The 57671-nt window shown below is 34.9% G+C and carries 45 protein-coding genes and 3 pseudogenes (2 of these 48 running past the window's edge); 9 read left to right on the top strand and 39 right to left on the bottom strand.

Going from position 1 to position 57671, the window contains the following annotated elements; genetic code table 11:
- The 7 genes from ACOMCU_RS08005 to ACOMCU_RS07975 form a co-directional block, all read right to left on the bottom strand.
- Positions 1-428, bottom strand: partial view of a DegV family protein gene (locus ACOMCU_RS08005; RefSeq protein ID WP_421049849.1) — the start only. The gene continues 469 nt to the left of window position 1, outside the view; 428 of the gene's 897 nt are visible here — the first part of the coding sequence; the start codon lies at positions 426-428; the stop codon falls past the left edge of the window.
- A gap of 205 nt (positions 429-633) precedes the next feature.
- Entirely contained in the window at positions 634-1737 is a 1104-nt protein-coding gene (locus ACOMCU_RS08000) for a hypothetical protein (RefSeq protein WP_010859442.1), read from the bottom strand.
- A gap of 14 nt (positions 1738-1751) precedes the next feature.
- The gene (locus ACOMCU_RS07995; RefSeq protein WP_421049848.1) at positions 1752-3083 is read right to left on the bottom strand and encodes an SPFH domain-containing protein; all 1332 of its coding nucleotides are present in this window, start codon (positions 3081-3083) and stop codon (positions 1752-1754) included.
- Positions 3084-3272: 189 nt separating this feature from the next.
- Complete coding sequence (locus ACOMCU_RS07990; RefSeq protein WP_010859444.1) at positions 3273-3647, bottom strand: DUF423 domain-containing protein; 375 nt, start codon at positions 3645-3647, stop codon at positions 3273-3275.
- A gap of 11 nt (positions 3648-3658) precedes the next feature.
- Positions 3659-4084 (bottom strand): acyl-CoA thioesterase, encoded by a 426-nt coding sequence (locus ACOMCU_RS07985; protein WP_010859445.1) that lies wholly within the window; start codon positions 4082-4084, stop codon positions 3659-3661.
- Positions 4085-4514: 430 nt separating this feature from the next.
- Positions 4515-5492 (bottom strand): hypothetical protein, encoded by a 978-nt coding sequence (locus ACOMCU_RS07980; protein ID WP_421049847.1) that lies wholly within the window; start codon positions 5490-5492, stop codon positions 4515-4517.
- Positions 5493-5704: 212 nt separating this feature from the next.
- The gene (locus tag ACOMCU_RS07975) at positions 5705-5869 is read right to left on the bottom strand and encodes a hypothetical protein (RefSeq protein ID WP_155242431.1); all 165 of its coding nucleotides are present in this window, start codon (positions 5867-5869) and stop codon (positions 5705-5707) included.
- Between the two features lie 223 nt (positions 5870-6092).
- On the opposite strand from ACOMCU_RS07975, the pseudogene ACOMCU_RS07970 reads away from it, so the two are divergent.
- The 3 genes and pseudogenes from ACOMCU_RS07970 to ACOMCU_RS07960 all read left to right on the top strand — a co-directional run.
- Positions 6093-7010: pseudogene (locus tag ACOMCU_RS07970) on the top strand (beta-propeller fold lactonase family protein); the annotation flags it as partial.
- A gap of 575 nt (positions 7011-7585) precedes the next feature.
- A pseudogene (locus ACOMCU_RS07965) lies at positions 7586-7666 on the top strand (YjcZ family sporulation protein); the annotation flags it as partial.
- Between the two features lie 366 nt (positions 7667-8032).
- Positions 8033-8536 (top strand): DinB family protein, encoded by a 504-nt coding sequence (locus ACOMCU_RS07960; RefSeq protein WP_421049846.1) that lies wholly within the window; start codon positions 8033-8035, stop codon positions 8534-8536.
- A gap of 193 nt (positions 8537-8729) precedes the next feature.
- Here ACOMCU_RS07960 and ACOMCU_RS07955 read toward each other — a convergent pair whose 3' ends face one another.
- From ACOMCU_RS07955 to ACOMCU_RS07945, 3 genes are all read right to left on the bottom strand, one after another.
- Positions 8730-8951 carry a hypothetical protein gene (locus ACOMCU_RS07955; protein ID WP_421049845.1) on the bottom strand — a complete coding sequence of 74 codons (222 nt, stop codon included), beginning with the start codon at positions 8949-8951 and terminating at the stop codon, positions 8730-8732.
- Positions 8952-9191: 240 nt separating this feature from the next.
- Positions 9192-9428, bottom strand: a complete 237-nt coding sequence (locus ACOMCU_RS07950; RefSeq protein WP_010859472.1) for a hypothetical protein — start codon at positions 9426-9428, stop codon at positions 9192-9194.
- A gap of 516 nt (positions 9429-9944) precedes the next feature.
- On the bottom strand, positions 9945-10085 hold the full coding sequence (locus ACOMCU_RS07945; RefSeq protein WP_329600449.1) for a DUF3953 domain-containing protein: 141 nt from the start codon (positions 10083-10085) through the stop codon (positions 9945-9947).
- A gap of 418 nt (positions 10086-10503) precedes the next feature.
- On the opposite strand from ACOMCU_RS07945, the gene ACOMCU_RS07940 reads away from it, so the two are divergent.
- Entirely contained in the window at positions 10504-10698 is a 195-nt protein-coding gene (locus ACOMCU_RS07940) for a hypothetical protein (RefSeq protein WP_421049844.1), read from the top strand.
- A gap of 672 nt (positions 10699-11370) precedes the next feature.
- On the opposite strand, the gene ACOMCU_RS07935 is transcribed toward ACOMCU_RS07940, so the two are convergent.
- Together ACOMCU_RS07935 and ACOMCU_RS07930 are read right to left on the bottom strand one after the other, a co-directional pair.
- Positions 11371-13035 (bottom strand): helix-turn-helix domain-containing protein, encoded by a 1665-nt coding sequence (locus ACOMCU_RS07935; protein ID WP_010859475.1) that lies wholly within the window; start codon positions 13033-13035, stop codon positions 11371-11373.
- A 152-nt stretch (positions 13036-13187) separates the two neighbouring features.
- Positions 13188-14153: an ABC transporter substrate-binding protein gene (locus ACOMCU_RS07930; protein ID WP_010859476.1), complete on the bottom strand. Its 966-nt coding sequence runs from the start codon at positions 14151-14153 to the stop codon at positions 13188-13190.
- 668 nt (positions 14154-14821) lie between these two features.
- On the opposite strand from ACOMCU_RS07930, the gene ACOMCU_RS07925 reads away from it, so the two are divergent.
- The gene (locus ACOMCU_RS07925; RefSeq protein ID WP_010859477.1) at positions 14822-15022 is read left to right on the top strand and encodes a hypothetical protein; all 201 of its coding nucleotides are present in this window, start codon (positions 14822-14824) and stop codon (positions 15020-15022) included.
- A gap of 191 nt (positions 15023-15213) precedes the next feature.
- On the opposite strand, the gene ACOMCU_RS07920 is transcribed toward ACOMCU_RS07925, so the two are convergent.
- Positions 15214-15372 (bottom strand): hypothetical protein, encoded by a 159-nt coding sequence (locus ACOMCU_RS07920; protein ID WP_010859478.1) that lies wholly within the window; start codon positions 15370-15372, stop codon positions 15214-15216.
- A 264-nt stretch (positions 15373-15636) separates the two neighbouring features.
- Entirely contained in the window at positions 15637-17142 is a 1506-nt protein-coding gene (locus tag ACOMCU_RS07915) for a serine hydrolase domain-containing protein (RefSeq protein ID WP_010859479.1), read from the bottom strand.
- A 460-nt stretch (positions 17143-17602) separates the two neighbouring features.
- On the opposite strand from ACOMCU_RS07915, the gene ACOMCU_RS07910 reads away from it, so the two are divergent.
- Entirely contained in the window at positions 17603-18760 is a 1158-nt protein-coding gene (locus ACOMCU_RS07910) for a Ger(x)C family spore germination protein (RefSeq protein WP_421049843.1), read from the top strand.
- A 192-nt stretch (positions 18761-18952) separates the two neighbouring features.
- Here the strand turns inward: ACOMCU_RS07910 and ACOMCU_RS07905 are convergent, their stop codons facing one another.
- The 17 genes and pseudogenes from ACOMCU_RS07905 to ACOMCU_RS07825 all read right to left on the bottom strand — a co-directional run bounded on the left by ACOMCU_RS07905 (position 18953) and on the right by ACOMCU_RS07825 (position 49321).
- Positions 18953-19108 (bottom strand): hypothetical protein, encoded by a 156-nt coding sequence (locus tag ACOMCU_RS07905; protein ID WP_421049842.1) that lies wholly within the window; start codon positions 19106-19108, stop codon positions 18953-18955.
- Between the two features lie 283 nt (positions 19109-19391).
- Positions 19392-19895, bottom strand: a complete 504-nt coding sequence (locus tag ACOMCU_RS07900; RefSeq protein ID WP_421049841.1) for a MepB family protein — start codon at positions 19893-19895, stop codon at positions 19392-19394.
- A gap of 340 nt (positions 19896-20235) precedes the next feature.
- A pseudogene (locus ACOMCU_RS07895) lies at positions 20236-20371 on the bottom strand (UV damage repair protein UvrX); the annotation flags it as partial.
- Between the two features lie 231 nt (positions 20372-20602).
- Positions 20603-21358 (bottom strand): class I SAM-dependent methyltransferase, encoded by a 756-nt coding sequence (locus tag ACOMCU_RS07890; protein WP_010859483.1) that lies wholly within the window; start codon positions 21356-21358, stop codon positions 20603-20605.
- Positions 21359-21372: 14 nt separating this feature from the next.
- The gene (gene ablA / locus ACOMCU_RS07885; protein WP_010859484.1) at positions 21373-22761 is read right to left on the bottom strand and encodes a lysine 2,3-aminomutase; all 1389 of its coding nucleotides are present in this window, start codon (positions 22759-22761) and stop codon (positions 21373-21375) included.
- On the bottom strand, positions 22751-23539 hold the full coding sequence (locus tag ACOMCU_RS07880; RefSeq protein ID WP_421049869.1) for a thioesterase II family protein: 789 nt from the start codon (positions 23537-23539) through the stop codon (positions 22751-22753). The genes ablA and ACOMCU_RS07880 overlap by 11 nt, the downstream gene beginning before the upstream one ends.
- Positions 23540-23541: 2 nt before the next feature.
- On the bottom strand, positions 23542-26736 hold the full coding sequence (locus ACOMCU_RS07875) for a condensation domain-containing protein (RefSeq protein ID WP_421049840.1): 3195 nt from the start codon (positions 26734-26736) through the stop codon (positions 23542-23544).
- A 23-nt stretch (positions 26737-26759) separates the two neighbouring features.
- Positions 26760-31625, bottom strand: coding sequence for an amino acid adenylation domain-containing protein (locus ACOMCU_RS07870; protein ID WP_421049838.1), 4866 nt, complete (start codon positions 31623-31625; stop codon positions 26760-26762).
- A gap of 35 nt (positions 31626-31660) precedes the next feature.
- Positions 31661-32902 (bottom strand): ACP S-malonyltransferase, encoded by a 1242-nt coding sequence (gene fabD, locus ACOMCU_RS07865; RefSeq protein ID WP_010859488.1) that lies wholly within the window; start codon positions 32900-32902, stop codon positions 31661-31663.
- Between the two features lie 42 nt (positions 32903-32944).
- Positions 32945-36790: a beta-ketoacyl synthase N-terminal-like domain-containing protein gene (locus ACOMCU_RS07860; RefSeq protein ID WP_421049837.1), complete on the bottom strand. Its 3846-nt coding sequence runs from the start codon at positions 36788-36790 to the stop codon at positions 32945-32947.
- Positions 36768-38081: an MFS transporter gene (locus tag ACOMCU_RS07855; RefSeq protein WP_421049836.1), complete on the bottom strand. Its 1314-nt coding sequence runs from the start codon at positions 38079-38081 to the stop codon at positions 36768-36770. The genes ACOMCU_RS07860 and ACOMCU_RS07855 overlap by 23 nt, the downstream gene beginning before the upstream one ends.
- On the bottom strand, positions 38078-45481 hold the full coding sequence (locus ACOMCU_RS07850) for a condensation domain-containing protein (protein WP_421049835.1): 7404 nt from the start codon (positions 45479-45481) through the stop codon (positions 38078-38080). The genes ACOMCU_RS07855 and ACOMCU_RS07850 overlap by 4 nt, the downstream gene beginning before the upstream one ends.
- A 26-nt stretch (positions 45482-45507) precedes the next feature.
- Positions 45508-46197: a 4'-phosphopantetheinyl transferase family protein gene (locus tag ACOMCU_RS07845; protein ID WP_421049834.1), complete on the bottom strand. Its 690-nt coding sequence runs from the start codon at positions 46195-46197 to the stop codon at positions 45508-45510.
- A 963-nt stretch (positions 46198-47160) separates the two neighbouring features.
- On the bottom strand, positions 47161-47508 hold the full coding sequence (locus tag ACOMCU_RS07840; protein ID WP_010859495.1) for a hypothetical protein: 348 nt from the start codon (positions 47506-47508) through the stop codon (positions 47161-47163).
- A complete protein-coding gene (locus ACOMCU_RS07835) occupies positions 47501-47833 on the bottom strand; it encodes a YolD-like family protein (protein WP_010859496.1) in 333 nt (110 codons plus the stop codon). The genes ACOMCU_RS07840 and ACOMCU_RS07835 overlap by 8 nt, the downstream gene beginning before the upstream one ends.
- A gap of 10 nt (positions 47834-47843) precedes the next feature.
- Positions 47844-49103, bottom strand: coding sequence for a DNA polymerase thumb domain-containing protein (locus ACOMCU_RS07830; protein WP_421049833.1), 1260 nt, complete (start codon positions 49101-49103; stop codon positions 47844-47846).
- Positions 49100-49321: a transcriptional regulator gene (locus ACOMCU_RS07825; protein ID WP_421049832.1), complete on the bottom strand. Its 222-nt coding sequence runs from the start codon at positions 49319-49321 to the stop codon at positions 49100-49102. The genes ACOMCU_RS07830 and ACOMCU_RS07825 overlap by 4 nt, the downstream gene beginning before the upstream one ends.
- 237 nt (positions 49322-49558) lie before the next feature.
- Here ACOMCU_RS07825 and ACOMCU_RS07820 point away from each other — a divergent pair, with 237 nt between their 5' ends.
- Positions 49559-49885: an antibiotic biosynthesis monooxygenase family protein gene (locus tag ACOMCU_RS07820; protein WP_010859499.1), complete on the top strand. Its 327-nt coding sequence runs from the start codon at positions 49559-49561 to the stop codon at positions 49883-49885.
- 458 nt (positions 49886-50343) lie between these two features.
- Here the strand turns inward: ACOMCU_RS07820 and ACOMCU_RS07815 are convergent, their stop codons facing one another.
- Together ACOMCU_RS07815 and ACOMCU_RS07810 are read right to left on the bottom strand one after the other, a co-directional pair.
- Entirely contained in the window at positions 50344-51573 is a 1230-nt protein-coding gene (locus ACOMCU_RS07815) for a CynX/NimT family MFS transporter (protein ID WP_421049830.1), read from the bottom strand.
- 335 nt (positions 51574-51908) lie between these two features.
- Entirely contained in the window at positions 51909-52484 is a 576-nt protein-coding gene (locus ACOMCU_RS07810) for a helix-turn-helix domain-containing protein (RefSeq protein ID WP_036130237.1), read from the bottom strand.
- 289 nt (positions 52485-52773) lie between these two features.
- Between ACOMCU_RS07810 and ACOMCU_RS07805 the strand changes: the two genes are divergently transcribed.
- Both ACOMCU_RS07805 and ACOMCU_RS07800 read left to right on the top strand, forming a co-directional pair.
- Entirely contained in the window at positions 52774-53175 is a 402-nt protein-coding gene (locus tag ACOMCU_RS07805) for a VOC family protein (RefSeq protein ID WP_421049829.1), read from the top strand.
- 98 nt (positions 53176-53273) lie between these two features.
- A complete protein-coding gene (locus ACOMCU_RS07800; RefSeq protein WP_421049828.1) occupies positions 53274-53759 on the top strand; it encodes a tetratricopeptide repeat protein in 486 nt (161 codons plus the stop codon).
- A gap of 77 nt (positions 53760-53836) precedes the next feature.
- Here ACOMCU_RS07800 and ACOMCU_RS07795 read toward each other — a convergent pair whose 3' ends face one another.
- The 6 genes from ACOMCU_RS07795 to ACOMCU_RS07770 all read right to left on the bottom strand — a co-directional run.
- Entirely contained in the window at positions 53837-54052 is a 216-nt protein-coding gene (locus tag ACOMCU_RS07795; protein WP_010859504.1) for a DUF3955 domain-containing protein, read from the bottom strand.
- A gap of 15 nt (positions 54053-54067) precedes the next feature.
- Positions 54068-54286, bottom strand: a complete 219-nt coding sequence (locus tag ACOMCU_RS07790) for a helix-turn-helix domain-containing protein (protein WP_421049827.1) — start codon at positions 54284-54286, stop codon at positions 54068-54070.
- Between the two features lie 13 nt (positions 54287-54299).
- Positions 54300-54779: a DUF2975 domain-containing protein gene (locus ACOMCU_RS07785; protein WP_010859506.1), complete on the bottom strand. Its 480-nt coding sequence runs from the start codon at positions 54777-54779 to the stop codon at positions 54300-54302.
- Between the two features lie 443 nt (positions 54780-55222).
- A complete protein-coding gene (locus ACOMCU_RS07780; RefSeq protein WP_421049826.1) occupies positions 55223-56269 on the bottom strand; it encodes a phosphotransferase family protein in 1047 nt (348 codons plus the stop codon).
- A gap of 11 nt (positions 56270-56280) precedes the next feature.
- Complete coding sequence (locus ACOMCU_RS07775) at positions 56281-57057, bottom strand: SDR family oxidoreductase (protein WP_010859508.1); 777 nt, start codon at positions 57055-57057, stop codon at positions 56281-56283.
- Positions 57054-57671, bottom strand: partial view of an acyl-CoA dehydrogenase family protein gene (locus ACOMCU_RS07770; RefSeq protein WP_010859509.1) — the 3' end only. 618 nt of this gene lie beyond the right edge of the window; only the last 618 of its 1236 coding nucleotides appear in the window; the start codon falls outside the window, past its right edge; it ends in the stop codon at positions 57054-57056. The genes ACOMCU_RS07775 and ACOMCU_RS07770 overlap by 4 nt, the downstream gene beginning before the upstream one ends.

Below are 57671 nucleotides of genomic sequence, written 5' to 3'. Positions count from 1 at the left end.
GCTGGTTCGAAGCCCTCTCTTGCCAACTGCTGCCCAAGCTCAATCATCTTCATCATTGGAAAAGAGCCAATTTTTGAATCGACTGGATGCACTTCAAATTGTGCTTGCTCGGCTGCTGTGAAAGCGCTTAAATAAGTGCCCGATAAATGCTGCGATGTATGAATAGCAATTGCACAGGCATAACCTTGTTGCTTTAATGATTGATATAATTCCACCACTTCACCAATGGCAGGTTGCGACGTCTTTGGATGTGTTTTAGCACTGCGTAATTTATCGTAAAACTCGTCATGTGTCATATCAACCGTTTCACGTAATGCCCCTTCTTCAAATACAATATTCAGTGGCAATACGTGAATATGATTGTCCTGTATGTATTTTTCATCTAACAATGCTGCTGTATCTGTAACCCATGCAATTTTCTTTTTCATTAAATGCTGTGCTCCTCGTCTATCGTGAAATATTATTATCTATATAGCTTATGCAACTATACATAGATAGTGCCGTGATGAATAGTGACATTTATCATGCTCACTAAATTTATTTACACGATTCGACATCATTTCGACAATTTTCTCTATAAAAAAAACAGTATTCCCTCAGTAGGTTAACCATACTTTTGGAATACTGTCGTGACTATTCAGACATAAAAAAATACCAGATACAGGAAATAACAATTAATGATAAGAGAACTGCAAATGTTACCCGTAACGGTGAAATCGGTGCATCGCCACCTACACGACCTGTTTGACCATTCACCATAAAGCGGTAAATTTTATCCTTGTAGCGGAAGGATGATAGCCAAATTGGTAACATTAAATATTTATATGTAATGTCATCATGGGTTGTAGAGAAACGCAAATTCGACACAACATCTGCATGTTTTTCTAGACGGATTTTCGTCGTTATTTGCGCATGTAAGTGATCTTGAATTTCTCTCTTCGCCTGATGCCATCCATCCTGCAAACCGATGCTATATCGTTCTGACAAAAAACCAGTGACGTATTCAGGCTTATAGGATTTATTATTCAGCAAATTAAAAGGTTCGATTTTTCGCATCATATCTCGATCATATCGTGTCGTAGCACTTATCAAATGATCGTCAATAAACTCTTGATAAAATCCACTTGTCGCATACCAATCGGTTTCAGTACGCGTATTGCCGTCTTTATCTGTTACTGTTCGATGTTTACCATAGCTAGCTGAGTATCGTGCGCTTGTTTTCGTATCAAACGTCCAATAGGGTAGGTAGACACCCTTAAAGGAATCAGGCTTTGCACCCATTTTCGCAGCTTTTGGGGTAAACCATCTTCCTTTAATCCATTTTTGAAAATGATCTCCCGCTTGCTTGTCTGTGACCTCGAATGCACAAACACCATTTGGTGCAAGTGTGTTTTCTGCACTTGCCTCCATTACTTGGTTAGAACCACAATAAGGGCAACTGTCGGCGACTTGTAATGCATCGTAAATCGTTTCTGCCGCGCAAGCTTTACAAATAACAGTTTTTTTCTCCACACCCCAATTAAAATTCCCACGTTCCTCAGCTAGTGCAAAATCCATTTCCTGTGCAACTTTTTCTTCTTCTTTTTCTGGGGTTGCAATGGCTGTCTCAAAGCCACAATAAGGGCAAGATAATTTTCCTGTTGCTGGGTTAAATTCAATTGATGCACTACATGATGGACATTCAGCGTCAAATTCAAGCTTGGCCTCTTTGACGTTTTGTGCTTCTTGTGTCGTCATCATTAGTCATCTCCTTACTTACTATCATTTTCATCGAAAACATCGCCACACTCTGGACAGAATTTTGGTGGATTTGTCACATTTTCTGGTTCCCATCCACATTTATCGCAAGCATATTGCATTGCGCCAACTGGTTTTTTAGAACCACATTCGCTACAGAACTTTCCTTTATTGACCGTACCGCATGTACATGACCAGCCTTCTGTCATTGGTTTTGATGCCCCACAATTCGAACAGAACTTCCCTGTATTTTCATGTCCACAAGCACATTTCCATGCATCCGGAGTAGCCACTGTTTGTGCTTGCATTGATGCCTGTGCCATTTGCGCTTGTTTATGTTGCTCGTTCATTTGGAATAGCTGCCCTGCATTGACACCGCCTGCTTGTGTCGCCATGTTCAAGCCCATGAAGCCAGCCATTGCCCCACCTTCATTTTTAGCAGCTGCAATCATTGCCTCAGCCTGTGCCCCTGTTAAATGAGCAGCTGCCATGCCAGGGTCACGCATCACCGCATTACGTTGCAATTGTTTCAGCATGGCTTCATCTTCTTCAGACGCTTTTAAAGAACTTATCCCTAATGACACGACTGCCAGGCCACGTGTTGCTAGCCATTTTTCCGATAACACCTTGTTTAATGCGTCTGCTAGGGCGATTGTATGTGCGGGTATTTCACTGTAACGCACACCACTTGCAGAAATTTGTGCAAATGCCGGTTGTAAAGCTGTCATGAGTTCTGTTTTTAATTGGCTATCGATCGCATCACGTGTGAATTCACGTTCCACATTCCCACATACATTAGTGTAAAATAATAATGGATCCACTATTTTATACGAATACTCCCCATGACAACGAATGGCAATATCAATATCTAAACCAATGTTTCTATCAATGACACGGAAAGGAATAGGAGCTGGTGTACCATACTTATTGCCGATTATTTCTTTTTTATTGAAGTAATACACGCGTTGATCCTTCGCTATTTCACCGCCAAATGTAAATCGCTTTCCTATTTGCTTGAATGTTTCTATAATGTTCGAAGAAAGATCATTGCCATACATAATTGATGGCTCTGTTGATGTATCATATACATATTCGCCAGACTCCGAAGAAAACTCTACCACTTTCCCTTGCTCGACAATCATCATACATTGACCTTCATTAATTGCAATGATGGAGCCATTACTAATAATATTATCATGCCCTTTATTCGAGCCACGTTTTGAAGTACGCTTTACACTCTTCGTTACGAGTACGTCTGCTGTCAGAGACTCACAATAGAAATACTCACGCCATTGATCTTCTAATACGCCTGCTAATGCACCAACGCCTGCTTTTAATAAACCCATATTATTCCCACCTTCAACATATACTTAAGCCCATTTTATCATTAAATATAATTTGCTCACTACTGTATTACGTAAGAAAAGACAATTTGTTTCATCATTTGCAATCAACCGAAACAACTTGTACTTTCCTTTCACCAGCCTCTCGATGAAATCAAAAAAGATGCTGCACAAAGTGTACAGCACCTCCTCTTAAGCAAAAGCATTCATTGCTACAAGAATCCAAGCAATAATAAATAACATACCGCCAATTGGGGTAATGGCCCCTAGCTTTTTAACCCCTGTAACCGCAAGTACATATAAACTGCCTGAAAAGAAAATAATGCCTGCGAACATTAAATAACCTGCCCAAGAAAGTATACTGGATGTTCCTAAAAGTGCATCACTTGATAAAATCCCAAGCACGAGTAGACCGAGTGAATGATACATATGATATTGCACAGCCGTTTCCCAAATCGCCGCATATCGAGGGGTTGAAAATTTATCCTTTAATGCATGTGCTCCGAATGCACCAAGTGCCACCCCAAGAGCAGCCATAATAGCGCCTAAACCTAGTAAAATTCCCATATGCTACTCACCTATCTTTGCTCAACAGCAATTTCTTTATATTTCGCATCCCAAACTGCATCGATTTTACTTAGCGAAACAGGTCTTAGCGTGTCTTTATGAGCTAAAATATGTACTGACTGAGCAGTAGCAGCAACTGTTCCATCCTCATGTAAAATCTCATAGCCATATGTTGTGCGTAAACGGTCGTGTTTTTCCACCCAAGTGCGCACCGTTGCTACCTGGCCGTAATGCATAGCTGCCTTATATGAAATAGATAAATCCATCACTGGTGATACATAGCCTTCTTTTTCCAATGCGGCATATTCAAACCCCGCATCACTCACTAGTTGTGAACGTCCAATCTCCATCCATATGATATAGTTTGCGTGGTACACAACGCCCATCTGATCCGTTTCGGCATATCGAATCTCAATCTGTTTTTCACTTACAAACATTTTCTTCACCTCGAGTATCATTATAGCGTAAAAATATTGAATTGGCGGGGATTTTGCTCTAGGAGTGATGAACGTTGAAAAATGAAGAGGTGCTCTTTTTAGTATTTTATTTAAAAATTGATTTTTGATATGAATAACTTAACATATTAACTCTTTTAATTGGGGTACTTTCTGGGGTACCGTGGGGTACTAATCATGTACGTTCTTAGGTGCATCGAATTCTGTTTAGAACAACTATTGGGGTCCACCAAATACAAAAAAATAAAAAGATTAAGCACCGGGCAGGTACGTACATATATATAAAGAAAAGTCACTCATTATTTTTCGAATGAGTGACTTTTTAATTATTCTAAAATATTCCCTCATTTTAATAGTCATATTTGTACTTATGGTTCTTTAACTATTCTAAGTGAGGTTTATACTAAGAACATTATAAATTAATCTTCTTTGTATAATTGATAAATTGATTAAACTTTTCTGTAGGGAAATCTACTCCTAGTTCTTCCATTTGCACTTTTGCTTTTTCAATTAACTTTGTAACTTTTATTTTCGTTTCATCATCTAAATTTGCGAATTTATCACCTTTTCCGAAAGAAGTATGATTAAGAGATACACCAAGTTCTTTGAGTTGCGTATTGGCTTCCTCTTGAGTTAAAGAACCGTCTTTAACTTGTTGCATTATTTCTTGTACCTGTGTGTTCGTTTCATCATCTAAATTTGCGAATTTATCAGCTTTTCCGATGAAAGCATGAGTAAAAGATACACCAAGTTCTTTGAGTTGCGTATTGGCTTCCTCTTGAGTTAAGGAACCGTCTTTAACTTGTTGCATTATTTCTTGTACCTGTGTGTTCGTCTCATCATCTAAATTGGCGAATTTATCAGCTTTTCCGATGATAGCATGAGTAAGAGATACACCAAGTTCTTTGAGTTGCGTATTAGCTTCCTCTTGAGTTAAAGAACCGTCTTTAACTTGTTTCATAATTTCTTGTACCTGTATGTTCGTTTCATCATCTAAATTTGCGAATTTATCAGCTTTTCCGATAGAAGTATGAGATACACCAAGTTCTTTGAGTTGCGTATTGGCTTCCTCTTGAGTTAAAGAACCGTCTTTAACTTGTTGCATTATTTCTTGTACCTGTGTGTTCGTTTCATCATCTAAATTGGCGAATTTATCAGCTTTTCCATTGTATTTTGAATATACCCCTAGGTTAGCTAGTTCGTCGCTTAAGTTATTTAAAATTTCATCAACTTTTTGTTGTGTTTCAGCATCCAAATTTGTGTATTTTTCTACATTCACTGTTTCTTTTTGAACCGTAGCAGCATAGGTTGGAATAGTTGTACCTCCAATTATCCCTAATGATAAAGCTCCTGTCATAGCATAAGTTGCAATCTTACTTTTTCTTTTCATTCTTATTCACTCCTTGAATTAGTGTAAACGAGGTTTTTTCCTCTAGCTTAGATTTTTACTAAGCTGTATCTACAATTTATCAGCGAAATGTGTCAGCTAGATGTCAAAAGGACAGCAATTTTAAAAAATTGTATAAGAACTTTTTCAATTGAGTCAATTCCACCAAAGCCCTTCTACGTAAAAAACGAATAATCTCCGTAATCTTGTTTGTTTTAAATAGTTCGTTTAACAACCGAAATCAGTAATCCTAACGCTTCACCATCTGTCATGCAATCCACTTTATCACCATGATCCACCTTTAAAATTCTGCGTTTATGTGTCTCTTTTAACAATCCCTTTAAATCTTGTTTAGCTGTTGATGTTAGTGTATTTGGCACTTGTGGTTCCTCCCAGTGGAGGAGTATTTGGTTTAGGTAAACGTACAAGAAGCCTAATTCTTTACACATAAAGTATCAATATATGACAGAAAGGAAGTCCATTGTGGAGAAAGAACATAAATCTTTTAAAAAGTTCAAGTTTAAATCAAATCCAAGTTGCCATTGTCATTGTTGTTGTTTTTGTTGTCCTTGTCGTTGTCCTATGCCACCATTTTTACCTTTACCACCAAGTTGTAACTATCTCGTATATGTTACAGACGCTGGTCAGCTAGCAACTCCTGATAATAGAGTATCAGTGATTGATACAGCGACAAATACTATAGTCGCTACCATTCCAGTAGGATCTGCTCCTCTAGAAGTAGCGATTACACCAAATGGAGCATTTGGTTACGTTCCTGCTTTCTTCTCGAATAATGTAACGGTTTTTAGTACTGAAACAAACACGCCAATCGCTACCATTCCGGTAGGAGTTAATCCCCTTGGTGTAGCCATTTCACCAAATGGAACACTTGCTTATGTATCCAATCATGGATCTAACACTGTATCTGTCATAAATACAGCTACTAATACCGTAACAGCTACTATTCCAGTAGGGCTCCAACCTCAAGGCATAGCTTTTACTCCGAATGGTGCGTTTGCTTACGTGGCAAACGAAAATTCAGGTACAGTATCAGTCATAAATACAGCTACTAATACCGTGGTTGCTACAATCCTTGTGGGAATTCGCCCAAGATCAATCGTTTTCATACCGAGCGGACAATTTGCTTACGTTACAAACGAAAATAGTAACACCGTATCTGTCATTAATGCAGCAACTAATACAGTAGTAGTTACAATCCCTGTAGGAACAGGACCTGTAGGAAACTCCATTACACCTGACGGAACACTTATTTACATTGTAAATAAAGGTAGTAATACTGTATCTGTTATCAATACAGCAACTAATACGGTGATTGCTACCATCCCAGTAGGATTATCTCCTGACCAAGTAACTATCTTGCCTGATGGAACATTTGCATATGTCACAAATCAAGCTGACAATACTGTGTCTGTCATAAAAATAGCAACCAATATGGTCGTTGCTACAATCCCAGGATTTAACGGTCCTACTGGTATAAAAACCGGGACAATCTGCCAATAAAAGATTAACTTTTTATATAAACGAGTTGATTTCATAATCCTGTGTCCTTGGAGCTTGGAGGTTTCAAACAAAAAAACACTGGCCCCTCCCCAGATTCGGTATGCAAGATCTACAAAGTTAGCAAGTGATATTTTGAAATGTATAAAAAATTAAATTTGTTTATGGAACCTTTTATAAACATATTGTTCAAAACTCAAAGGGTTCGAACCCATTCTAGGCTGTATCGTGTGAAGACGCTGCGGCTTTTTTTATTAGATTGATCTATAGGCAAATCACTATGCATTATCTTCGTCTAAGGCATATTTATATTGTGTAAAGGCATTTAATTTTCGCCTATCTCCGCAGAGGACCAGCAGTGACCCTTTTTTATTGTCCCACAAAATACGTAACAGGATTTTCAATTCTTCAAAAGAAAATATTGATTAGATAAAAACCTCCTCTCCTTTCTACAACTAACATATTATAGATTGTAGAAAGGAGGGATTTTTATGGGATACTCAGGAAATGTAGGTAATGTAGGTAATTACAACAACAATTGTTATTACGGAGGCTATGACAGCGGCAGTAGCTATGGCGGTTCATCATTCGTTCTAATCGTTGTCCTATTCATTCTTCTAATTATTGTCGGCGCATCTTTCATGCATAAGCCATATTAACATTTCCAATTTTCTAAGTGTAACGAGTTGAATAGAAGGTTAGCGCCTTCATTATTGGCAACTATCAATAATCTCCATAACCCCTTCTGCAAACTATCATAATAGTAGTGTAATGCTAATCTAGCAGCTTTATACACTCCTGTTATGACCAAAGGGTCGCCCCCAGCCTGGTGACCCTTTTTTTATTGTTTTTTATTCATATTATTCAGTAAAATAGCAGTTACTGAAGTAATGTTCATGGATAGTAAAGTGAACCCTTTAGAAAAATTTAACTGTTTTTCAAAATTATAACCTTATTCCGCTTAACGGAGCGTATACTTAAAATATAGATGCATAGAAAGAAAACTAATTTTTAGGAGGATTTTTATGTTCCAGACCTTAGATCATTTTTTGAAATCTTGGGAGTTTGAAGCTGATGCTACACAGAATCTACTCAATAATTTAACTGATGAATCACTTAAACAGGAAATAACATCACAAAATTGGACTTTAGGACGCATTGCTTGGCATACCGTTTCTGCTATACGAATTATTACTTCAAATACAAACTTGAAGTTTGAAGCACCAACTAAAGATTATCCCGTTCCTTGTTCGGCTCAATTTATTGCAGACAGCTATCACCAAGCTAGTAATGCATTTGTACAGGCATTAAAAACCCAATGGACTGACCATACAATGAGTGAGTGTATTGAATTTATCGGTCAACAAATGCCTAAAGGTTCACTATTAATGTTTTTGATTCAACATCAAAGCCACCACAGAGGACAAATGACCGTTCTTATGCGACAGGCAGGATTAGTTGTTCCAGGCATTTATGGTCCTTCAAAAGAAGAATGGGCAAAGTTTGGTATGGAAGCACCACAAATGTAGTTCAACAAAACAAACAAAAGATTAAACTTTTTAAGACTTCATGTGTATCCAATAGTTATTGAATCTATTTTGATTGAACTTATTTCAAAGTAGATTCTTTTTGTTTCTTCTTCTAAAATTGATTTGCTGAGTGATAATTATCCCATGCATATTACCATTCTTCCTTGTGAATATTTGGTTCACAATTTTTTTACTAAACAATATCTTGCAAAAATTCACTTGTTCCACCTGAGCAAATTACTAATCTGCTCCAGTTCTTTCCCAATACTTCTTTGCCACTTATACGTCTTGCACCCTCTGCATTTTTAGTAGGATCATAAGTTCTTCGTTTCGGACAACCTTTGCAACTGAGATGGTCCTGCTGATTCACTAAACTTGTCCAACGCTTTCTAATTTCCTTACGTACTATATTCAAGCATTATTTTTTCAGCAGCAGTATAACGAGCGCCACCATTCATTTTTGCTGTAGCACATTTCAACATGAAGTTATTAAAGATTGCGAGTACCTTCCCCACCACCACAATGAAAATCGTTGCATTTAAAAGGAGTGGCTTGAATCACTTATACTAATCTAGTAAAGATGGTTATTTATATCTCGTTACAGCCCCTACGCTTACCTTTTTTCTTCACATAATAATTTGCAGTAAATATGCTTTTAACCAATCGCTATAAAGTGTTCGTCAGGTGCGTTTTCTATATCAATAGTTCTCCATAAATGCGGGTAGAACCATTCTACTCCTCTTTCAGTATCTCCACTTGCTAATTCGATACAACGAAACGTTTTGGTTTCTCTATCAAATGCAATTTCACCATCCAACTCATCACTTTCACGGCTATATCTGTAAACAATTTGCTTGTCATCATCAATAATTTTTTTTAGTTTCCACCACATAATCGTCACCCCATACCGTAAATAAGTAATAAATTCCAATAAAATACATATCACCCAATTTTGTGCTATTTCAAATTCTTTTCCATTATTTACTTCATTACAACTTCGGGTACATACTCATACTTGTTATCATATATGTATTTAATATCTGAAATAAATTTATCTCCCAGTTTGCCTGATGTCGATACTTTTCAATGAAATCACAGTATCAAATCAAGTAATATTTGATATGTATCTTCTAAATGAAAAACATGGTCTGTCGCTGAATTAGATGGATGAACTTTCCTAGTGAAAGTATTGCTTTTTAACAAAAATTCTACAAAATCATCAACAATGACCACTTCACCTAATTTGATTGACGATGAGTTCGACTCTTCAGAAGTTTCTTCTGTTACTTTTACTTGTTCTACTGCTTTATCGACTTCTATTGATTCATCCCGAGTTGTTTCTTCACTTGTATGTTCAGAATCATCTTTTGAGAAATGTAAAAATTCAACATGATAACCACTCCTTTATTTAGAGCAATACGAAACTTTGAATTGATACAAATACTGAAAATAAAAATACAACGATTAGTAGCCATCCATAAACATTTCTCTCTCTCTGAAATTCTCTAATTCCTAAAATCAACATAAATAATCCTAAAAAGAATATCATTAAAAAATTCAGCTGATAATCCCGTGTGATAAGTCCGTAAGCTGAGAGTGATATTACTATGATGGAAAAAACAATTTGTAAAATTTTCAGCAAAACTTTCCTCTCCTCTTTTAAATTATTCTTATTTTATTATACAACAAAACAGAAAGTATGGATATAAATCCCAATTTATAGCTCTGAAATTATTTAGATACCTAATATGGGACGCTTTTCGGTCATCGGTCGGTCTTTTCCTAATAGTTAGGATTTTGTAAATTCCAAGCGAGAAATCTTTATCTGTCCGACCTCCAATTCAGTTTACATCTCGTACTTCCCTATCACCTAATATTGAAAGTATGGCAACTATAGTAATGTATAGATTATTAATGATAATATGAGATTAGTTAAGTATTTCATAGTTTAGAAGGCAATTATTATAATGACATTAGAAGAAAAAATAGTGCAATTAACTAAAGAAACACTCGTTGATCTAGTAAACCTTCGTTACGAAAAACTTAAAGAAGAGAATAAAATTAACGATGAAACTGAGAAGTTTTTAAAAGACGTTATACTAATGCAAGGAACACTTACTTTGCCACCTAGTGATGAAGAAATGGACATAGATGTATACTAATACAATGATAACAGTGGCTTTTGTGCAGAAGTAAGGTATCTATGGTTTGATGATGAAGAAATCCCGATAATACTTTTTTGCGAAGCTAAAACAAATGCTGAAAAAAATGAGGTAACTGAATTTTATATTGAAACAATTGATGCATAAGTAAAAGGGGGCAATCAGGCTCTCTACCTGTTACCCTATCATGTTCTCTACGATACTGTCCTTGATGTTTTAATGTGTGTATGACTTAAAACCCATATTTTGTACCTTATTCATCGCTTAGATCGCCCGTCAAGCATCTAGTGATCGCCTACACTTCCTACAACCTTTGATAATATAGCCTCGATACCGTATTGAGTTGTCTTTGCCCAACTGCTCGTATTTCTTTAAGCGTTAATCACCCAGTGTTAGTCCGTAATCATTGCGTCTAGTTGTTTTGTGTAAATGTTAATACTAGCCCTTGTTTGCCCATTAGGTTTGATCTCCTAAGTTGCGGTATAATTGTTAACAGATAATAAAGTTGTTTAATTTTGACCATTCAAATGCAATAACCACCTATCGCCTAAATTTGATAGGTGGTTTTAAAATCGTTTTAAAATCTATTTAATATTCTATAGCTCGAATTTATACAGATAATAAAGTCATTTAATTTATAAATAAGTACCTTTTTTGATGCTACACCCCTAATCACATAGTTTTCTTCTTAAAAATATACGGTAGCACCTCTAACAACCGTTCACGTGTGATGGGATCTTCATAATTCCATGTAGCATCCATAAAATGAATCTTACCGGGAGTTAACTCGACTATAGCCGCGATTTGTGGACAGTGAGCAACTGTTTGCAATTCTTTGCGAGAAGCCAAGATGAAATTGCGTTCTCCAGCATAGTGTTTCATTTGATGCTGCTGAATTTCTATCCATGCTTGCCCTTGCTCGATTAGGTGCATCACTTGGGCAGATGGACGAAAGCCAAGTGATTCATACAAGGAGGCAGCCAATCCGTTTTGGCCCATAATATAAAATTTTGTACCTAGCTTAAGATAAACAGTAGCCGTCTCCCCAGCAATATAAGCATCTGCTAATTGTCTACGTACCAGTCTTACTTTGTCCTCATATGTAGTAATCCACTTCTCCGCCGCTTTACTACGTTCAAATAGTTTAGCGATATACCGTAATCGTTCAAATAGTCTAAACTTATTGTCCAACACAACAGTAGGAGCAATCGCATCTAGTACTTGTAAATCTTGTGCATGATGATGATAGCTAAGCAACACTAACTCAGGCTGCAGCTGTGCTATTTTATCGGGATCTGCCCAATGTCCAATATTTTGAATATTTTGTAACTTATTGTAATAAATTACATTATCTTTCATAGAGATGGCCGCTCCTATAGGAGATATGCCTAGAACTAGTAATTCTCCAAGTGTATATTTGCCATCAGTCACAATACGCGTTGCATTTCTAGGAACAAGAACTTTTCTACCAAGTGAATCGATAACTGTTCTTTGCTGAGTATGTAGATGGATATTGGCATATTCACGCGGAGTGTTTCCAGTTAATTTACGAAAGCATCGGCTGAAATAGTATTCATCCTTGAACCCAATTTGTCGAGATATTTTGCTCAATGGCTCAGTGGAATTGCAAAGTAGTTTCTTTGCGTGCTTGATACGTAAATGGACCAAATAATCAGTTGGCTTTTGACCAGTCAATGTTTTAAACTGTTGACTATATTGCCATCTGACCATTCCAGCCATGTTAGCTAGTTGTTCTACTGTCAAGTCTTCATCATAATGCTTTTCCATATAATGTACAGTATGTTGTATCATTTTTATCTTTTCTTCGTTCTGCAAATGGGCAGCTTGCTCATCTAACTGGACCATCATACTTAGAATAAACTGAAGTCTACTTTGCATCATTGCCATTTCTGATGCGGACAGAGAGGAACGGAACGGATTCCTCATCTCTGCTTCATTTCCTAATATTTGCTTGACTCGAGAAAATAACAGACTATAGGGATAACCACAAAGCAAGGGTGGATGAGCAACCGGATTCATATTCATTCCTTCTACTTCAAAGGTTTCAAAGGTAAAGCGCACAAGCTCTCCCTCGCCGTTGCTTGATTCCACCGTGTAGCGTTGTACTGGTAAAACTAGAATGCAGCTCCCTTGTCGCAGATCGATTGCAATTTTATCTATGTACAGCCGTATGCCAGGACTAAGTGCTATCAATAATGTGCATAAATTTGTTTCATTGTTATTTATTCCCTCATTATGGCTAATCGCTGAGATCGTCTGGTCAACTTGAAACCTATCACAGTGTTGTAGCCTAATATACAAGGATGCTAGATTCATAAGCAACTCCCCAACTATTGAAAGTGATTATCATTATCATTAATATAACATATAATGACCCGCTTTCAACTATAGCTCAGCTTTATTAGTTCGAGTATGTGCTATTTTAGAAAACTAACGGTTTAAAGAACTGAGTGGGCAGATACAATTTCTTACGGCCGTTGCATCCATTGTGGCAGCTCTTTAAACAATTGCTCCAAAGCTAACAAGCCATCTGTATTCCATTCAGCAGAAGCAACGTAAACATTTCCCTTTTGGACTGCAGGCAGAGTTCCCCATAGCGGGCTTCTTTGTAGCAGTTGGTCAGATTCTGTTTTACTTTCATCATTATCTTGTACAAGTACAAACAAATGATCACCAGCAAACTCTGGAATCACCTCCTCTGAAACCTCAACGAAAGATACCCCTTTTTGATCAATAATATTTTTCTGTACTGCTGGCGGGATGGCAAAGCCGTTCTCTCCATAAATAATGGCACCAAGTGAACGATTACCCATAACATAAAGCGTTTTACCTAACTGGTAGAAAACTGTTGCTGACTCCCCTTCTGCTAATTGAAGCTTATCAAACATTTCTTGCGACTGTGTTTCAAACTTAGCAATCAATTGAGCTGCCTCTTTCTGTTGGCCAAAGATATTTCCCATTTCCTTTATACGTTCTGCATAAGGAAGAGCTGGGTTGAAGGGGATAGTAGGAGCAATTTTCGACAATGCCTCATTTTGCTCTGCATCAGCATTGTAATAACTATTAATAATCAGATCCGGTTTTAAAGTTAGAATCATCTCTAAGTCACCTGGATGTCCAACATCAACTATTCCTTCCGTTTTGCCTTCATAGTAACTATGATTAGCATGGATAAGATTACTACCAACGATTGGAATATCCATCACCAAGAAATCGCCAAGCGTCGGACCAATATAAACGACCCGTTTGGGATGTGCAGGTATTTTAACTTGTTCACCTTTAATCGTTGTATACTGTATTGTTTTCTCGCTTTCCTCTTTCTGTTCATCAGACACGTTGCTATTAACATTAGAAGTACTGCATGCTGATAATATCACCAACAGGAGAAAGCTCCCTGCCCATAGTATAATTTGCTTTCCACGATGTTTCTTCACACTTGTTGCCCCTTTCCTTCTTGCCTTTAATTGAAAATGATTATCATTTACGGCATTATTATAGCTTGTGCGAAAAGAGGAAACAATGGAAAAAACGCAACGATTTATTTGGATAAATGTCAATGGCATCAATAGAAAAAGTTTCAGTTTGTCCAGTATTAAAATATTTAACAGCTATCGATGTCATTCTAGGTGTCTTCCATCTTTAATGTCATAGAAACTCTCACATGAAAAGTGAATAATTCACAAATTAGATGCGTTATCTATTAAATTTTGAATTTAATTTAATTCTTTTCTTCTTTTAGTAAGTCTCTGTTTAGCATTCGCCATCATTTCCTCCCAAACAAAAAACATCCGTTCGCTTATTTCATTTATAAGCAAACAGATGCAAATTACACATATATTTAAACAACTATTTTATTTTTAAACAACTTTATTATCTCTTAACAATAACACTGTTACTGACTAACCGTAAAAGGTCATGAGCCAATTCTAGGCTGTAGCGTTTGATCACGCTGCAGCTTCTTTTTGATGTATAAATTAACAAATTGTGTACAGAATAATTATTGCCATGAGATTTTCTCCACTGATTTGAGGCCGCAGCCACTTCCCTCGTTGCGGCTTTTTTTATGTTACAATTCACATAAAATACATATTGAGGTGATTTTATGGAGAATGATAAATTAATTTGTAAGGCTTGTGGTAACGATTCCTTTGCAACTGGTCAAATTGGCAGTATAACTAGTGAAGGTAACGTTAGACCTATAGGTTCTATAATTGCTGCTGGGTCCCCACTTATTTTAACATTTTGCAAAAAATGTGGTGAAGCAGCTTCAACCAAAGTAGCCAAACCCGAAAAATTCAAATAATCCCGTAGTTTTGTTTAGAGTCACTTTTAACCGAGTGACCCTTTAGATTGACGCCAAAAGGTATTCGGAACGTGATTATGCCGAATACCTTTTGAAATGTTATCAGAAATAGTAGTGACAAATAACCGCTATTAACGACAGTAGTTAGCTACGAGCAACTATTTTCTGCCGTTTTTAAACTTTACCATGAATTAGCTAGCTTCTTTAAATTCATGGCAGTCATGGACAATTAAGGTTGTCCAACGCATACCATGCTTTTCTTTCGCATCCGCACATATACGTTCAATCGTTTCTTTTAGAAGTGCATAGATCTGTTTCATGTCACATTGATGACGTAAAAGATTCCACATGATGCGACCAAATAGGACGTCCAATGATTTTCCGATAGCAGCATTTCTAATTGATGTCGTTCATTATTACTATTTTTCATCATCCTTATCCATCACCTCAATCATTTATAGACGTACACGAGTTGGTTGGAGCACAGGCGGCGACTTCTGCGGGAATAGCATGAGCTGAAGCCCCGCAAGAGCTTAGCGACGAGGAGACTGAAGCCGTGCCCGCGAAAAGCGTCCGCCGTAACGGAAATCAACGGCTTCATATAGATACTTCTCTTATTTCATCTTTAGCTCATTTTTTTTAGTAAAAATAAGCAATAATCCAAACAGATAATAAATAACACTTGTCACTATGACACTATAAAATAACACAGAGATTGAAGTCGGCCCCCATACTTTAATAAATTCCCAAGGCAATCCGTCGAATAAAATCTTTGGGAACAGTATCAAGAGTGTCAAAATGGCAGCTACAATTAACGAATGTATGGAAAGTAGAAAAATCCTCTTTGCGCTTAAAGATACTCTAATGCGTTGCTTTCTATAAAATTTTCTCGCGATTCTTAGCGAAAAAATGCTGAAAAATGCACCGAAACCAAAGATCGTAATACAAATGATGGTCACGATTTTATCCAATTTTTGATAGCTGTCGGAATGATTATTGTTAACATTTCCCCCTTCCCATAAATCCATCACGCCTTGACCTATAGCTGTTGTAAAGCTCGTATTCATATTGGACAGTATGGCTACGCCTAATTGTTCATCAGGCTGCATGATGAAATACGAGGTAAATGTTGGATTTTCTCCGGCATGGAGGATATATTGTTTTTCGTCTTTTTCCATAACGCCCCAGCCACTAGCATAGTATGTATCCTTATCGAAAGGCTCTACTGATTGATCAGGGATATGCGATTCTTGAATGATTTTTTTGCCAATAGGATAAATTTGGCTGATTCCTAACTGTAAGTTCAGCCATTTTGCGATATCATTCGTATTGCTGACAATATACCCAGCTGGTACATTTCCACGATAAATCGGTGGCGTGTATGTTTGCTCCCGCATAAACCCTCTTTTATAACCGGTTGCCATTTCTGTTGAATTCACTTGTTGAAGCCCAACAAAGGAATCATTCATATCGACTGGCTCTAAAATCTGCTGTTTTATATACATTTCATAGGGCTGTTTTGTTATTTTCTCAATAACAAGACCCAATACATCGTAATTAATTGTTGCGTATTCAAATGAACTGCCAGGTTTACGATTTAATTGTTGATTTAGTAATGTTTTCACAGTCAACTCAATAGCGTTATCCGCTGTACTTTTAGGGATACGAGCTATAGTGTTAGAAGCTATCCCACTCGTATGGTAAAGTAACTGATTGATAGTAACCGTCTGCACATCCCCATTATATTTTAGCTCTAACCAAGGAATATACTTTCGGACATCGTCAGTTCGTGTTAACAAACCTTCCTTTTCCAATTGCAGAATGGCTAGCCCTGTAAATGCTTTCGTCGTGGATCCTATTTCAAACAATGTATTAGAAGTGACGGGTGTTTTTTCCTTTACATCAGCGTATCCGAAGCCTTTTTGATAGACCGTTTTCCCCTTCTCTACAATAACTAATGATAATCCTGGAATTTTACTAATGGCTCTTTGCTCTTCAACAAATTGTTCAATCTTTTGAATTTTTTCTTTCGAGTCCGCGTACGCTATTTTTGGTAATAATCCATTAAATATTAGAATCATAGCAAGCATAAACATAAACATTTTTAATGATGATTTCATTTTAGTTTCTCCTTTGGATTTACACGTTTCAACTAAGTATTGCTGGTTACAAGAAAAAAATTTCTTACAACATCGTTTAATATAACAAGCAAATAATACCGAAACCATCGTTTTACATGACCAAAAACGATACAACATGACAATTTTGTCACATAATGTTGTTCTGTTATCCTGTAGTTAAATCAATTTTTATAATGGCATCACTTTTCATTTCAAAGATAGAAAGCAGGTAAGAATCAACTTTGGAGCTTTTTAGATTTCCTCAATCTTTTCTAATGATTCAGGTATCTAACATTCAACTTGAGTTATGGCTATTTTCTTATTTCATAAGTCACTTCACCCCTTTTTTAAGAGATGTTCTTAATTACTCAAATCCGCGCTTTTTTTGTCCAAGCTTATATGTATCAATTAAAGCTCTTGGCACCTAAAGGGTACAACGAACTTCTAAAGTAGGGATAAAATGAAGAAAAAAATTATATTAATAGTAAGCTTAATAGCAACACTTCTGCTTTCTGGCTGTTGGGATGTATCGGAACCCCAAAGGATGTATTATGTTCATGGCGTCGGTATTGATTTCAAGGACGATCAATATGAAATATTTATGCAAATTATTGACTTTACAAATATAGCCAAATCTGAGCAACCGAATCCAGAAGCAACACAGGCTGAAATTGGACGTGCTAAAGGGAAAACGATGGAGGAGGCTTTTTTTAAATTATATCGTTCCATCGATCAAAAAGTATTTTGGGGACATATGACCTATCTTATTTTATCTGAGGAGGCAATGAAAAGTGAGCATGCTGTACCCATTATCGATAGTTTTTTACGTCATCGAGAAACAAGATATCAAATTTGGGCTTATTGCACACAGGAACCCATTGAAGAAATTCTCTTAGTAACACCCATCATAAATAAATCGCTTACAGCATCTAAACTGAGTAATCCACTCACTTCAGGTGCACAAGAGTCATTCGTTGAACCCATCAATTTACGAAAGTCAATTATTGGGTTAAATGAACCAAGCCATGAAATTAGTATTCCATTAGTGACAATTAATAAAAATTGGCAGACTTCAGACCAGTCATCCGAAGAAACTGCATTGACAGGTGTCGGCATACTTTCAAAAGATGGTTTTAAAGGCTTTATTAAAGATGAAGCTGCAAAAGGTTTGCAATGGATGCAGGAAAAAAAGAGCCAAGGAGAGGTAACCTTTAAGTTAGAAAATGGTGAAAACGATTACTTAACAGTAGATTTAGAAAAAATAAGCCTAGAGGTTGAACCAATTGTAAAAAACAATCAGGTTAAGTTTGAAATAGATGTAACTTTTAATGCCACGCTTAATGGCTTTAAAGGAAAAGTTACTTCCGATGAGATAAGAAAAAATATTATAGCGGAGGTTAAAAAAAATATAATAACAGCCTATGAAGCAGGATTAAAATTAGATGTAGACATTTATCGTTTATCCGAATATTTATATCGAAAAAACATTAAAGTATGGAAAACCCTGGAGAATGATGGCAAAATACCATTAACCGAAGATTCAATTAGTAAACTAGACATTCATGTAAATAAAGTTAATCCTGGACGAAAAACATTTTCTGAAACAATCAAAGAATAACTATAAAAAGATCGAATACTTGTGTTAAATCTCAAGTATTTGGTCTTTTTTGAATCGTTTCACATCGGATGTCTGCAGCCTGTATGTCTCAATTCGTCACTCCTTCTGAGTTATTATTACATCTACTGCATGCCTATATCAATCACGACATCTTTTACCTTATTCGTTTGTGTTGACATACAAAAAAAGACATCACTTAGACGTCTTTAATGTGTTATCAATATCCTCAATTAAGCGGTCTACTTGTTCCTTTGTAATTTTAATTACATATAACTCTTTACGTTCTTCATTATGGCGTCGTCTCTGGTGTTTGGGATATTGATAATCGAATGACGTATCTTTTTCCATAAAATCACCTCTTAAAGCTATTTTCAATATAAAGTATAACAAACTTTCAATAAAAAGGAAATTAACTAAATAGTTTTTCCTTCTCAAAAAACAAAAAAAGAAAACGAATAAAAATCTTATTAATCAGTTGAAAGGAAAAAAGTAGTTGAGCAAGTAGATTACGTTTGAATATAAGGTTAAACTTATATGATTACCAATGATGCTCGATTTCAACAAAGTAACGAATATACAGGGATAAAAGCCCATTCGCTACATTAAATGACCGATCAGTAGACTTTAATGCTTAAGAATATAGTTTCATTATTTGTTCATTCATCAGCATATTATTATCTGCTAAATCAATGAAATATGGTAATTGCCATTTTTGAGTAGTTACTGCTTGCATATTGGTTGGTTCATCCCAACTTGGATAGACTCTGATTGCCATCTTGCCCTTTTTATCTTTTGTTTTTAGAATACCTTTTTTCATCAGAAGTTCTTTTGGGAAAACAAATTGACCGACCTTTTTATTTTTAAAGGTAGTGATAACTAGTAAGTCTGGGAAGTCTTTATAATGATATGCTTGATTTTTATTGCAGTCATCCTTCTCCCAAAAAGCGACAAATTGTCCGATTTTGGTTGGCGTTATTTTGGCAACCCTAAAGCGAATTGTTTTCAAATTTAAAGTGAATTTCCCTGCTCCATATTCTGAATTTTGTTGTTCTTCTTGAATATTGCTGATCATTAGGTTATTTGGTTCGTATATCTTATTATTTGTAAAAGTTACTGCATCATAAAATCTGCTCATGGTGTCTTTCTCCTTTGTTAATAGTACAAGACAGGGCCTTCTCTTACGTTCAAAAAAGCACCGCAAACTACTAGTATACTATAATACTGTTAGTTCACGGTACTGTGATTCACCGTATCTAACGCTCACTATACTTAAACTGTCATCTGCTATTTCGCCCTTAATTATCCATAATTCAACAATTTTAAAAAGGCCACTTCCATTTAGAAAGTGACCCAAAACAGGAGAGTTTTTTTGTAAGGCTAGATTAGCTTTACACTACTATTACTATGCGATGAAAGCTATTTTTGACTAGTCTTTTGTCTGAGCAATAGATTTTAAAAATAAAAAAGTAGAAACAAGCATCGAGATCTAATGCTAGTTTAGCCATCAACATGTTTGGTCCCATGCCAACCGCAGACGGAATGCGAAATTGAGAATAAATTAGCATTTTGAATTTCCTTTGCTGCCTGTTCAGGTGAACCCCAAAGGCTTTGCTGTATGTACTCCTTTTGTTGTGTAACATTAAAAAAACAATCTAAACACCCATCATAAAAATCGAGGGCACTGAAAAAGTCCGAAATTTAATTTAAGCAGTGAAAAGTTCGATTGAATCGAACTTTTCACTGCTTTTTATTATATGGTTCTAAGTCAAATGTTTCATTTTTGAGGCACCCCTACTGAGAGATGAATAGTTATATTATTTATATTCGCTATTTAGTTAAATGCTATTTTTTTACTGCTTCATAAGTAAATACCTCAGAATCATTCGTTGGATATTTATTATATTCGTAATCTGAAGAAATCGTAACATCTTTAAATCCAATATCTTGTAAAATAGCTCGAAACTCTTCTACTCCATACCACTTTAATGGGAAGATTTCTAACTCAGTGTCAATTAGTTTAGTATTTTGCCATTTCTGATATTTATTATGCGTAGTAGTAAATTGATTAATGTAATCCACATCCACTAATACTTCTTCCAAAGTTATAGAGTCACCGTCTTGATTCTTTAATACTCTAGTCGCAAGATAACCTTTCTCAAACGACTCGGGAAGGAAAGTATCCACTATTAAACGGCCTCCATCCTCTAAGTGATCGTAAAAGCACTTTAAAGCATTTAAAGAATCTTCTCTTTGATGCATTAATAGGAATGATCCAGTCGGAATAATAATTGCTTCATATTTTTGTTCCAATGTAAAATTGCACATATTTAATGAATATAGATTTGGTGAAAGCTCTCTTTCCGCACAATTCTTTTTACATAAACTTAACATGTCATCGGAAAGATCAAAACCTTCAATGTTTAGCCCTTTTTGCAGTAGAGGTATTAAGATACGTCCATTACCAACAGCAGGCTCTAATATTCTTCCCTTAACACCTTCTAACCTTTTTAGATAATACTCTACATCACCAAATGATTTACCAATATATTTATCTATATCGTATACTTCTGTGGATAACCTTCCGTAAAAACTAATCATCTCTATTCTCCTAACTAAAATTTTTTTATTTTCTGTGCTTGTAGTAATTTCTTTTGTTTTAAAAGATCCCTATTTTCTCTTTTATCCTTCAAAGTCTCCGCTCCCTCTTTTTTATATCTTTCCCTTAATTTATATCGGCGAAGATTTTTTGGAATTAGACTTTTAGAAGGCTCAGGCGCTAGAAGCTTAGAAACACCTGTGGATTCATATGATTTTAAATCATAAACTTCAGAAAAATAACTATCTGCAGTACCTGGCTCATAGTTCTTTATTTCTGGATAAGAAGAAATAACGCCTTCAAAATTTCTTAAAACAAATTTCTCAGGACTCTGAGAAATTATATAATTTGGTTGTAAAGCAATCTTCCCACCACCGTCTGGGGCATCTACTACGAATGTAGGAACAGCATAGCCGGAAGTATGCCCTCTCAAAGATTCAATTATTTCCAATCCTTTAGAAATAGGCGCTCTAAAATGACTAATACCTTCTGATAGATCACATTGATAAATATAGTATGGTCTAACCCGGGTTTTGACTAAATCATGTACTAATTTTTTCATTATCGGAACACTATCGTTAATGCCCGTAAGAATAACAGACTGATTCCCAACTGGAACTCCAGCATCCACTAATTTTTCACATGCTTCTTTTGCTTCTTCAGTTAATTCCAATGAAGTATTGAAGTGTGTATTTAGCCATACAGGATGATATTTTTTAAAAATATCACACAATTCATCAGTTATTCTTTGAGGAAATACTACTGGTGCTCTAGTGCCAATTCTAATTATTTCTACATGCGATATTTCTCTTAAATTACTTATAATATACTCAAGTATTTTGTCGTTAATTAATAAGGCATCCCCTCCTGATAATAGAACGTCTCTAATTTCTTCATTATTCCTAATGTAATCAAGAGCTGTATCAAGTTGCTTTTTAGGTACCGCCATTCCCACCTGTCCAGAAAACCTTCTTCTTGTACAATATCTACAATACATGGAGCATTGATTGGTAACTAAGAATAATACTCTATCTGGGTATCTATGTGTTATACCTGGTACTGGCGAATCTTCATCTTCATCCAATGGATCTTCTAAATCATAGTGACTCTTAATAATTTCAGCAGATAAGGGTACAGACTGCATACGTATTGGACAACGTACATCATCTGGGTTCATTAAAGATGCATAGTAAGGAGTTATATTCAAAGGAATCGTTTGTAGAGAAATTTTTACTCCTTCTTCTTCTTCAGCAGTCAAGTTTACAACCTTCTTTAAATCATCTAAAGTTTTAATAGTATTCGTTAATTGCCAATGCCAATCATCCCACTGCTCTTGGGTAACATCTTTCCAAAGTTCAATTTCCCGATAATGTCTTCTTTCTCCTGGTTTAAGTTTAGTCTGCATAAATCACCCCTCCTTTAATGTTAGCATATATTCCCATTAATTCACGACTCAATTCTTTCGCAGGGTCCTCGTTCTCATTCAAGTAGAAATGACCACCTTTGAAATACTTACACTTATATTCATTCAGCGTCATTTTCTCCCACAGTTCTACTTCCTCTTCAGGAACTGCCAAATCTTGTTCACCTAACCAAAGCTCCATTGGATATTTGATGAATGCCTTATCATCAAACCTAAATGTATCAAGTAAATGAAAATCTCTTCCTGTAACATCAACTATTGAATTGAACAGGTTCAAGTCAGACTCAAGCTCACTAGGAACTCCACCCAGCCTTCTAATATCTGATATAACACTTTCTCTCGTTCGCCTCGTAAAAGGAGTCTCAGGATACGTTGCATTATTAGATACAGTTATTGGCGACCTAGCAGCTGAAATAATTAATTTTTTAATATATTGACTTTTATCATCAAGTAAACTTGATAAAGCATATACAAATAATCCGCCTAAGCTATGACCAAATAAAACTGATGGACGATCAATATAAGGAGCTACGTTTTTTAGAAGATATTCTTTTGCTTCACAAAATGTAGCTTGAAAAGGCAAATCATTGGTCATTCCTCTACCAGGTAGTTCAAATAAACAAACTTCTACTTCTGAAGATAAGTTTCTTACTAAAGGAACCATTGAAAGTGCCGAACCTCCAGCATGATGAAAACATAACAATTTTAATTTTGCATTTTGATTCGGGTTATATATTAGATAGCCTTTTTCTTGTTTCATCTTCACAATCTATTACCACCTATTAATTTCATTGCTTCATCTACTGTAAGCTCGCCTTGTTTCACTTTTTCTAGTACTTCTATTTTGCTGTAAGATGGAGTCACACTTTCTTGAGTAGGCTTATCCTCTTTTCTAGCCGAAATTTCTTCAACAAATCGGTTGATCGTTGGATATCTGAAAAGGTCTCCAACCACAAACTCATGCTCAGGCAATACTTTTCTAAGTAAGTTATATAATTTTAGAGCAATTAAAGAATGGCCGCCTTGATCGAATAGGCTTCGATTTAGTTGAACTTTTTTCCCTAAAACTACTTCCCACATCTCTCTAACAATATCAACTATATCTCCTGATATTGAAATATTTGTAGCTTCAGTTGATTGTTTTAGAAGTGCTTCAGCTTGTTTCTTTAGTGAAACTCTATCGATTTTACCATTCGTATTTCGAGGCAACTTTTCTAATGAAATAATTAAATTCGGAATAGCAAAATCAGGTAGTATCCCTGAAATGATACTAGTAATTGTCTCAACACTTTGGTTTGTTCCACTTATAAAGGCAATTAATTGATTTTCACCATTAGTATTTAGAAGACATGTGACAAAACATTCCATACCTGATTGAAGTGATAACAACGCGTTCTCCACTTCTCCTAACTCCAATCGGTAGCCTCGAATTTTTACTTGTTGATCACAGCGTCCATAAAATTCAATTACCCCATTAGCGTTTAGCCTAACTAAATCACCTGTACGGAAGTATCTAACACCATCTAAAGCATATATATTTGAAGTAGCTAAGCCATCCTCGGTTACGTATCCTTTTGTAACTTGATTTCCGCCAATGTGTAGTTCACCTATCATGCCAGGGGCTACTAAGTTACCTTTTTTATCAACAATTCTCACAATCGTTCCTGGTAATGGTTCACCTATTGGGCATAGCCCTGATTTAGAACTATCGTCATAGTTATTACATTTATAAACTAACGACTCAATTGTACATTCACTTAGACCATAACCATTATAGAAATTCACACCTTCCCAAAGCATGTTACAAATTTCATTCTTTTCCTCGAGTCTGAACGTATCAGAACCTACCACTACCGTTTTTAAATCCTTTAAAACAATCTTTTCTGCATTTAAAAAGTGGATAAATTCTCTTACTAAAACAGGTGTTGATTCTAGAAATGATATATTATATTTATCTGCTATTTCCGCTAAATATGCCATGTCAATTCTTTTATCTTCCTCGCAAATGAATAAGCATCCACTAGTAGACCATGCCTTCAATAAATCACCTAAAAAAACATCGGAGGTCCAACTCCCTAGTTGTAGAACATTTTGTTCGCGAGAGAAATTATAAAATTGCTTCCAGCTTTGCGTTAGTTGAGACAAACCTTCCGCTTTTAATGAAACTATTTTAGGTTCTCCTGTACTACCAGAAGTAGAAATATAATATGCAAAATCTTCTGAGTTAAACCTGTGAGCCTCGCTCATAATTTCTTTTTCATTAGCACTACACTCGATAATTTTTGAAATGTTATCTAGAAATAAAGACGTTTTTGGCTGCAATATTTCAAAAGTACGTTTATTTCTAGCATCTGGTGTATTCATATCAATTGCACACCACGCAGCACCTATTGTCCAAGTAGCAAAAATGCCGATTGCTGTTTCAATACTTTTCTTCCCAACTAATGCAACCGTATCCCCACTCTGTACTCCTTCTTCAAGTAATTGATTTGCCACAACATTAATACATTTTTTTACATCTCGATAACTTAAATTTCTTTGACCGTCTGATATAGCTAAAGAATCTTCCTTGTGACCTTCTAACATGGATTGAATAGAGAAATTTCCAAAATTTTCAGGTTGTTTTGTATTTAATACATTATTTAGATATAACTCTTCAACTTTCGTTAAGTTCATATTTTTCACTAGCATATTATTATAGGTTTCTATATTTTCAAATATATACTCAAGGGAATCGAGTATTCTCATAAGCTCCATTTTCTCATAACGATGCTGATCCCAACCTAATCTTAAAAATAATGAATTTTGGGTAATATCAAATGTTATCGATAAAGGATCAGAGCTCGTTCCATATTGGTGAACTAAATCACCATTCTTTTTTTTATTTAAACTTCCTTTAAAGTTTTGAAAGATAACAGACGTTTTAAAGATTTCTGAATCTCCAGATACCCCTCCAAATTGCAACAATTTAGAGTATGGAACCCCGCTGTTTTCTGAAACATCTTGTAGATAATCCATTGTCTGCAAACACACTTCTTTTAATGTCAGTTCATCTTCAATATCTATTTTGACTGGTAAGGTGTTTATGAGCATCCCGTTCATATCATTCGACTCTATCAATTGATATGGTCTTAAAGCAAAGGTTGAACCTACATATAGTTTATTTGTTTGTTGATAACGATTTATCAACACTCCCCATATTGTTAAAGCTACACTTGAAGTTGTAACCCTATTTTTTATACTGTAGGCATGAAGGTTCTCTGCCGCTTTCTTACTTAACTCTTTATCTACATACATGAATAATGGCTTTTGATCAACATGTTGTGATTTTTCTATAGCCAGTGTCTCTGCTTGAGTTAAATCACTTAAAACATTTTTCCAATACTCTTCTAGTTCTTTTTTGTACGCTGAATCACTAATATAGTTTAAATAAGGTTCTATATCCGGACGACTTTCTAATGAAGTTACATCCTTGTTTAATAACTTAAAGAAATCTTCAAACGTTTGGGCAATTGACCAGCCATCCATTATGATATGATGATGCACCCATACTAATAAGTTTTTAGTTGGTTTCCAGTTATGAACGATGTAAAATTGCTGAGATTTATCCAACATAGAATGTTGTAGCCTAGCAATCTTACTTTTAAACCAATTCTCTATATTTAAAAATTCGTCTTTAATTGTAAGAAAGTTAACCTCTAATACACTAACTTCCTCCACATTATTTTGAATAATTTGGATAGGTTCTGACTCATAATCCCATTCGAACTTTGTTCTTAATGCTGGATTTGCCTTTACAGTATTCAACCAAGCGTAATGAATTTCTTCAAATGAAAACGTATTTGGAATTTCATAAGATAGAATTTGCCAATATGCATCTGATAATGGGTCCTTTAATGTTTCCATTAACATAACCATTTGCAATGGTGTTAACGGCAATTTTTTGTCATTTTTCACCATCTATCAACCCTCCTTCAAAATTATTTAAGTATGAGAGACATTTCTGATATTGTTGGGTGTTTCAAAAAGTCTTTCGGAGTAATTTCTATACCATTGGTACGTAATTTGGATACTATTTGAAGAGATTTAATGGAATCTCCACCGATTTCAAAAAAGTTATCATCAATACCTATTTCGTTTTTCTTGAGAACTTCAGCCCATACCTCTACAATTGATTTTTCCAGTTTAGTTGTCGGTTTCTTAAAATTATTTTGTGCACCATCTGCGAGATATTGTGAAGCCTCTTCGCTAAGTAATTTTCGATCTCTTTTTCCACTAGATGTTAATGGTAATTTATCTAATTCAACGAACATCGACGGAATATAAGTTGCCGGCAAGTCTTTAGAGACAGCTTTTTTCAAATCGTCTCTACTTAAGCTTTCTTTTAAATTTAAAGTGTAGAAACAGACTAAACAAGGTTTCTCATTCTGATCATTCCCTAATACTACCGTTGCACCATTGACTTGTGGTTGTTGTACAACACATGCTTCAATTTCTTCTATTTCAATCCTTACACCGTTTACCTTAACTTGTGAATCCTTTCTTCCTATAAAATCTAAACTACCATCCTCCGAAATCCGAACCAAATCACCAGACTTGTAAAAGATTTTTCCATTTCGCTCTACAAAAACTTTTCTCGTTTCAATTTTATCTTTGAAGTAACCCTTCGCTAGAGAGGGGCCTCCAATCATTAATTCTCCTGGAAAACCTTTTGGAACTGGTAGACCAGTTTCATCAATCACTTCCATCTCTACATACGGTAATGGAAAACCAATATTATAATTTTCTTTTGTCACTTGTTGAACTGTAACTTCTATACCTGCCTCGGTTGGACCGTATAAATTGAATGCTTTAACGTGTGGTAATAATTCACTTATTTTTTTGGCTAATGGAGCAGGCAGGGCTTCACCACTTAAATGAAGATATTTTAATGGTAATTCGTAACCTTTATGATAGTTCATTTCATTGAGCACTAATTGCAACACTGAAGGGACAAAATGACACAAGTCAATTGACTCATCATTAATGAAATTCAATAAACCTAAAGGATTACGATGCAAATCCTTAGGAGCAACAACTAATGTAGCCCCCGTACAGATGGTATAAAATATCTCCCAAACAGATACATCGAATGTATATGGCGTTTTAAATAGCGTTTTATTACCAGGTTTAAGTATTTTTTGATTTTTTTGCCATAATATACGTAAAGAAGCCCCTAAATGTGGACATAATACACCTTTTGGTTCACCAGTTGATCCGGAGGTAAACATGAGATAGGCCGGATCATCAATAGAAACACTTCTCTTTGCTTGTGTTATGACATTATTTTCAAATTTATTTTTTTCAAGTGTATTTATTACTTCCCATTCTCCATACGGTATCTCTTCTTCTGTATTTACAATTAAAATCTTTGGATTTAATCTGGCCAATAATTTCTGTGTTCTTGCTATAGGATGTTCAGTATCTAAAGGAACATATACTGCTCCTACTTTTAGAACACCAAGTATTACCGCAATTACATCAATTCCCCTACTCATATAAATAGGTATATAATCTCCTTTTTCAATACCCATTGATAGAAGTAACGAAGAATATTTTTCAGCTTCTTGATTTAGTTGTTCATATGTTAAAGTTCTATCGAGCTCTTGGATGGCAATATAATCTTTGTATTTTATTGCTGCATCTTCAAATTGGCAATGCAGTGGCTTAGCTTTTTGTAGTAGTCCCCCCTTATCATTGGAGGATATAACGGAGCCTTTAGCAAATGCAGAACTCCATAAATTATTTGGATTAGTCATTAAAGAAGCGAGCAATTTAAAATAATTCTCCGCCAACAATTGAATCTCTGCTTCTGTGAAATTAGCAAATGAATATTCTATATGACCTTTCACTTCCTCATCTTCTACATAGAAAAAGCTGCTTAAAGGAAATCTTGCTCCACCGGTATCTTGCTCAATAAAACTAGTGTTGGTATTTTTTAAATCCATTTCGAGATTCACTTTAAGACTGAATGTATTATTTACTACATCAAAATACTCTCTTTTTTCAATGTTGGCCGCAATATCAACTATTGAGAAATCACCATGAGCAATATTTTCATGTACAATATTACTTATTTCTTGCAGAAGCTCTTTAAAGGAAGCATTTTTATTTAATGTAAGCGTTAAAGGAACTAAATTAACAAACATACCTACATCATCTAAGTTTTCATTTGACCTACCATGATAAGGAATTCCAATAGTTATTGTATCCTGCATACAATATTTTGCTAAATTTAGAGCCCATGCAGTTAGTAATATTGTAAACTTACTTAATTTCATCTCCTGTGAAAATCGATTTATTTTTCCACCTAACCCTATGTTACTCTCTATCTCTAAAATTTTACCAATTCTTAAATATTCTTCTGATTTCTCTTTAATAGGTAATTCAGCGAGTCTAAATGTCTTAGATTGCTCAACCCAAAAATCCTTCAGATTTTGATCCTTTGATTTATTGCTTAATCTATTTATATTGTTGTATAATTTTTCGGCACTACTTGATTTCATGTCGTCTACAGTGATTTCATCATTATAGACTTTAGATATATCTTGAAGAATATTTTTTAAAGATAATCCATCACATACTATATGATGGGATACAAGTACAAAAATGGACCCCGAATTCTCTGTATGAATTACTGCTCCTCTAAACAATAAATCACTTTCTAACAAGAATGGTTTATTATAAATTGTTTTTGCAAGAGCGCGCGCATCCTCAAGAGTTTTCACATTAAAGATTTGAATGTGATGATTCACGTTCTCTTCTAAATCATCTGTATTTCTAATTTTTTGTTCAATCCCATAGGAGGAATTTTCTCTAAAATTCACAAAAAATGCAGCATTTTTCATAAAGCTATTAACTAAGGCTTGATAGAGTGTATGTTCATCGAACTGACCGTTGATATGAAAAGTTGCACCTACATTATAAAATGGATTCCTTTCATTTGTTTTCCACAAATACCAAAGCCCTTTTTGCATACTAGTGGCAGGAAACCACTCATTTTTGTTATATATAGTAGATTCATTATTTGTTGATAAAGCTGGTAAAGTATTAAGAATATCCACTAGGTTACATGGTTTTCTCTGTTTTTGTACTTGCCATGGTAAACAATCAACATTAAATGTTTTCGACACTTTCATAGCAATTTCTGCCGCATCTAAGGAATTTCCCCCAACTTCAAACAAATCTGTTTGTGAAGAACATTTTAAATCTAATATGGAAGAATAAATATCAATAATTTTTTGCAAAGAATCACTTATTTTGCTAGTTGGAGATTCACTTAATTGTTTTCGTTTGAAATATTCAATATGTTGTTTGTTCAATAAATCTCGATCTACCTTCCCGTTTTTAGTTAAAGGTAGGCGTTTATGGAAAATAATTTGAACTGGAATCATATTTTTTGGCAATTTCTCTTTTAAATAGCTGAATATTTCAAATTCCGAAACAGAAAATTCCTCTTCTAATACAATGGATGCGGTTAATAGCGTATTTGAAGCTATATGTATTGGTAATGCTATAGCTTGGCTTACTCTATTATGTTTTTGAAGAGTACTCTCTATATCTCCTAATTCTATTCTTACACCATTGATGCTTAATTGAAAATCTTTTCTACCATGGAAATTGAAATTTCCATGATTATCTAAACTTACAACGTCTCCAGTGTTATAGACTCTTACATTTTCACCGTCAATTTCTAGCTCTGTAAATTTTTCATCTGTTTCACGAGGCAAATTTATATATTCTCTTGCTAATCCATCGCCGGATATCCATAATGTTCCTTTTCTCTCTACATCATTAATGATTTGTAAATTTCGATCTAAAATAAAACACTTCACATAAGGTAAAGCAGATCCTATATGAGGTAGCTTTTTCGCCTTGCCATCATCTCTCTCTACAATTCCAGAAGTACTTACAACAGTTCCTTCACTTGGGCCATAATTGTTTACTAAATAAAAAGGTAAATCTTTTGAAGGGTGCTTCGTTAGTTTATCTCCACCTACTAAAAGATATTTTAGTGCTGTATGACTGTTTTCCCAGTTCAGCTCCATTAGTCGCTCTGCAATTGGGGTAGATACAAACGAATGCGTGACTTGGTGCTCTATCCAAGTATTTTTTAATAGCTCCGGGTTAAGTCTTTCATGATTTGTCGTAATATAAATTGACGCTCTGGAAGCAATAGCACCCCAAATCTCCCATATGGAAGCATCAAATCCAGGTGAAGATGTTAAAGATACTATTGAATTTTTTGTAACATTAAAAGTATTTGTATGCCAATCTATTAACCGATTTAAAGATTTCCATTCAATGACTACACCTTTAGGTTTGCCTGTCGTACCTGATGTAAAAACAATATAAGCAGCTGATTTCAAAGAAAAATGCGTATTTACTTTCATTTCTTTATGATCCAAATTAAAATGCTCAAGAACATCATCAAGCTTAAAAGTTATCTGATCTTGAAAAGCATTTGCCTCATAAATATCCTGATGTGTAATAATTAAGCTAGGGTTTATATCTTCAATGATGTTGTCTAATCTGTCCTTCGGTGTCTCTGGATCGATACAAACAATAACCCCACCAGCAATAAATGTTGATAAATGCGCAACAAGAAGAGCAGGTGACCTTCTAAGAACAATCAAGACTTTTTGTTCAGCGCCTTGTTTCATTCCCTTCTCTTGCATTACTGTTGCTAGTTTAAACGCTTTATTAGCTAATTGTTTTAAACTGTACTTGTTTTGATTGAACCATAAGCTTTGTTCGTCATAGTAATCGATTTGTTCATTAAAAATTCTTTCGAAGAAGTTTGACATTCTATTACCCCAATCTAACAAATTATTGAAAAGCATTAATTTTTAGATATTTTAGAATATAAATTTGGATTTGCGATTGATAATTTTAGTAACTCGAGTGTTTCATTTTTATGAAATCCCTTATGCATTAAAATAGAAAAAAATTGCTGAGATAAACTTGCCACTCTATGAGACTCCACCGCAATTTGGTTACTTTCTTTCATTTCTTTTAATTCCTGTTTAATCTTGTTATAGGGAGAATGGACTTCTCTCTCGAAGTCTTGCTTATCAATTTTCGATTTAAAAGGTGTACCAATAATAATTCTCAAACACGCCTGTAAAAAGTGTATAGTTTCTTCTACTTTTAATGTATTTCCATCAAGATTATTTAAAATAGAATGGATGCCATTTTTCTCGTTAACTGGGATAGCTCGATATTCAGGATATTCCATCTTAATAATATCCGTTAAAACTGTTTTGGGACCCATCTCAATAAATGTGCTAACTTCTCTATTAATGAGAACATCCATAACCTTTGGCCATCTAACACTTTCCGTGAGTTGTCTACTTAATTGATTCGCTATTTCGTTAGCCCTACTGTATGGTTCACCTGTAGCGCATGAAAATATAGGATATTTACAGTCATTCATCTGTGTTTGTTGTAGAGCTGATTGAAATATTTTTTCCGCAGGTTTCATAAGCCTACTATGAGCAGGAACACTAACATGTAATGTCTTTGTAACAGCTCCCTTTTTCTGTAGCCGAATGGATGCCTGCTCCAATGCATGTTTATGACCACTTAGTACGATTTGATTTTTAGAGTTAAAGTTTGCAACAGTTACATGATTATTGTCAGTATCTATTTCCTGACATATAGCCTCCACCTCTTCTCCGCTAAGTCCAAAACAAACAATCATACCGCCATCTTGAGTACATTCATTCATAGAAGAAGCACGAAGCTTCACTAATTCAACTGACTTCGAAAAGGGAATTCCGTCGGCAGCTACTACTGCCGACAGTTCACCTAAGCTATGCCCGGTTAAATAGAGGTTTTTTACATCATTATTTTTTTCAAATATCTTCCAGCAAGCAATACTATAAACTAGTATTGCAGGCTGAACTATTACCGTATTACTAAGTTCTTCATTTTTATTTTCACATGCTTTCAATAAATCATAGCCTAATATATCACTAGCCTCATTATATAAATCACGAGCTATTTGGTAATTATTGTATAAATCTTGCCCCATTGAATTGTATTGTGAACCTTGTCCTGGAAAAACAATTGCAGTGTTCAAACTATTTCCCTCCCCATGTTAAAAGTAATTATCCTTTTCAACTCAATGCTTATTCAATAATAGAGAAAGTGCCTCTTCTGAAGAAATATCGTCACTCTCAAATGCATCAAGAATATCGTTTAATTCATCTTTAGCATTATAAAATTGATCACAAAATAAAATTTGGTCTTGGAATGTAGGATTACTATATAAATCTGAGATCTCAAACTTTAATCCAACGAATTTGTTTTTAAATAAATGAACAAACCTTAAAGCACTTAAAGAACTTCCTCCTAAGCTAAAGAAATTATCAATTTCTTTAATAGTTGTAACTCCTAGAACTGTTCTCCAAATTTCACGTATACCGGCTTCAATCTCTGACAATGTAAACTCACTTTTCACAGCTTCATCTTCCATTGGAATACTTTCATCTTGATCATCTTTAGAATGATTAAAGCACTCTACTTCGCTCCAAAAACTTTCGCCAAACGGAATTTTAATAACTGGTTTAAGGTAATGGACTTGTTCTAAGTCAAAACGTGAAATCAGACTCCATTCATAGCCCTTATTGAAGAATAAGTTCAATGAATTTTGGAAATCCATAAAATCAATTGGAGGAATGGCAGTATCACTTCCGAAATCTTTTTTATCATCTAAAATTAACGTAAAGTTCATCGTTTTACCGTTTATTCCTTTTTGATTCAAATATCCAGCCATTGAGTCCAAATATTGATTCACAGCGCAGCATTCACTTGCAGATTTCGTACCCATTAAAGAAGAAATTGAAGAAAATAGTATAAAGAAATCTAGTGGCTCAGGATTTAATTCTTTTTCAACTAAATAAGTACCGATGACTCTGTTATGAATACCTTTTTTAAATTGACCAAGCTTTAATTCTTTTATCCATAAATGATAAAGTTGTTTTACTAACATAAACGCACCATTGATTTCGCCAAAATCTTGTCTAATTTTCGCAAACGTTTCTTTAACAGAGTGTTCTTCTGTAACATCGCACTGCATGATTGTAACTGTAGAACCTCGACTTTCAATCTCCATAATTAATGTTAATTTATAAATCAACATTTCGTCTTCTGCTTGATTATTCTCAATGATTTTTGTCCATTCCATTCGATCTGGCAATAGATTTCTAGCTAATAAAATAATATTGACAGTTTCCTTTTCACTTAAGAATTTCCCTAATTGAACACCTAAGTAACCTGTACCACCTGCAATAACATAATTTCCATTCTCCCTTACTAAGAGTTCATTTCCATTAAAGTTATCACTCTGTCTTTCAATTACTTTTGTGTATCTTTCTGATTTTCTAAATGCGACTAATTCTGGACGAGTATCTTTGTCTTGTTGTAACTCTTTAAATAGATGTGTAGCAATTTCTTGGGAACCTCCGTCCAAGTCATGATCAATGGAATAGGATGAAATAGTAGGTTGTTCCTGTGAGATAACTTTTGCTAATCCAAAAATTGTTACTCTGGCAGGGATTATTTTTTCGTTATCCTTAATTTGTTCTGTTAATGACGACATGACATTTAATTGAATTGGATGTGTAACATCAAACTCTAATAACATTTTTGTTATATTGAATAGTGAGAAAATACCTTCCTCTTGGGATTTTTCCATATTTTCTTTCGATTCCATTGTTTCATCTAAATGCTTGAATGTGTAGGAATGAATAATTCCTTTTAAATTCTTTAATTCATGTAATCCGATATTTTCAAACAACTTATACATATCTGTATCAGAATTAATGTCAATACTATATTGTTCATCTGTATGTTTAACAAATGTTTCTGATTTATGAACTTCGATTACTCTTATACCTATATGAGCCATCTTGTTCTTTAGCTCAACCATATCTTCATCATCTTTATTCATAAAGAAAATCCAAGTTGATCCAGCTTTTAATTCTTCATGTGTATTCGTATTGTTGTACGGATAATTTATCCATTTCTTCTCAAAGAAAAGTTCTTTTGTCTGGTTTAGGAATGCGTCTTTACTTGATGGCCATATTCTTCTAGTATTAAAAATACTTACTGGCAACGGAAGCAACTTCCCATCTTTAAATAATTCTCGACACTCATTCTCAACATTGTTACCTTCTAAATATTGTTGCATTAAATCTTTATATGTTGTTGAGACGTTAAATTCATCGAGATTTTTAATACTTTCAACTTGTGTTTCATGTTCATCAGCTAAAAATATACCTTGTGTATAAAAATTCTTCGGTACCTTTTCAAATGTTCTAACATTTAATAATCTTTCGATTTTTTGATGTAGTTCATTGCAATTACTTGCAAAAATACACATTCTAGACCGTTCATGACTTCTTCTATTATTTAAAGTGTAGGCTAAATCTTGAATGCTGTAATTTTGATTATTTTTAAGATGAATAGCTAAGAGTTTTATTTGATCCCAAAGTGCTCTTCGAGTTTTACTTGAAATAAACAGTGGTGTTAACGTGCTACTAAACTGTTCCGTTTTATTAGATTGATATCCCTCTAATACGACATGAACATTCGTACCGCTTATACCTATTGAGTTAACTCCCGCTCTTAAAATTCTATTTCCATCATACTTTTTATTTTCTGAGCTGACTTTGAATGGTGAGTCTTTAAAGCCGATTTTAGGATTTTCTACTTCAAAATGATTAAGACCTGGAACTTCTCTTTTTTCTATTGAAAGCACTGCTTTCATTAAACCTGCAATGCCTGCTGCATCCCCCATATGGCCAAAATTAGACTTAATCGAACCTAATTGACATTCACTAGTCTTATTTGATTTTTCTAAATATGCTTTTTTAAGACCCTCTACTTCGATTAAATCACCAACTTGAGTTCCCGCTCCGTGCGCCTCAACAAAATCAATTTCATTGAATGATAATTTTGCTTCATCAAGAGCATCCATTATAGCTTTAGATTGGGCATCAGGATTAGGAACTTGCATTCCGTTTGATGCTCCATCGCTACTTATACTAGAACCCTTTAGAACAGCATGGATATGGTTGTTGTCATTTATTGCATCAGATAATCTCTTTATAACAATAGCAGCAACCCCTTCACCTCCGATAATCCCATCTCCGCTTTTATCAAATGGTGAACATCTATATTTTGTACTTCTTACAACATAATCAGGTGCTTCCTCTTCCCAATAAGGGAATAAATTTAAATTCACCCCAGCAACTACCGCTAAGTTACAATCTCCCTGCTTAAGCGCATTCTTAGCAACATGAACAGCGGCTAAAGAAGAGGAACAACTAGTATTTATTGTCATAACTGGCCCTTTTAAATCTAATGCATACGATAAATGATACCCCAGATTTGCAGGTATATTTGATATGAAAGCCCGCTCATCTCTTTCTTCGAATAAATTTAAATAATCAAATGCAGGATGAGGAGTATGTGCTATAAATACTCCAGTATTTGAATCCTTTAGGTGATTTTCCTGGTAGCCTGCCATGTATAATGACTCTAATGCAACCTGTAAAAACAGGCGCTCTGCTGGTCCCATAAATTGGGCTTCATGCTCATTTAATCCAAATTTTTCAGGATCAAACTGTTCAATATTATGAAGCCATGAGCCATATGACCTTGGATCATTCGTTATTTTATTTTTCAAATGGCTATACAGTTCATGTAATTTAGGATTAGAGTTGACAATTAAATCAAAACGCTCTTTTGAAAATTCAGTAACAAAATCCTTTTTGTTCACAAGACCTGACCATAAATCATCTAAATTTGAGACTTCAGGAAATCTCAAAGACATGCCAACAATTGCAAGCGGTTCACTTGTATCCTTTTCAATTTCATCTAATATATTTAATGCTAAATGTGTATCTAACTTATTTTCTTCTACTAAACTTAATATTTTTTTAGACAGTGTGTTGTACTTCATTTTCCTCTCTCCTATCAAAGTCTTTAATGAATTTCAGCTGAGCGAAAATTGCGACAGTTACTATAATTAGGCCTCCAGCTAAGAGAAGCAGCGTTCCATAAACTCCTCGTTCCCCGCTACCTAAATAAGGGATAATATTTGCGTTGGAAGCAACTAATCTATCAGCAAGTACCCCTCCTAAAATATAAGCTAATGGTAAAGAAATCCAAGCTAATGTTCTAGAAATCGAAAAAACTCTTCCTAATAAATTTGGCTCCGTATGAAGTTGAATTAAAGTAAGTGTACCTGTATTAACCACTGGTAGTAATAACCCCAATCCAGCCCAAAAAACGGCAATTAAGAAAATATTATTGAATAACCCTGTTAACGTTATAAAAACACCAATACCAAAATTCGAAATCAATACTAACCATATAATGTGGGTCTTTAATTTAATAAATGACATTAGCAATCCCCCTAATACCATTCCTCCTCCATATATAGAGCTTAATAACCCGAACTGTTCAACAGTACCAAAGCTCAATATATATGGCTGTCCAACTACTTGATTAAACCCTAATGCAAAGTTCAAAACCGTAAACAAAAGCACTAAAGTAAGAAGAGACTTATGCTTAATTAAATAATTAAAACCCTCCTTCAAATCATCAAAAATAGATGAATTTACATTTTTATCTTCATTATCACTGTTCTCTTTGACACTTAATTTTGTCCAAAGTATTAATAGAATAGGAATCGCAATACAGTAAGTAACTAGCTCCGCACCAATGATATAAACAATGCTTCCAAATCCCATTATTACACCACCAATAACAGGACCTAGCACATCACTAGTTGATGTTGCCATTGAAAATACACCATTAGCTCTAGATAACTTTTCTTTCGGTACCAATAGAGGTACTAGTGTTTGTAATGCTGGCGTTTGCATAGAGCTTACTATAGAAAGCGATATAGCACCTGCAATGACATGGACCATACTTATATTCCCTAATATAAGGGAGGAGAAAATTATTGAGGAAATAATGAGCCCAATAATATCTCCTAGTAAAATTAATAATCTAGGACCCTTTCTATCTATCCAGATTCCTACAAAAGGTGATAACAAAATTGCTGGGAGAAATCCTGCAACCAGTACTATTGCAAAACTAGATACTTGTCCTGTACTCTGATAAGCCCAGACACCAAGTCCAAACCTTGCAACAGAAGAACCTAATAAAGAAATAAAATGAGTAGCTACAACCATTAGAAAGATTGAAAATCCGCTGCTCGTTAGTTTGCTAAAATAAGTTATCATGTACTTTGGGGCTCCTTTGCATTTCCACTACATTCAACCAATATTTCTTCAAATTTAGATAAGAGATGATGAGCTTTTTCATTACTTATAATTTGTCTATCTACCTCTAAGCTAATATTAAGTTTCCCATCCAAAATAAATATGTTCATTTCCAAAATATTAGAAAGCTCATTGTCAGGATGAATAGCAGGAGCCTGAGTAAGATTTGGAGAATATTGTAACACTCCATTGTCTCCATTTTTACTATTTGTTGAAGTACTAATATCGTTATCAAAATCTCCTAAGTAATTGACCAATAAAGATGGTTGAATACATGTCATGTTGTTATTTTCTCTGATCCATCTTGATACCATAAAGTCCAATCCACTACCAATTTCGCTCAACGATTTACCAACTGAGTAAAGCATTTCATCTATAGTATTTAATGACACATGTAGCGGATACATCGTCGTAAACCAACCTATCGTCCTACTAAGATCTAATGATAATTGGCGACTATCGCGTCCATGCCCTTCAAAGTTAAATAACACATCTTTTTGACCGAATACTTGACTAAACGCTTGAGCAAACGTTACTGCAATGAGTGCATCAGGTTTGTAAAGTTCTGATTGCTTTCTTGCATTTAAAAATTGATTTGTACTTTCCTCACTTAGAAGTTTCGTTACGTGATATCGATTCTTAAATAAATAATCTTTTCTGACAGGCTGAATACATAATGGATGTACATTATTTACGTCAATAGTTTCCCAATAAGATTGATTAATGCGTAGTTCCTCTTTATACAATTCTTCTATCCAATCTGAAAATTGCGTCATAGGGAAACTGAACTTATCTTTACCATTTACTATCGCCAAATAATTATTTTCTAATTCTTCTATTAAGACTCTCCATGAAACTCCATCAACGACTAGATGGTGAATAAAGAATGTCAAGATAGGCTTCTTAGATGTCAGGAATACTACTGCACCTATTGGTAATACCTTGCCAAAATCAAAGCTATCTTGTAATTGGAATTGAATCTTTTCAATTTCTTCTTTTAACATACTTGGAGGTATTAATTTTAAATCTTTCACTATTAGCTTAAATGTGTTTGCTAATTTCGGTTCAACAAAAGCCTTCGGTTCTGTATCTTTAACATCAAACCAAGTCAACAAGCTTTCATTTACTGAAATGATTGATTTGAAAGACTTTTCTAAAGCAACTACATCCACTTTCTCAGGTAATTCTACTGACATTAATAAGTTCCAATAGTGTGCATGCTTAAACGACTGTTTGAAGAACCATTTTTGCATCGGAGCTAGTGGAATCTTCTTAGAACTTAATTCTTGCCATTCTTTATGAATGTCAATTTCTTTACTAGCTTTCAAAGCTATTTTTCGAATACTTCTATAATTAAAGATGTGGTTAATTTTTAAAACAATATTTTTCTCTTTTGCCTTAGAAATAAACTTTAATGCCTTAATGGAGTCTCCTCCAATTTTAAAGAAATCTGAATCTATGTTAACGTTATGATTACCTAGAATCCCTTCTAATATTGAAAGTAATTCCCTTTCCATCTCTGTCAAACTACTGATATCGTCTTTCTGAACCATCTTGTCATCGTATAATTCAGGGCTTGGAAGTGAAAGTCTATCTACTTTCCCGCTATTAGCCATTGGAATTCGCTCTATTTTTTGATAATAAGTTGGAACTAAATATTCTGGTAAATGACGTAATAGGAGTTTTTCAATATCTCTTTGATTAATCTCTTGTTGACAGACTAAGTAAGCACATAGTTGTTCACCAAATTCATTTTTATTTAATGTAACAACAGCATCTTTAACGCTTGGAACTTCTCGTAAGTATTTTTCAATTTCTTCAAGTTCAACCCTGTGACCACGAATTTTAACCATATTATCTTTGCGACCATAACAAACAATCTTACCATTTGGTAATACTTGCCCCATATCCCCTGTCTTATATAAATATCCTGATTGTAAATGGTTAATATGATTAGCTATAAACTTAGTTCTAGTTAAATTCGGCTCTCCCAAATATCCTAAGGCAATACTTTCACCACTTAATGCAATTTCACCAACACCGTATGATGGAGCTAGTTGATTTTTATTGTTCAGAATGTAAACGGTAGTGTTGTTGATTGGTAATCCGATTGGCGCATGGATGTAATCTGAATTTAGGTCTTCTTCTGTTACTTCATGATAAATCGTTCCAACAGTAGCTTCAGTTGGTCCATATTCATTAATAATGCGAGCATTCTGGAATTTCTCTTGCAGCGCTTTACATAACGACATATCTAAAGCTTCTCCACCTAAAATAAAACACTCTACATCTGGTGAAAACCTCTCACTCTCGATTAAATACTGTATTTGTTTAGGGGTACCTTTAATCGTTATTTTGCCTTTTATATTTGATACACTTTCAAAAGTTTGATCAATTTCCCCTTCACAACATATTATTTTTCCTCCTGTGATTAGTGGAATAAACATTGAAGTAATTGTTAAATCCACAGATATGGAAGTGAAAAATGGCATATTTAAAGGTACATTTGTAGGTGAGTAGTATTCAGCAGCCCAATTCAAATAATTATTAAGGTTTTTACTTGAGACTACTACACCTTTAGGTTTTCCAGTGCTACCGGATGTAAAGAGAATATATGCTGGTAAAGTATTAGAAATGGTATTGAATTCGATTTCTAAATTTTCGTCTAGTTGAATTACATCACTTAACATATTTTTAGAGCTGCTCTGTCTATATTTTTCTCCCTTTTCTTTAACAATGATGACAGCATCAAATCTATACTGATTTAGTTCATTGCTTACAGTATATTTTTTCTCAGAACATTCAATTTGTATATCAGCACACACATCATTGAGAAGCTCTTTTAAGATTTCTTCGTTTATAAATAAATCTGTATCCCAATCTAATTTAGTATTCAAATCAATGTTTTCTTCCTTAAATGCTTTTAAAGAAGAGACAAATTCATCTTTTTTATCAATATCTAATAAATCTCCTAAGAAGATTATTCCGCCCTCTTTTAACGAGTCGATAGCTTTTTGAAGTACTACCTTTAAATAGCCGTAGCTTGGGAAACAGTGAATAACACTATTAATGACAACAGCATCTAACTCTGTTTCAAATTTATTAAAGGAATGTGCCGTCGAAACGCTAAATTCAATATTGTTAAAGCTAGATTTCTTAGCAATTTGTCTATTCCTTTCAATGATTGATGAAGATAAATCCATTGCTGTATACGTTCGCGCATATGGAGCAAGAGCAAAAGTTGTCAAACCTGAGCCACATCCAAGCTCTAATACGTTTGAATCTTGTGGTAAATACTCTTTTATTTTGTTTACTGCATTCCCCACATACTCTTGCATTTCTAATGCACTGAACGCTTCACCTGTATAACTGCTATTCCAACCACTAGCCTCTATCTCCGTTTTTTGCCCTTCAGCGAAATAGTTCCACAAAGATTCGTCCATTAATTCACTTGAATCAGCAACAGCACACTGGTCTAAATCCGTTTCTCCTAACACCATAACCGATTGAATATTTTCATTTTCGAATAAAAGCCTATTACACAATGAATAGAATTTTTTTTCTGAAATAATAAAGTTAGCTTGACTTTGATGCATAATAGATTCAATTCTTGCTTTTGGATTTTTAGGTGATACAGGTATGAATGTGACGTTACTCATTAAACAAGATAAAATACCTAAAATTGCAGTTCTATTATTGTTAGAAATAATGACAACATTTTTAATTTCACTGTTGCTGTTCAACAATTTACTTGCTATTGATTTACTTCTTACTATTAACTCTCGATATGTTAATGAACCTTCGTTATCTTCCAATGCTGTTTTTTCTGGGTTCGTTTCTGCCATCATTAAAATGGTATTTAAAAAGTTTTTGCCATCATCGACAAATTGACCATTTATGACACTTAGACTTCCTTCTACATCAGTATTATTTAATTCATCTTCATGTAAAATCGTATCTAGTATTTTTAAATACGTTTCAATTAATGAATTAATAAATTTAGAGGAATATACGCTGTCATAGTACTCAAGATTACAGAATAACTCTCCATCTGGTAATTCAACAAATTCAAATTCAAGGTCCCATTTACTTGTTTTGTGTTCAGAAACAATAGGTGTTAGTTCCGCATCGTCAAACGCTGATGCTGTATTTTTAAATTTAAAATTTTGAAGTGCCACGTTTATATTAAATAAAGGTGAACGACTAGTATCTCGAGGTAAATCTAATTTTTCCACTAATAAATCGAAAGGATATTCTTGATGTTTAAAGCTATCCAATAACACTGACTTTACATTTCTTAATAATGCAAGGAAGTCCTCATGTTCTTCGTAATTAATCCTGATTGGGATTGTATTCGTGAATAAACCAATTATTTTCTCTAATTCTTCATTCAATCTTCCAGATACCGGTGTACCAACCACCATATCAGTATCACCAGTCATCTGATTAATAAGTTTAAATACACTTGAAACTAAAACCATGTATAACGTACTTTCTTGAGTACTTGCAAAAGATCTTAATTTATCTGCTAATGTAGCACTAATATCAAATCTCTTAATCTTTCCAGTATATTGGAAAGTGTTTGGTCTTAATTTATCGCCTGTGATTTCAGTAATAGGGAGATTTCCGCTTAATGTATGAAGCCAGTAATCTTCATGTTGTTTAAACCTACCACTTTCTATATTTTCACGTTGCCATGTAGCAAAATCTACATACGTATTTTCTATTGCTGGTAGGTCGTCATATAGATTATTACCACTATTGTATAAAGTGAAGAGTTCATCCGATAATAGCGATAATGACCAGCCATCTACAATAATATGGTGCATCATTAAAGCAAAAAGACTTTTATCTTTTGCTATTTTATAAACAAGTACTCTTAAAAGTGGTCCCGTTTCTAAATCATAAGGAGTTTCTTTCCAAAGATTTATTTGGTCCATTGCTTTAGCTTCAGCATTATCTTCTAAATTAAAATCTTTATATTCAAATAAATAGTTTGGATTTTGCAGTATTTTCTGTTTATTCCCATTCTCATACTTCACAAATATTGTTCTTAAGGACTCATGTCTCTGTGAAAGTAAATCGAATGTTTCACGTAATCTCTCATTGTCTACTAACCCGTTAACTTTAAAGATAAACGGTGTATTGTAAACCATTTTTTGGTCTGTTAATTGTTCGATTATGCTTAATCGGTTTTGACCGTATGATAATGGATATTCAACATTTTCTGCACTTATTTGAGGTATGATTTCTGCCGATTTTAAATTTTCATTGTTTATTTGTTTACTAAGTTGTTCAAATGTAAGGAATACATCATCTAAAACAAAGTCTTTATTGAATTGTTTTTTCAAACGGGTAATAAATTGTAATCCTGAAAGAGAATTTCCACCTACTGATATAAAACTATCCGTCTGCTTAATATTCTCTGTTTCTAAAATTATTTCTGCTAAACTAATGATTTCTTCAAGAGTTGATTTTCCTTTTACCTCTTTAACTTTTACGCTACCTTCACTCTGTAACCAATAAGATTTCTCGTCAAAAAAGTATGTAGGCAAAGAAATTTTAAAATTATTTTCATTCTGAAATTGTTTATGCCAACTACATTTTTCACCTAAAATATAACTTTCTGCCAAAGTTTTCATAGTGTTATCGTTATGATTTGTCGTAATTACAATTTTTTCCCAACTGCTCATATCTTGATCAATTAAATTTTTACATGCGACTATTAGGTCATCCATTGTCTCAGCAATAATTGCCACTCTTATATCATGATGCTCTCTACCTGTACACATCGTATACGCTAAATCACTTAAATTAATCATATCTGCAGTTAAATTAGAAAAATGTTCAATAGTACCTCGCAAAGATAATTCAGATTTAGCAGAAAAAGGAATCACATAAGCTTTTCTACTATTTTCTTTCTTATCGATTTCAGCTTTCTTTGGAGCTTCCTCTAATAGTAAATGTACATTTGTACCATTGAAGCCAAAGCAGCTTACACCAGCTATAATAGGTTCATTTTCTTTTTTATTTTTTTTAATGTTATATGGTAATGTCGGAATAAATACTGGCGAATTTACAAAATCAATGTGTGTATTTGGTTCAACTAAATTTATTGTAGGTGGAACTATTCCCTTTTTTATTACATGTAGCGCTTTAATAACTCCCGATAAACCTGCAGCTCCATCAAGTAAATGCCCAATATTTCCTTTTACAGAACCAATAGGCAAAAACTGTTTATCATTGTTACTTCGTTCAATTGCTTCTTGAATGCCTTTTATCTCAATAGGGTCTCCTAAATGAGTTCCTGTGCCATGCGCTTCAATGTAGTCAATTTGCTCCGGCTTAATGCCAGCTCGATCCCAAGTTTCAGCTAATAAATCTGCATGTGCTTTAGGATTTGGTGCAGTTATACCCGCTGAAGTACCATCATTATTTACTCTAGAGGCAATTATAACAGCATGGATATTATCATTATCTTCTATAGCTTGATCTAAAGGCTTTAATAAAAGCGCTACCGCCCCTTCGCCTCTTCCAATTCCACTTGCTGAGTCGTCAAATGGCTTACACTTTTGTTGCTCAGACATAATGCCCGCAGCATTCATAAAAAGTTTTTCACTATTTATTGGATAAGGAAAAATATTAACACCACCGACTAATGCCGTTTCACAGTCATTATTCATTAAACCTACACAAGCCTCGTGAATTGCCAACATTGAGGAGGCACAAGTAGCATTTACTACATAAGATGGTCCTTTTAAATTGAAAATATAAGAAATTCTTGAAGCTGTAAAAGCAGGAATATTGCCCGGAACACTTAATGGTGTGAATTCATCCAAGCCTTCAGAGTAATTGGTCATAGCAGCGGAAATATAGACACCCGTATTAGAATTTTTCATACGACTCCCTGCATAACCAGCATCTTCAAAACATTGGTATGCTGTTTGAAGAAATCTACGCTGTTGTGGGTCCATCACCTTTGCTTCAGCAGCTGAAATATTAAAAAATCCAGCATCAAATTTATCAACTTCATCTAGCCACGCTGCATCCCAAAACGGCTTCTCTTTGGATATTTTAAGCTTTTCCATATTATTAACAAGGAACCCCTCACACAATGATTTCCTAGAATCACTTAATTCTGTTATTTTGTCCTGTTCACCGCTTATAACATTCCAAAATTCATCAAAATTTTTAGCACCAGGTAATTCAGTAGAGATTCCGATAATTGCGATCTTTTTATCAACTTCCGGTTTTGAATTACTTTTAATTTCATTCACCGATTCAATGATTTGCTTTGCTGCGTTTTTTGTGAGTTCTTTATTTTTAAGAAGATTTAAAACTTGAGGTATTAATTTACTCATAATATTTATCCTCCTTCAATTTCAGATTATTCAAAAAACTCTTTCTCTAATACAGAAAACTCTTTTATCTTTAGTTGTTCCTCTGACGGAAATTCATTCATTTTACTACATACAGAAATTTTATAGCCGTTAATCATGTCATATTGTTTGAAATAATAGGTATAAGGATCAATATTTTGTTCAATTGAAATTTCATTATTAGCAGTTTCGATAGAGAAAGAATCTAAAGGAATGCTTAAACCTAATCCAATATTTTTGACAAAAGCTTCCTTCAAAGTCCATAAATTGTAAAAATGTTCTTTTTTCATTTCAGCTGGAGTTTGAATGTATGAGTGATATTCTATACTAGAAAAGTAATATTTAATTATTTCATCATCATAATCACCTTTCATCTCTTCAATATCAATTCCAACCTCACAATTTCCTATCACACCTACGACCCATTTACCTGAATGAGAAACGTTAAATCCAAAATCCCCATTGGTACAGTATGGTTTCCCATATGTATTCGTTCGGATATTTATTTCTGAATGATTACATTTTAAATTCTTCATCAATAAATATTTCATTAACAATTCAGATATTAAGGACCTGTATGCGTCTATTTTATTTGAGTATGATGCTATTCTCCTTGCTTTTTTTGAACATACGAAATTCATTAATTCGGAATAATTAGAAATATCTGTAGGTACTTTAATTAAATAAATTTCTATCACCTATCACGCCCCCAAAATTTTCTCCCAAACTTCCACTTAAAAAATTAAATCATTTCACCGAACTTACTTAAAATACCAATATAGTTTTTTATTTCTATCAGTAAACAAATTTTACATTTATAATATTAAACACCATAAATTAAATAGTCAACATATAACCTACCATTAATTATAAAAAATACCAATTATGTTATATTTACCATTTAGTAATCTGCGTCTATGATATCTACACAAAATCTCGTTAACAATATTTAAAATCGCAAAAAAAAGGATTTATCCAATACAGGAATCCTTTTAGAACAAAATCATACTATTTTCACATATATAAACAGTTGTGTTTATTTTAAAAATATTAGGGTGTTATTTGTGATGAAACCTGTTATATTTGTATTTTTATAACAGATTTTACCAATCTTTAGTTGTGCGAATGACCATAGTTTCATCTGATATGCCCATCCCGATCTGAATGAAAGGTTCGACGATAAGAGCAATCGGATGTTCGTTCTATTGCTTCTAGTTGAGCGTGATGAATTGCTTGTGCGTTCGGTCGTTCAGATAATCGATAGGAAATGATTTCACCGTTAAACATAACTAGATAGACGTCTAAATAAGCCTTCTGAATGGCTACTTTTCCATCTTCTCCAGTAACGAAATACTTGAATTTAGAGGTATCCGTTGTCAATTTCTAATGTGGAATGGATATATAGGATCGGCCATGAATACGATTTTTCTCAACGGTTCCAACGGTACCTAACCACTCCATGACTTAAAATTCCAAATTGAAGAACTAAATGTCTATAACCGCCCTCACCTCGAAAATAAGCTTCAACAACTTTCTTTTTAAACTCATAATCGTACTTTGCCAAAAATACATACACCCCAATCGTTAGATTTTGGTCTAACTTTTGGGGTGCAGTTCAAAATGAGTGGCTTTTTTAATACAAAAAACAGGCCTAGTACCTGTCATTTGTTATTGCTTATATGATTAATCAATAGCCTTTCCACTTGTGATTTAAGAGCTTGATTAGCATAACGGAGTACTACATCATTGCCTGCAGTGGCAACCTGCACGTCACTAAAATATTCATCTACTGGTTGCCAACCTACTACTCGTATACGCTTTTGTGCAAGTTCTCGTTTGAGGTTAACATATTCTTGTCGTAGATCCTTTAGCAATGAATCCATCATTGGAAGAAATACCGTTTTCATTTTAAACTGCTCTAATTTACGATAGTCAATCTGCAATGATTTAACTGCTAGTTCTAACAAAAGATACTTATGAAGTAACTGTCTTTCGTCGGCTTTAATCATAATAATCAGCATCCAGTTGAGCTGATTGAATACTTTGGATTGGAATACTTTTCGTTTTAAGTAGTGTTTCAAGTATGAGTTCATTAGTATTAATCGATTTAATTATTCCAGTCCATTGTGTGATTTTGTAGTCTTTCCACACTTCTAATTTTATGTCCAATTGCTGATTTAAAGCTTGATTGATTGTATTCTGTAGTTCTTCCAGTTCCCACTCAGTCAATTCTCTTGGCTGTTCTGTGCGCTCTTGTTTACACACTCTAAGAAGCTCCAAATGCTCCGGCAACATCATCGATGCCCATTTAATATTTCCTCTATCCTGTATCATCAAATCACTCCTATGCTAAATGACCACCCACTAAGCGATCTCGATTGATAGCTGTACCAGCATTTGTGAAAGAAACGGCTCGTAAAATAGATGTTGCTCCAAATCTATTGCGGATTGCATCCATTGTAGGACCAATGATTTGACGTTGTGGCTTACGTTCATCAAATAAATCCAATTGGATACTATGCTCTCTTTCAAGATTGGATATTCTAACTGATAACTGCCGAGCTGGTTCCCCCACAAAGTGCTCATCTAGTAATTCAATACAAGTTTTATACATCACAAGCGTTTCACTCGTAGGTACTGCAATTGTTTTAGATCGATGGAATCCTTTGGTCATAGCATTTCTACTATAAGAAAGACCAATACTAATTGTACGGCCGACGAACCCTGCATCACGTGTTCGCTTCATTACGTCCTCGCACATTTCTAAAAGCACTACAGAGACTTCTTTACGTGTATGGTAATCCCTCATCAGCATTTGGCCTTTCCCAAAACTTAAAGCTCCGTTTGTTATTAACGGCTCTCCTAATGTGGATAAATCGATTCCCCATGCATGGTAATAGAGTTGATTGCCCATTACACCAAAGCGCTTTTCTAATTCTTTTAGATCTGTATTAGCCAAACCACCGACTGTTTGTATTCCTATAGCATTTAGATTTGCTTCCATTTGTTTACCGATTCCCCACATTTCGGATAGTGGACGTACTGGCCATAATTTTTTAGGAATGTCTTCATAAGTCCATCTAGCAAATCCTGTTTTCTTTGCATCAAGGTCTAAAGCTAATTTGGCTATTAACATATTTGGTCCCATACCTACTGCACTAGGTACATTAAATTGGTCAAGAATAGCCCTTTGTATTTCTTTTGCTGTTTCTTCTGGTGATCCCCATAGGTTTTTAGTGCCAGTTAAATCAACAAAGCTTTCGTCCACACTATACACATGTATAGCATCAACCGGTACGTAATTAGAGATCAATTTTGTAATCGTCATCGACATTTGAATAAAGAAACTCATTTTAGGCTCAAACAATCTAATGTCAGGATGTTTAGGTATTTCATAACGCCTTCTACCAGTTTTGATTTTGAATTTTTCTTTCATCAAGGGTGATGCAGCAAGCACTACGCTACCTGGTTGGTCAAAGTTTGCTACTACTGCAACTGGAGTTTCAAGAATATCTAGCCCATGTAACATTGCTACACAGCTGGCGTAAAAACATTTCATATCAATGCACATAATAGGTCGATTTGGCATATCCTCGTAATTCATACAACTTCACGCCCCTTGCTAACAAAAGGAATAATGGCTAGAACATTACTAATCAAAAAAGTACGCGTTGCCTGCCTTGTAAAACAAAATGCTGCAAAGGATTCACCAACAACTTTAATGATTTTCACACGCCTTTTTGTGATTTCACCCGACTTTGATACATATATCATGTTAATGAACTGTCCACGTTGCATTGCTTTTACCAGTTGCTCTTTCATGCCAGCTGCTCCTTCTTTACATAAAATAAGAACCTTTGTTCTTGTATTATACGCACGTACGTTCGTTTTTAGAAGTGGTAATTTTTACTAAATACTTGTCATCCATTCAGTAGCAGATAACAATGAGTTATTGTCTGCGTTTATATGCACGTGTAATTTGCTATACATCTTGTTGATTTAGAGATTATAATAAATGTTAAATTCACTCGAATATCGGGCAGTAAGGAGCTGGTTAGATTGAGCAACTTAGCAAATACATATAAATTACCCTATTATGCGGTTGTCTTTGCTTCTGAGCGAACAGCAGACGACAATGGCTATGGAGTAATGGCGACAAAAATGGACGAATTGGCAAGTAAACAAAGAGGATTTTTAGGTGTCGAAAGCGCAAGAGATACCAATTTAGGCATCACTGTTTCTTACTGGGAAACACTTGAAGATATTGCTGCTTGGAAAGAGCATGCAGCTCACCAAGTAGCTCAAGAGCGCGGCAAAAAAGAGTGGTATAGTCGATTTGCATTACGCGTTTGTAAAGTTGAACGTGATTATCTATTTGAAATGTAAGGTGTCAACCTTGAAAATGCAGGATTGAATTCAGCACTGAAGTCAATCCTGTTGATTTTGACATGCCAGCTAGTGTGCAAAATGCCAAGCAAAAGTCTCAGCTCCATTTACTGTAAAGAGACAGATTACTATTCCACTGGGGTAAAAGGTCTATTTCCATCCTCATTTGAACGGAGTTCACCTTAGAAAGCTTCTGAAAGTACAAAATCTGGAACGTTCTGTTTGGGTTCCCAAAGACAGTGAGTTTTTTTCTTTTGATTATAAGTGAGCTATCAACTTTCCTACCAAAATAAATTTTAAACATTAAAAAAACCAAGAAGCCAAACAGCTTCTTAGTCCATTTTTCGTACTTATTACTCGACACTACTGGTGCAATAATGTTTTCAATTGTATGTGCAATCTAGTGAGTTGATAATTGAGGAACCTTTTGAGCGTTTCTATTCAAATTAAATATCTTACTATTTTATAGAACCAATCTGCCGATCTCTAGCCGCACCTAGACCAAATATAAAGAGCAAGATTGACGCGCAAACCAATAGTAGTAATGGAATAGTCCAGCTATTAGTTACATCATGCAGATAGCCGAAGAGCGTTGGACCAGTAGCAGCAAGCAAATAGCCCACAGATTGTGCCATACCTGATAATTCCGCCGCTTGATAGGCATTTTCTGTACGCAGGCCAAAAAACATCATGGATAATCCAAACGCACAACCTCCTCCAATGCCTAGTAAAATAATCCACAAAACAATAAAATTCGAGCTTCCATAAAGTAATCCAAGTGTGCCACTTAAAAGCAACGTTGACGCAATGGTAACTAATGAACGCTGACTGGACATACGTCCTGCAATGATTGGAACTATAAATGTAAATGGTAGTAAAGCTAGCTGCATAATAGAAAGTAACCAGCCCGATTGATGAGAACTTATTCCTTGTTGCTTTAAAATTTCAGGTAGCCATGCGATAAGTACATAGAACACCATAGATTGTAAACCCATAAACAAAGTTACTTGCCACGCAAGAGCTGAACGCCATAAACTTACTCCACCGCCAGCCTTTTGATTTGGAAAGGATGTTGCTCTTTCCTTCCTACGTTTTATTTGAGGTAACCAAAATAGAATGGATACAAAGCTCAGAATCCCCCAAATTCCCAGTGCACCTTGCCACCCAAAGCCTAAGCCAACTGCAATAGGTACACTAATCCCCGAAGCCATTGCGCCAAATAAATTCATAGAGATGGAGTACACACCTGTCATTAAGCCCAGTTGTGTCGGAAACTCTCGTTTAATAAGACTAGGTAGTAATACATTACAGATGGCAATCGCTAATCCAAGAAGAGCTGTACCAACATATAAAGTAGCCACTCCTGATAGAGAACGTAAAATAATACCAAACATAAGGAAAATAACCGAAATTAGTATAAATAATTCCACTCCAAATTTTCGTCCTAATCTAGGCACGAAAGGTGAAAAAAGTGCAAAAGCCAGTAAAGGTAACGTAGTAATCATACCTGCTAATGTATTGGAAAGATGCAGATTGTCTCTAATAATACCTACTAAAGGACCTACCGAGGTTAAAGGAGCCCGTAAATTGGTTGCAATAAAAATGATGCCTACAATCATCACCCATACCGATGATTTATGAATAACTTCGTTTGATTTTATATCTTGATTTTTACTAATTTGATTCATGATTTTCCTCCTACTATTTTCACATATTCAAATGTTGGCATGCATTGCTCTGATTATAACTTACAACCCTATAAAGTATACTATAATATATTTTAAAGTAAATAGAGTATATTAAAATATATCAATAAGAATAAAAACGATCTCCATTCACTTAGAGGTAAAATCCACAACGCTTGCTGCGGACAATGCACGGACCACTGGCTTTCACACAGGAGTCTATGTAGATTTTTACCTTTAAAGTAAAAATAGCATACCAGGAGTCACTTCATTACCCCTAGCATGCTATTTTTACTTTTAGGACAGCCCATACTTGGACAACGCCGCTGATAAATGATTTAATTACTCGGTGCATATTTCAATATGATATGGAGGACAACAACATCATGAGAATTATTGATATATGAATGTGTACCATCTGCACGAAAACTAATAGAATCATATTCATTCAGTATGTATGACTCGTTGTTAACATTGATGGTAATTTTTCCAGACATGACTGTAGCGAGTTCTGTCGTATTAGGATGGTGTTTTTCCGGATAGTAGGAGCTATTCGGTTGTAAGTAGGCTCTAAACATTTCAGTTTCATTGCTTACATTTTGAAAAATCGGCTCAATTAGCCAGTTCTTCTCTTCTCCAGAAATACTTAATCCTTGACCAGCTCTAGAGAGATTCACACTGTTGTTAGTAGCGAATAATTCCATAAGTGGTACAGATAAGCTCTTCGAAATTTTCCACAACATACCTAATGTTGGATTGGTTTCCCCACGCTCAATATTTCCTAGTGTTAGCTTACTTACACCAGAAATTTTTGATAAATCTTCAAGACTTAATTGCCTTTCTTTCCGGAGTTTTTTTAGTACAGCGCCGACTTGTAAAACAACTTGTTTGTGATCATCAGTTCCCATGCTCATTTTAGTTCTCCTTTTAAAATCCATTACAAAAAATGAAAACGTAGTTTTATGTACTATTGTTGACTAAAAAATTATAAGTAAACCTTATTATACATTATGATAGATAATACAAACAAAAAGCTTATACTACTATATTTAAAATTACATCAAAAAATCCAAATCGGCATTTGCAGTGACTCCTTTCCCCCATACTTTAAATCGCTATTGCAAACCTACATTTCCTTGACCAAAAGCAAAGAAGGATTTCTAAAATAACTAGTAGAATTATAAAATAAAAGGAGGTTACGGAATGACAAAGTTTATTACTCATATTGCTACAATAGAGATACCTGTAACAAATCTAAAGAACGCTATCAATTTTTATAGTGAAATTCTAGGCGTGAAAACACACTCTCTAGCAGCGCAATCTGCCATGCTGACATTTAGCACAAAAGGCGTACCTACCCTCTACTTAGTCCAAACTGAAGAAAACGTTAGTTTATCTTTTAAAAACACAAACAATGCTGTGGTCCACAGCATAATTGACTTCTATACACCTGACCTAAAGGGCTTTTACAACTGGCTTAAAGAGAAGAACGTTGAAGTAGCAACACTCAATATCAACCATGATTCTGGCTATGGAGGATTCAGTTTTAAGGATCCTGATGGTAATACTTTCAGTGCTTGTAACATCCTTCATCCTGGTCAATGAATCTTCATATGCGGTAACAGACAAGCTCAATTACATATTCCTTGTACAATGCATGTGTGATCACAGCCCAAAAATAGACAATATAAAGGATGAATACAATGGATAATCAATTAAATTATATAATAGCCATTAGAAAAAATGGACAGCTTGAGAAAGCAAATGCATTGATTTTAAAGTTAGTTGAGAAAGAGCCCGACAATGCCTTGTATCACTATCATTGTGCATGGATCTATGATTCTTTAGGGAAAGAAACCGAGGCCATTCCACATTATGAAAAAGCGATTCATATAGGTCTAGAAAGAGAAGATTTAGAAGGCGCTTATTTAGGATTAGGTAGTACATATCGAACATTAGGTAACTATGAGCAATCAAAACGAGTTTTTCAACAAGCGATAGAAGAATTTCCACAAGCTGAGCACATCAAGGTCTTCCACGCAATGACACTTTATAATCTCGGTGAATTTTCAAAGGCAATGGAAACATTATTAAATAGTTTGATACTCACAACGAATGATGAGGGCATACAACAATATAGTAAAGCAATTCAATTTTACAGTGATAAGCTAGATCAAACTTGGGCGTAATAAAATTCGATAGCAAAAATAAGCTTTTCAGTAGCAAAAAATCAGGCTCACTTATGAGAACCTGATTTTTTTCTTTTTTATTTAGCAATGTTTATCTTTTTAGCAGTTGAAAAGATAGCTACAAATAATAATGAAATAATCCCTGTAAAGAATAATAGGTAGCCCACCGGTATTAAGAAAAATGGTTCTATTAAAGTACCGTCTGGTGCTACTTCACTCCCGATTATAGCATTAGCAGCAAAACAAATTATTCCTAAAAGGATTGGTGTAGCAGCGATTAGATATTTTTTCATACTATATTTCCTCCATTAATCATTTATTTCATCTTTTTTATATTCCAATATGTCACCTGGTTGACAGTCTAAAACTTCACATATTTTTTCTAAAGTTGAAAATTTGACAGCTTTCGCTTTACCATTTTTCAAAATAGAAACGTTAGCCATTGTAATGCCTAGTTTTTCCGATAATTCTGTAACACTCATTTTTCTTTTTGCTAACATGACGTCGAGATTTACAATGATCACCATAATTTACTGCACCTCAAATCGTTAGCTCATTATCCTGCTTTATCTCACTAGCTTTTCTCACTAAATAGGAAAGCATGGAAGTAAAAACAGCAATAATGACTGCGAAAAATAGAATGAGTAACAGAACAACTAAGACATTTGTGTGGTAACTTCCAACCACGAAAAGGTAAAGTAGAGCAGCTACATATAAAACACCTTCCGTCATCGCTAATATGCTTATTATTTTTAATCGATCTGCATTCTTGGCTGTAAAATCCTGATCCGTAGCAATATCCGCACAGATTTTCCATCCTAAACCCAATGCAATAAAAAACGGCATGCCTGTTATCCAGATAAATGCAACAAAAGGTTTATACAATTCCATTAAATTTTGCGAATCCACCAAAAGCTCTTTTCCGGTTTCTGGTCCAATATAGATGCAGAACAGTAAACCAAATAATCCACAAAACACAATTATCAATTTTAACCACCTTGATAATTCTTTTTGCTTCATGTAGCACCTCCTTGATAACTTTCTATTGCTATATTAAACACAAAAACATAATAAGTCAATAATTTTTTATCGTGAAACAATAAATAATTATCGTTCTTTACTTTGTTGTTTTTTCGGTATGCTAGAACTTACTGGAAAAACATCATCCCTCAGCATAGATGTCCCCTCTTTTTGAATCATTCGTTTCAAATCTATGTCATTTACCGAAAAATGCTTGTAAAGTGAGTAAATTATGCTAAAATAAGAACAAGCATTCGCTCTCTCTTAGTACTTTTTCGTGAAAGGATAAGGTTGTAAGAAGTAATTTGGAGCGAATAGCTGATTGAAAAATCATATTATTAACGTCGGATAATCTGTAATTAGTGCTTATAAAAAACGGTTGCTCAGTAACGAGCAACCGTACTTTATCTATTAATATTTCATTAGAAATTCATTCTATCGTCTTAATTAATGGCTTTAGATGCTTGTTTAATGAGTGCAGCTACCATCTTATCCATTTGTGCAAAGCGATCATCATGCGTCTGCCCTTTCACATATCGATAATAAATTTGCTGACAAATCACTGCTAATTTAAAGTATGCAAATGTAATATAATAATTAATTGCTGAGACATCTCGCCCACTTTTCTCCGCGTAGCGTGCAATGAATTCTTCCCGACAATAGAATCCAGGTAAAATCGTAATTGGTGGCTCTCCAAGTGCGTACAGCAGCATTTTTGGATCGTCGGCGTGCATCCAGTAGCTCAATGCTACACCAAGGTCTGCTAATGGGTCCCCAACAGTTGTCATTTCCCAATCAAAAAGCCCAATCATTTCACTATAGTCCTCGGAAAACATTGCATTATTCAACTTGTAATCGTAGTGAATAATTGTCGCCTCCTCATTCGTTGGGACATTTTCTTTTAACCAAGTCGTTAGCGCTTCTACTTCTGCAAAGTGTGACGTTTTTGCCTTATCATAACGTTCTATCCAGCCATCTACTTGACGCTGCATAAATCCTTGTGGCTTCACCATGTCTTTTAATGACGTTTCTTCATATGGTATGGCATGCAGTGCAACAAGCGAATCGACCATCTTTTCAGACAACTGGCGTGCTAAATCTTCTGTATTTTCGGTTCCAGACGGAAAGCGGGTGTCAAGTACGATGCCCTTTTTGCGTTCCATTAAGAAGAAATCACTACCGATTATGGCCTCATCATTGACATAGACATAAGGTGTTGGCACCGTAGCTAAAAATGGATGTAGCGCTGATAGAATCGTATATTCACGTTTCATATCATGCGCCTTCTTCGCAACGGGTCCAAGAGGTGGCCGCCGTAAAACAGCTTCAAAATCCCCGATTTTCAGACAATAGGTTAAATTTGAATGACCGGCACTAAATTGCGTAATTTCTAGCTTGCCCTCTGGTAAGTCTGGAAACTGTGTCTTTAAAAATGCATGCAGCCTTTCTGCATCAATCCGTTCACTTGCCCTTACTTGCATCGTATCCATGATAGCCCTCCTTAAATGATTGCACTCATGCCACCGTCCACGACAATGACATCCCCTGTGACATAGTCTGAAGCTGCCGCCGCTAAAAATAGCGCAACCCCTTTTAAATCATTTTCCGAACCTAAGCGTTTTAACGGTGTGGCCCCCATTAAATAATCTTGTCCTCGCTCAATTAAAATGCGTGACATTTTCGTTGGGAAAAAACCAGGTGCGATTGCATTAACATTCACACCGTAAGGCCCCCATTTCACTGCTAAATCTTTCGTTAAGGTGATGACTGCCCCTTTACTTGCGTTATAGCCAATCGTATCCATGAAATCAGGTAGTGTACCACCAAGCCCTGCAATCGAGGCGATATTAATAATTTTCCCAGACTGCTGTTCCAGCATCACTTTTCCCACTGCCTGGCTCATTAAAAACGTCCCATTGACGTTGACATCAAATACCTTTTGCCAAGCCTCATATGGCATGTCTACAGCTGGTGTGCCCCAAGATGCGCCGCTGTTATTTACTAAAATATCAATACTGCCAAACGATTCCATAGTTTTTGTCAATACATGCGCAACATCTTCCGGTTTTGTCACATCACATGCAAGTGCTAGTGTTTGTACGCCTAATGCCGCTAGTTCTACTGCTACTTCTTCACATGCCTCAACCTTACGTGAGCACAGCACGACATTGGCGCCTGCCTCTGCAAAGCCTTGTGCAATTTGCGCTCCAAGGCCACGCCCTCCACCAGTCACAATAGCCGTTTTACCCTTTAAACTAAATAGGTCTAGTACGCTCATTTCACCAGCTCCTCTTGTTTTGTAGCATGCTTTTTCAATTCAAGCTTCGCAACAGTATTTCGATGGACCTCGTCTGGACCATCAGCTAGACGCAATGTACGTGAATTTGCCCATTGTGCAGCAAGGGTTGTATCTGGTCCCACTCCAGCGGCACCAAATGCTTGAATTGCACGGTCAATCACACGTAATGCCATATTTGGTGCTACAACTTTAATCATTGCAATTTCAGCTTTTGCTGCTTTATTACCAACCGTGTCCATCATATAGGCAGCCTTTAACGTTAATAGTCTCGCTTGCTCAATATCAATGCGAGATTCTGCAATACGCTCACGCATCACCCCTTGGTCTGCCAATGGTCGATGGAAAGCTTTTCGCTCCTGTACTCGTACACACATTTCTTCTAAGGCACGTTCAGCAGCTCCAATCAGACGCATACAATGGTGAATACGGCCTGGCCCCAATCGACCTTGTGCAATGGCAAAGCCCTTACCCTCACCCCATAATATATTTTCTACTGGTACCCGAACATTCGTAAATGTAACCTCACCATGTCCTTCTGGTGCGTGGTCATAACCAAAAGCTGTTAACATACGCTCAATTTTAACGCCTGGCGT

Source organism: Lysinibacillus sp. UGB7 (assembly GCF_049058285.1).
GTDB classification, from domain to species: domain Bacteria; phylum Bacillota; class Bacilli; order Bacillales_A; family Planococcaceae; genus Lysinibacillus; species Lysinibacillus sphaericus_B.
This window is presented reverse-complemented; position numbering and strand designations above follow the sequence as displayed.

Excerpts from the sequence above, each read along its gene's own strand:
- ACOMCU_RS08000 (WP_010859442.1), bottom strand. The coding sequence starts at position 1,737 with ATGACGACACAAGAAGCACAAAACGTCAAAGAGGCCAAGCTTGAATTT.
- ACOMCU_RS07995 (WP_421049848.1), bottom strand. The coding sequence starts at position 3,083 with ATGGGTTTATTAAAAGCAGGCGTTGGTGCATTAGCAGGCGTATTAGAA.
- ACOMCU_RS07990 (WP_010859444.1), bottom strand. The coding sequence starts at position 3,647 with ATGGGAATTTTACTAGGTTTAGGCGCTATTATGGCTGCTCTTGGGGTG.
- ACOMCU_RS07985 (WP_010859445.1), bottom strand. The coding sequence starts at position 4,084 with ATGTTTGTAAGTGAAAAACAGATTGAGATTCGATATGCCGAAACGGAT.
- ACOMCU_RS07980 (WP_421049847.1), bottom strand. The coding sequence starts at position 5,492 with ATGAAAAGAAAAAGTAAGATTGCAACTTATGCTATGACAGGAGCTTTA.
- ACOMCU_RS07960 (WP_421049846.1), top strand. The coding sequence starts at position 8,033 with ATGTTCCAGACCTTAGATCATTTTTTGAAATCTTGGGAGTTTGAAGCT.
- ACOMCU_RS07950 (WP_010859472.1), bottom strand. The coding sequence starts at position 9,428 with ATGTGGTGGAAACTAAAAAAAATTATTGATGATGACAAGCAAATTGTT.
- ACOMCU_RS07945 (WP_329600449.1), bottom strand. The coding sequence starts at position 10,085 with ATGATATTCTTTTTAGGATTATTTATGTTGATTTTAGGAATTAGAGAA.
- ACOMCU_RS07940 (WP_421049844.1), top strand. The coding sequence starts at position 10,504 with ATGACATTAGAAGAAAAAATAGTGCAATTAACTAAAGAAACACTCGTT.
- ACOMCU_RS07935 (WP_010859475.1), bottom strand. The coding sequence starts at position 13,035 with ATGAATCTAGCATCCTTGTATATTAGGCTACAACACTGTGATAGGTTT.
- ACOMCU_RS07925 (WP_010859477.1), top strand. The coding sequence starts at position 14,822 with ATGGAGAATGATAAATTAATTTGTAAGGCTTGTGGTAACGATTCCTTT.
- ACOMCU_RS07920 (WP_010859478.1), bottom strand. The coding sequence starts at position 15,372 with ATGTGGAATCTTTTACGTCATCAATGTGACATGAAACAGATCTATGCA.
- ACOMCU_RS07915 (WP_010859479.1), bottom strand. The coding sequence starts at position 17,142 with ATGAAATCATCATTAAAAATGTTTATGTTTATGCTTGCTATGATTCTA.
- ACOMCU_RS07910 (WP_421049843.1), top strand. The coding sequence starts at position 17,603 with ATGAAGAAAAAAATTATATTAATAGTAAGCTTAATAGCAACACTTCTG.
- ACOMCU_RS07905 (WP_421049842.1), bottom strand. The coding sequence starts at position 19,108 with ATGGAAAAAGATACGTCATTCGATTATCAATATCCCAAACACCAGAGA.
- ACOMCU_RS07900 (WP_421049841.1), bottom strand. The coding sequence starts at position 19,895 with ATGAGCAGATTTTATGATGCAGTAACTTTTACAAATAATAAGATATAC.
- ACOMCU_RS07890 (WP_010859483.1), bottom strand. The coding sequence starts at position 21,358 with ATGATTAGTTTTTACGGAAGGTTATCCACAGAAGTATACGATATAGAT.
- ablA (WP_010859484.1), bottom strand. The coding sequence starts at position 22,761 with ATGCAGACTAAACTTAAACCAGGAGAAAGAAGACATTATCGGGAAATT.
- ACOMCU_RS07880 (WP_421049869.1), bottom strand. The coding sequence starts at position 23,539 with ATGAAACAAGAAAAAGGCTATCTAATATATAACCCGAATCAAAATGCA.
- ACOMCU_RS07870 (WP_421049838.1), bottom strand. The coding sequence starts at position 31,625 with ATGTCAAACTTCTTCGAAAGAATTTTTAATGAACAAATCGATTACTAT.
- ACOMCU_RS07860 (WP_421049837.1), bottom strand. The coding sequence starts at position 36,790 with ATGAAGTACAACACACTGTCTAAAAAAATATTAAGTTTAGTAGAAGAA.
- ACOMCU_RS07855 (WP_421049836.1), bottom strand. The coding sequence starts at position 38,081 with ATGATAACTTATTTTAGCAAACTAACGAGCAGCGGATTTTCAATCTTT.
- ACOMCU_RS07850 (WP_421049835.1), bottom strand. The coding sequence starts at position 45,481 with ATGAGTAAATTAATACCTCAAGTTTTAAATCTTCTTAAAAATAAAGAA.
- ACOMCU_RS07840 (WP_010859495.1), bottom strand. The coding sequence starts at position 47,508 with ATGATTAAAGCCGACGAAAGACAGTTACTTCATAAGTATCTTTTGTTA.
- ACOMCU_RS07835 (WP_010859496.1), bottom strand. The coding sequence starts at position 47,833 with ATGATACAGGATAGAGGAAATATTAAATGGGCATCGATGATGTTGCCG.
- ACOMCU_RS07830 (WP_421049833.1), bottom strand. The coding sequence starts at position 49,103 with ATGAATTACGAGGATATGCCAAATCGACCTATTATGTGCATTGATATG.
- ACOMCU_RS07825 (WP_421049832.1), bottom strand. The coding sequence starts at position 49,321 with ATGAAAGAGCAACTGGTAAAAGCAATGCAACGTGGACAGTTCATTAAC.
- ACOMCU_RS07815 (WP_421049830.1), bottom strand. The coding sequence starts at position 51,573 with ATGAATCAAATTAGTAAAAATCAAGATATAAAATCAAACGAAGTTATT.
- ACOMCU_RS07810 (WP_036130237.1), bottom strand. The coding sequence starts at position 52,484 with ATGAGCATGGGAACTGATGATCACAAACAAGTTGTTTTACAAGTCGGC.
- ACOMCU_RS07805 (WP_421049829.1), top strand. The coding sequence starts at position 52,774 with ATGACAAAGTTTATTACTCATATTGCTACAATAGAGATACCTGTAACA.
- ACOMCU_RS07800 (WP_421049828.1), top strand. The coding sequence starts at position 53,274 with ATGGATAATCAATTAAATTATATAATAGCCATTAGAAAAAATGGACAG.
- ACOMCU_RS07795 (WP_010859504.1), bottom strand. The coding sequence starts at position 54,052 with ATGAAAAAATATCTAATCGCTGCTACACCAATCCTTTTAGGAATAATT.
- ACOMCU_RS07790 (WP_421049827.1), bottom strand. The coding sequence starts at position 54,286 with ATGGTGATCATTGTAAATCTCGACGTCATGTTAGCAAAAAGAAAAATG.
- ACOMCU_RS07785 (WP_010859506.1), bottom strand. The coding sequence starts at position 54,779 with ATGAAGCAAAAAGAATTATCAAGGTGGTTAAAATTGATAATTGTGTTT.
- ACOMCU_RS07780 (WP_421049826.1), bottom strand. The coding sequence starts at position 56,269 with ATGGATACGATGCAAGTAAGGGCAAGTGAACGGATTGATGCAGAAAGG.
- ACOMCU_RS07775 (WP_010859508.1), bottom strand. The coding sequence starts at position 57,057 with ATGAGCGTACTAGACCTATTTAGTTTAAAGGGTAAAACGGCTATTGTG.